At 33.1% G+C, this 57,671-nt stretch carries 47 protein-coding genes (2 of these 47 only partly in view); 20 read left to right on the forward strand and 27 right to left on the reverse strand.

Annotation, left to right across the window (positions count from 1 at the left end):
• Both tnpA and NYQ10_RS18015 read right to left on the reverse strand, forming a co-directional pair.
• A protein-coding gene (tnpA, locus tag NYQ10_RS18010; RefSeq protein WP_289877610.1) for an IS200/IS605 family transposase crosses the window boundary here: on the reverse strand, positions 1–409 show its 5' portion. 53 nt of this gene lie to the left of the window's left edge; the window shows 409 of its 462 coding nt (coding positions 1–409); it begins with the start codon at positions 407–409; the stop codon falls past the left edge of the window.
• A gap of 227 nt (positions 410–636) precedes the next feature.
• The gene (locus NYQ10_RS18015) at positions 637–1,146 is read right to left on the reverse strand and encodes a CinA family protein (RefSeq protein ID WP_289877611.1); all 510 of its coding nucleotides are present in this window, start codon (positions 1,144–1,146) and stop codon (positions 637–639) included.
• A gap of 201 nt (positions 1,147–1,347) precedes the next feature.
• Here NYQ10_RS18015 and NYQ10_RS18020 point away from each other — a divergent pair, with 201 nt between their 5' ends.
• Genes NYQ10_RS18020 through NYQ10_RS18030 form a run of 3 tightly spaced genes read left to right on the forward strand, consistent with a single transcriptional unit; the run spans position 1,348 to position 2,573 of the window.
• Positions 1,348–1,836, forward strand: coding sequence for a hypothetical protein (locus NYQ10_RS18020; RefSeq protein WP_289877612.1), 489 nt, complete (start codon positions 1,348–1,350; stop codon positions 1,834–1,836).
• A 32-nt stretch (positions 1,837–1,868) separates the two neighbouring features.
• A complete protein-coding gene (locus NYQ10_RS18025; protein ID WP_276173164.1) occupies positions 1,869–2,267 on the forward strand; it encodes a hypothetical protein in 399 nt (132 codons plus the stop codon).
• 33 nt (positions 2,268–2,300) lie between these two features.
• A complete protein-coding gene (locus NYQ10_RS18030) occupies positions 2,301–2,573 on the forward strand; it encodes a PrgI family protein (RefSeq protein WP_276173163.1) in 273 nt (90 codons plus the stop codon).
• A 73-nt stretch (positions 2,574–2,646) separates the two neighbouring features.
• On the opposite strand, the gene NYQ10_RS18035 is transcribed toward NYQ10_RS18030, so the two are convergent.
• Entirely contained in the window at positions 2,647–3,015 is a 369-nt protein-coding gene (locus NYQ10_RS18035) for an STAS/SEC14 domain-containing protein (protein ID WP_184161783.1), read from the reverse strand.
• A gap of 215 nt (positions 3,016–3,230) precedes the next feature.
• On the reverse strand, positions 3,231–3,881 hold the full coding sequence (locus NYQ10_RS18040; protein ID WP_289877613.1) for an HAD family hydrolase: 651 nt from the start codon (positions 3,879–3,881) through the stop codon (positions 3,231–3,233).
• A gap of 200 nt (positions 3,882–4,081) precedes the next feature.
• Between NYQ10_RS18040 and NYQ10_RS18045 the strand changes: the two genes are divergently transcribed.
• A complete protein-coding gene (locus NYQ10_RS18045; protein ID WP_289877614.1) occupies positions 4,082–5,251 on the forward strand; it encodes a DUF4861 family protein in 1,170 nt (389 codons plus the stop codon).
• Positions 5,252–5,392: 141 nt separating this feature from the next.
• On the opposite strand, the gene NYQ10_RS18050 is transcribed toward NYQ10_RS18045, so the two are convergent.
• Positions 5,393–6,460, reverse strand: coding sequence for a substrate-binding domain-containing protein (locus NYQ10_RS18050; RefSeq protein WP_436836308.1), 1,068 nt, complete (start codon positions 6,458–6,460; stop codon positions 5,393–5,395).
• 121 nt (positions 6,461–6,581) lie between these two features.
• Here NYQ10_RS18050 and NYQ10_RS18055 point away from each other — a divergent pair, with 121 nt between their 5' ends.
• The 12 genes from NYQ10_RS18055 (at position 6,582) to NYQ10_RS18110 (ending at position 27,384) form a co-directional block, all read left to right on the forward strand.
• A complete protein-coding gene (locus tag NYQ10_RS18055; RefSeq protein ID WP_289877616.1) occupies positions 6,582–7,031 on the forward strand; it encodes a YhcH/YjgK/YiaL family protein in 450 nt (149 codons plus the stop codon).
• 3 nt (positions 7,032–7,034) lie between these two features.
• Positions 7,035–7,697 carry a bifunctional 4-hydroxy-2-oxoglutarate aldolase/2-dehydro-3-deoxy-phosphogluconate aldolase gene (locus NYQ10_RS18060; RefSeq protein ID WP_289877617.1) on the forward strand — a complete coding sequence of 221 codons (663 nt, stop codon included), beginning with the start codon at positions 7,035–7,037 and terminating at the stop codon, positions 7,695–7,697.
• 38 nt (positions 7,698–7,735) lie between these two features.
• Positions 7,736–8,548 (forward strand): SDR family oxidoreductase, encoded by an 813-nt coding sequence (locus NYQ10_RS18065; RefSeq protein WP_289877618.1) that lies wholly within the window; start codon positions 7,736–7,738, stop codon positions 8,546–8,548.
• A gap of 24 nt (positions 8,549–8,572) precedes the next feature.
• Complete coding sequence (gene uxuA, locus NYQ10_RS18070; RefSeq protein ID WP_289877619.1) at positions 8,573–9,757, forward strand: mannonate dehydratase; 1,185 nt, start codon at positions 8,573–8,575, stop codon at positions 9,755–9,757.
• Positions 9,758–10,043: 286 nt separating this feature from the next.
• Positions 10,044–11,672 carry a DUF4955 domain-containing protein gene (locus tag NYQ10_RS18075; RefSeq protein WP_289877620.1) on the forward strand — a complete coding sequence of 543 codons (1,629 nt, stop codon included), beginning with the start codon at positions 10,044–10,046 and terminating at the stop codon, positions 11,670–11,672.
• 130 nt (positions 11,673–11,802) lie between these two features.
• Entirely contained in the window at positions 11,803–15,894 is a 4,092-nt protein-coding gene (locus NYQ10_RS18080) for a two-component regulator propeller domain-containing protein (RefSeq protein WP_289877621.1), read from the forward strand.
• Positions 15,895–16,110: 216 nt separating this feature from the next.
• Positions 16,111–19,113 carry a SusC/RagA family TonB-linked outer membrane protein gene (locus tag NYQ10_RS18085; protein ID WP_289877622.1) on the forward strand — a complete coding sequence of 1,001 codons (3,003 nt, stop codon included), beginning with the start codon at positions 16,111–16,113 and terminating at the stop codon, positions 19,111–19,113.
• Positions 19,114–19,302: 189 nt separating this feature from the next.
• Positions 19,303–20,823, forward strand: coding sequence for a RagB/SusD family nutrient uptake outer membrane protein (locus NYQ10_RS18090; RefSeq protein ID WP_289877623.1), 1,521 nt, complete (start codon positions 19,303–19,305; stop codon positions 20,821–20,823).
• A 286-nt stretch (positions 20,824–21,109) separates the two neighbouring features.
• Positions 21,110–22,300, forward strand: a complete 1,191-nt coding sequence (locus NYQ10_RS18095; RefSeq protein WP_289877624.1) for a glycoside hydrolase family 88 protein — start codon at positions 21,110–21,112, stop codon at positions 22,298–22,300.
• Positions 22,301–22,369: 69 nt separating this feature from the next.
• The gene (locus NYQ10_RS18100) at positions 22,370–24,778 is read left to right on the forward strand and encodes a glycoside hydrolase family 2 protein (RefSeq protein ID WP_289877625.1); all 2,409 of its coding nucleotides are present in this window, start codon (positions 22,370–22,372) and stop codon (positions 24,776–24,778) included.
• A gap of 147 nt (positions 24,779–24,925) precedes the next feature.
• The gene (locus NYQ10_RS18105) at positions 24,926–26,722 is read left to right on the forward strand and encodes a glycoside hydrolase family 2 protein (protein ID WP_289877626.1); all 1,797 of its coding nucleotides are present in this window, start codon (positions 24,926–24,928) and stop codon (positions 26,720–26,722) included.
• Positions 26,723–26,820: 98 nt separating this feature from the next.
• Positions 26,821–27,384, forward strand: a complete 564-nt coding sequence (locus NYQ10_RS18110; RefSeq protein WP_289877627.1) for a DUF2911 domain-containing protein — start codon at positions 26,821–26,823, stop codon at positions 27,382–27,384.
• A 238-nt stretch (positions 27,385–27,622) separates the two neighbouring features.
• Here NYQ10_RS18110 and NYQ10_RS18115 read toward each other — a convergent pair whose 3' ends face one another.
• From NYQ10_RS18115 to NYQ10_RS18125, 3 genes are read right to left on the reverse strand one after another with little or no spacing between them, the layout of a single operon-like run.
• Positions 27,623–29,827, reverse strand: a complete 2,205-nt coding sequence (locus NYQ10_RS18115) for a xanthine dehydrogenase family protein molybdopterin-binding subunit (RefSeq protein ID WP_289877628.1) — start codon at positions 29,825–29,827, stop codon at positions 27,623–27,625.
• Between the two features lie 8 nt (positions 29,828–29,835).
• A complete protein-coding gene (locus NYQ10_RS18120; RefSeq protein WP_289877629.1) occupies positions 29,836–30,816 on the reverse strand; it encodes an FAD binding domain-containing protein in 981 nt (326 codons plus the stop codon).
• Positions 30,813–31,451 (reverse strand): (2Fe-2S)-binding protein, encoded by a 639-nt coding sequence (locus NYQ10_RS18125; RefSeq protein WP_289877630.1) that lies wholly within the window; start codon positions 31,449–31,451, stop codon positions 30,813–30,815. Before NYQ10_RS18125 ends, NYQ10_RS18120 begins: the two co-directional genes overlap by 4 nt.
• A 343-nt stretch (positions 31,452–31,794) precedes the next feature.
• Between NYQ10_RS18125 and NYQ10_RS18130 the strand changes: the two genes are divergently transcribed.
• Positions 31,795–32,931 carry a cysteine desulfurase family protein gene (locus NYQ10_RS18130; RefSeq protein ID WP_289877631.1) on the forward strand — a complete coding sequence of 379 codons (1,137 nt, stop codon included), beginning with the start codon at positions 31,795–31,797 and terminating at the stop codon, positions 32,929–32,931.
• Between the two features lie 145 nt (positions 32,932–33,076).
• On the opposite strand, the gene NYQ10_RS18135 is transcribed toward NYQ10_RS18130, so the two are convergent.
• The 4 genes from NYQ10_RS18135 to NYQ10_RS18150 all read right to left on the reverse strand — a co-directional run bounded on the left by NYQ10_RS18135 (position 33,077) and on the right by NYQ10_RS18150 (position 36,162).
• Positions 33,077–33,679, reverse strand: coding sequence for a nucleotidyltransferase family protein (locus tag NYQ10_RS18135; protein WP_289877632.1), 603 nt, complete (start codon positions 33,677–33,679; stop codon positions 33,077–33,079).
• Positions 33,669–34,790, reverse strand: coding sequence for an XdhC family protein (locus NYQ10_RS18140; protein ID WP_289877633.1), 1,122 nt, complete (start codon positions 34,788–34,790; stop codon positions 33,669–33,671). Before NYQ10_RS18140 ends, NYQ10_RS18135 begins: the two co-directional genes overlap by 11 nt.
• Before the next feature lie 94 nt (positions 34,791–34,884).
• Positions 34,885–35,358: a copper resistance protein NlpE gene (locus NYQ10_RS18145; RefSeq protein ID WP_289877634.1), complete on the reverse strand. Its 474-nt coding sequence runs from the start codon at positions 35,356–35,358 to the stop codon at positions 34,885–34,887.
• A gap of 60 nt (positions 35,359–35,418) precedes the next feature.
• On the reverse strand, positions 35,419–36,162 hold the full coding sequence (locus NYQ10_RS18150) for a response regulator transcription factor (RefSeq protein ID WP_289877635.1): 744 nt from the start codon (positions 36,160–36,162) through the stop codon (positions 35,419–35,421).
• 136 nt (positions 36,163–36,298) lie between these two features.
• Between NYQ10_RS18150 and NYQ10_RS18155 the strand changes: the two genes are divergently transcribed.
• Positions 36,299–37,045 carry a DUF1349 domain-containing protein gene (locus NYQ10_RS18155; RefSeq protein WP_289877636.1) on the forward strand — a complete coding sequence of 249 codons (747 nt, stop codon included), beginning with the start codon at positions 36,299–36,301 and terminating at the stop codon, positions 37,043–37,045.
• A 142-nt stretch (positions 37,046–37,187) separates the two neighbouring features.
• Positions 37,188–37,520, forward strand: coding sequence for a YegP family protein (locus tag NYQ10_RS18160; protein WP_289877637.1), 333 nt, complete (start codon positions 37,188–37,190; stop codon positions 37,518–37,520).
• A 73-nt stretch (positions 37,521–37,593) separates the two neighbouring features.
• Here NYQ10_RS18160 and NYQ10_RS18165 read toward each other — a convergent pair whose 3' ends face one another.
• The 7 genes from NYQ10_RS18165 to rhaT form a co-directional block, all read right to left on the reverse strand.
• On the reverse strand, positions 37,594–38,181 hold the full coding sequence (locus tag NYQ10_RS18165) for a LutC/YkgG family protein (protein WP_289877638.1): 588 nt from the start codon (positions 38,179–38,181) through the stop codon (positions 37,594–37,596).
• Positions 38,174–39,574 (reverse strand): lactate utilization protein B, encoded by a 1,401-nt coding sequence (locus tag NYQ10_RS18170; RefSeq protein ID WP_289877639.1) that lies wholly within the window; start codon positions 39,572–39,574, stop codon positions 38,174–38,176. Before NYQ10_RS18170 ends, NYQ10_RS18165 begins: the two co-directional genes overlap by 8 nt.
• An 82-nt stretch (positions 39,575–39,656) precedes the next feature.
• Complete coding sequence (locus NYQ10_RS18175; RefSeq protein ID WP_202004637.1) at positions 39,657–40,397, reverse strand: (Fe-S)-binding protein; 741 nt, start codon at positions 40,395–40,397, stop codon at positions 39,657–39,659.
• Between the two features lie 95 nt (positions 40,398–40,492).
• Positions 40,493–41,854, reverse strand: coding sequence for an FGGY-family carbohydrate kinase (locus NYQ10_RS18180; protein ID WP_289877640.1), 1,362 nt, complete (start codon positions 41,852–41,854; stop codon positions 40,493–40,495).
• A gap of 72 nt (positions 41,855–41,926) precedes the next feature.
• Positions 41,927–43,201: a TIM barrel protein gene (locus tag NYQ10_RS18185; protein ID WP_289877641.1), complete on the reverse strand. Its 1,275-nt coding sequence runs from the start codon at positions 43,199–43,201 to the stop codon at positions 41,927–41,929.
• 428 nt (positions 43,202–43,629) lie between these two features.
• Positions 43,630–45,771 carry a bifunctional aldolase/short-chain dehydrogenase gene (locus tag NYQ10_RS18190; RefSeq protein ID WP_289877642.1) on the reverse strand — a complete coding sequence of 714 codons (2,142 nt, stop codon included), beginning with the start codon at positions 45,769–45,771 and terminating at the stop codon, positions 43,630–43,632.
• A 27-nt stretch (positions 45,772–45,798) separates the two neighbouring features.
• Complete coding sequence (gene rhaT / locus NYQ10_RS18195) at positions 45,799–46,848, reverse strand: L-rhamnose/proton symporter RhaT (RefSeq protein ID WP_289877643.1); 1,050 nt, start codon at positions 46,846–46,848, stop codon at positions 45,799–45,801.
• Between the two features lie 387 nt (positions 46,849–47,235).
• Here rhaT and NYQ10_RS18200 point away from each other — a divergent pair, with 387 nt between their 5' ends.
• Positions 47,236–48,276, forward strand: coding sequence for a GntR family transcriptional regulator (locus NYQ10_RS18200; RefSeq protein WP_289881048.1), 1,041 nt, complete (start codon positions 47,236–47,238; stop codon positions 48,274–48,276).
• A 101-nt stretch (positions 48,277–48,377) separates the two neighbouring features.
• Here the strand turns inward: NYQ10_RS18200 and NYQ10_RS18205 are convergent, their stop codons facing one another.
• From NYQ10_RS18205 to NYQ10_RS18240, 8 genes are all read right to left on the reverse strand, one after another.
• On the reverse strand, positions 48,378–48,554 hold the full coding sequence (locus tag NYQ10_RS18205) for a histone H1 (RefSeq protein ID WP_012026201.1): 177 nt from the start codon (positions 48,552–48,554) through the stop codon (positions 48,378–48,380).
• Between the two features lie 379 nt (positions 48,555–48,933).
• Positions 48,934–50,211, reverse strand: coding sequence for a DUF4861 domain-containing protein (locus NYQ10_RS18210; RefSeq protein WP_289877644.1), 1,278 nt, complete (start codon positions 50,209–50,211; stop codon positions 48,934–48,936).
• Between the two features lie 191 nt (positions 50,212–50,402).
• Positions 50,403–50,843 (reverse strand): hypothetical protein, encoded by a 441-nt coding sequence (locus NYQ10_RS18215; protein WP_289877645.1) that lies wholly within the window; start codon positions 50,841–50,843, stop codon positions 50,403–50,405.
• A gap of 256 nt (positions 50,844–51,099) precedes the next feature.
• Positions 51,100–53,079 carry an OmpA family protein gene (locus NYQ10_RS18220; RefSeq protein WP_289877646.1) on the reverse strand — a complete coding sequence of 660 codons (1,980 nt, stop codon included), beginning with the start codon at positions 53,077–53,079 and terminating at the stop codon, positions 51,100–51,102.
• A 23-nt stretch (positions 53,080–53,102) separates the two neighbouring features.
• Positions 53,103–54,020, reverse strand: a complete 918-nt coding sequence (locus tag NYQ10_RS18225; RefSeq protein WP_289877647.1) for a PorP/SprF family type IX secretion system membrane protein — start codon at positions 54,018–54,020, stop codon at positions 53,103–53,105.
• 19 nt (positions 54,021–54,039) lie between these two features.
• A complete protein-coding gene (locus NYQ10_RS18230) occupies positions 54,040–55,344 on the reverse strand; it encodes a gliding motility-associated C-terminal domain-containing protein (RefSeq protein ID WP_289877648.1) in 1,305 nt (434 codons plus the stop codon).
• 307 nt (positions 55,345–55,651) lie between these two features.
• Positions 55,652–57,169, reverse strand: a complete 1,518-nt coding sequence (locus NYQ10_RS18235) for a tail fiber domain-containing protein (RefSeq protein ID WP_289877649.1) — start codon at positions 57,167–57,169, stop codon at positions 55,652–55,654.
• Positions 57,170–57,270: 101 nt separating this feature from the next.
• Positions 57,271–57,671, reverse strand: the 3' portion of a protein-coding gene (locus NYQ10_RS18240; protein ID WP_289877650.1) for a beta strand repeat-containing protein. It continues 4,018 nt past the right edge of the window; the window shows 401 of its 4,419 coding nt (coding positions 4,019–4,419); its start codon lies beyond the right edge, outside the window — the gene reads right to left on this strand; it ends in the stop codon at positions 57,271–57,273.

Raw genomic sequence — 57,671 nt, forward strand, 5'->3', positions numbered from 1 at the left:
CTTTCAATAATTTTTGATATTCCTCTAAAAATGTTTCTTTTTTATGATGCTGCTCTTGATTTTCGATATATCTAATAACATTTGGAACATGACTTCTTGAATAAGAAAAAGCTCCATAACCTTCTTGCCAAGCAAAATTAGAGGATAATTTTTGATCTTTAATCCATTTATTTGTTTCTGTTTTTAAATTTTGAATTAGCGCTGAAATAGATTGTGTAGGACGCATACCAATAAAAATATGAATATGATCTGGCATGCTATTTATGCAAAGCATTTTATGATTATTGGATTGAATTATTCCTGTAATAAATTGATGCAATCTCTCTTTCCATTCTTTTGCGATTAATCCTTTTCTGTATTTTACTGCGAAAACAAATTGTATGTGTATTTGTGTGTATGTATTTGCCATTATTGATCAAACGTTCCTATGGAACGATAAAATTGTTGATTTTTTTGCATTCTACCGACGAGATGTTCCGCTGGAACATTTATTAATCATTCAACAAATCTCAAAAAAATCAATTATTTATTATATCCTTAAGAAGTCATCAAAATATCATTTTAAGTCAAAGTTTATGAAACAAAAAAACCACAAAAACTGAATTTTGTGGTTATATAAAATTATATATTTAAAATCTAAATCTCTTTCAAAATCAAATCAGCCACCGCATCAATCGCTTGATTTATTATGCTTTCTGGATTTCCTTTAAATTCATAACGTTTGGCGATTTGTTTTTCTTTAAATACAATATGAATAAAAATTGTTCCAACTGGTTTAGAGCTGCTTTCACTTCCTCCCGGCGTTGTTAGTCCTGTTAAAGCTACACAAAAATCTGAATTTGCATAACGATAAAAATGCTGTGCCATCAACTTTGTAACCTCAGCAGATTCGGCGCTGTATTTTTCGATAGTTCCCCACGGAATCAATAATAAATCTTCTTTCATTGAAGTATGATAACAGACTATTCCTCCTATCAAAATTCTACCTGAATTGATAACAGTCGAAAATTCATAGCACATTTTTCCGGCAGAAGCACTTTCTGCAAAAGATATTGTTAAGTTTTTCTCTATTAAGGCTTGGCAGCAAGCGGTTACTTTATCAGAAGCCATATTGATTACATTTAATTCGACATTTTGTATAATCAAATTTAGAATCTTTTAAAGTGAGAAATTTTATACAATTGCTTTCTGTTGTTATATTATAAGTAACTGTTAATTATACAACTATATTTAAAATTCTTGTAAGGACTTCGTTGGCTTCGATTGTTAATTTTGTAAATACAGGTAAAGTTTTTACTGCGAAATCTTTACTGTCATTACAAATCAATAATCTAAAAATTTAGCATTATGGAAAAAGAACACAACCACGAATATGGTCAGTACGATCCTGATTATATCGATCAAAATACGCTTGTTGACGGAACTCTTTCTAATGAAGATCAATACAAACAAGATTTAAAAAAGCATGAAAATCGAGAATTTGGCGAAAGCGATCCCGATTATTACGAACAAAATACGCCTGTTGATAATGACAATTATGCACGAGATGAAGATCCGTATCAATATCAAGAAGAATTTATTGAAGATCCAAAGCATCCTCAAGTTGATTTTGAGAAAAACATCAACATTAGTTCTGAAAATATTCCAAATGAAGAAAGAATTATCAATGAAGATGATGCCATTACAAATGACGATACCGAAAGTGATTTAAATGACGATTACGATCCTGATTTAGATTCTGAAAATGACGAAGAAAAACATAGCGATCTGGATGATGACGAAGAATTAGATGATTTTGACGCAGAACATTTTCCTGAAAATCATCCGAGAGAATAACCTAAAATTCGTAAATTGTAAAATGTGATTTTATGGATTTAGGCACTCAAATTTTTTGGCTTTTTGTTCTTGCAATTCCGATTGCATGTGTAAGTTGGACTGTAACACATGAAGAGATTTTTAGAGAACCTCATGAATGGTGTGTCAGGCATTCTAAAAATGACCGATTTATACTGTCAAGAAAGTTCTTTTATCTCTTTACTTGCGAATACTGCTTTAGCCATTATGTCACAATCGCATTTCTGATACTTTGTGATTATAAACTTTTGTTAAATGATTGGAGAGGCTATATTTTGGCAGGGTTTTCTCTGGTTTTTATGGCAAATGTTTACATGAGTCTTTTTGCATTATTGCGTCAGGCAATTAAGAAAGAAAAAGTAGAAATCGAAAAAATTGAGAGCGAAACTGATAATGAAATCAGGAAAAATTAAAAATAGAAGTATAACTAAATAAATTAAACTATCATGGAGAATTTAAATTTTATAGATCCATTATTACACGGAATAACACCTCAAAACAAACCACTTAATCTTTCTGTTAAACAAATGGTATGTGCAGGAGTTGGTGCTCTTATAGCATCGGCTGTATTGAAAAAAACAGGACACACTAAAGCTAGTGCTGTTGTAGGAAGTATTGCATTACCAATTTTAGCTTCTGCTGCCTATAAAAAATACGCTGAAGTAACAAAAGAAAAAAATGATGCAAACGCAAGCAGCGGAATCGAATACAATCATTAGAATATAATTAGTCAGATATAAAAAAAGAGCATTGTTATCGATGCTCTTTTTTTATATCTTTTTTGGAAAAAACTTAAGAAATATTTCCTTCTACCCAATTTAAAGCTTTATTAAAATCTACTTTTTTATACCCACGGAATTCGCCCGGAACAATAAAACTAAAACCATTTGTAAAAGAAATAATTTCGTCTGTATCTGTAATAATTGCAGCTCTGTTCCATTTTCCTAAGTGTTTTAAGCCTAAAAGTGCATCTTGAAGCCACGCTCCAGCCGTGAAATTTTTAATATCGGTATCTAAAACTAACAGAAAATTAATTTCGTTTGTTTGTTTTACCAAATGCTCAACTGCTGGTACAACAGCTGTTAGAAAATCTTCTTTTGTTACTTCTGCTAATGCTCTAAAAGCAACTATATTATCGGTAGTATCGATTTGATGTATCATATGATTTACTTTTGAGTTAATGAATTCTATTCCTTTTCTTAAAGGTTTAATTATTTACTCAAATATACTTATTATCAATCATATAGCATTTACATTTAACTATTCGTTTATTATATTATTTCGAGTGATTTTGATGTTTTTTGAATGAATTATTCAAAGCACACGAAGTTTTTTTTTTAATACCAAAAACGTATAAATCTCAGAACTTAAACAGACTAGATTCCAAGCATTGTACTTAATTCTTCATACGAATGAAAAAGAATTGCTCCTTCTTTCTTTAAATCTTCATTATTATAACCATTCGCAAATCCGTAAACTTTAAAACCGCCTTTTAATCCCGCTCTAACTCCAGCAACACTATCTTCAACAACTATACAATCTCCAACGCCAAAACCCATTTGTTTCGCCGCATGCAAAAAGATTTCTGGATCTGGTTTCCAGCTCTTAATTACGTAAGAACTAAAAATCTTCCCTTCAAATCTATCTAACAAACCTGCAGTTTCTAGATTTAGTCTGATTTTTTCCAAAGGTCCGCTAGACGCTGTACAATACGGAATTTTAAGATTATTCAGGAAATCAAAAATTCCAGGCATCGGTGTGGTTTCTTTCAAAAAAGCTTCAAAACTTCTATTTCTATATTGTTCTTCAAAATCTTCTGGCAACTTCTTTCCTATCGCTTTTTCAATCTGCGAAAAGCAGTTTTTTAAACTTACGCCATTAAAATAGTGATAAGCATCTTCGAGTTCCATTTGTAAACCATGTTCTTGTGCCATCACAAGTAATATTTCGTTGCCAATTTTTTCTGTATCGACTAAAACTCCGTCACAATCGAAAATAATACATTTCACCATTTTTCTGATTTTCATTTAATTACAAATAGCTCTTTTCGTAAAAGAGAAGAATTGAAATTTACAAAAAAATAATCGATTCAAAAATCTAAAGTTTATATTTTGATTTTCAACATTCTGCACAGAATTACCCCTATTCTGTATTTTCGTTTCCTTTTTGATTTGTACTTTTATAAAATACTATTTAACTCATTTCATTAAAAAATAAATCTTCCATTTTGAAAAAGCACCTTTTAATTATAACCATTTTGGCGGGCAATTTTGTTGCCATTTCTCAAAATAAAATTATCACTGTTTCTAACAATCTGCCAGTTGACAGAGAATTTGAAACTATAGAATTGACAAAAAAATCGCTTGGTTTAGATGCTAATTCTAAACTAGAAAATTATGCTGTAAAAGAATTTGGCAGTAATTCTTTTTTAGAAACGCAAACGGTAGATCAAGATGGCGACGGAAATGCGGATTTGCTTTTATTTCAGCCAAAAATAAAAGCTTCGTCAAAACAAGATTTTGAAGTTTTTGTAGGAACAAATCCTTCCGTGTCAAAAGTTATAAATTGTTATTCGCGTTTTGTTCCCGAACGCACAGACGATTATGCTTGGGAAAACAATAAAGTGGCATTTAGAACTTATGGTCCTGTTGCTCAAAAAATGGTTGAAGACAAGATTGCTGGAGGAACTTTAACTAGCGGAATCGATGCTTGGCTAAAAAGAGTCGATTATCCAATCATTAACAAATGGTACGAAAAAGCAACAAACGGAACTGGAACTTACCATAAAGATACTGGAGAAGGTTTGGACAATTTTCATGTTGGAGACAGTCGCGGCGTGGGCGGAATTGCCGTAAATGTAGACGGGAAATATTATTTTTCTAAGAATTTTATACGCTGGAAAACCATTACAACTGGACCAATTCGAACAAGTTTTATTTTAACTTACGCCGATTGGGATGCGAAAGGCAATAAAATAACTGAATCAAAATTAATTAGTTTGGATTACGGAAGTCAGCTTTCTCGATTTGAAATTAATATTACAGGAAGTAAAATAATTGCTGCTGGATTAACGCTTCATGATCAAAAAGGTACAATTGGAACTAACATAAAAGAAGGTTGGTTAAGTTATTGGGAACCGATTGATGATTCTGAAATTGGAACAGGTTTAGTCGCTCCAAAAAATACTTTATTAAGCTTTGATAATCATGTTACAGAAGAAAAAGATTTGAGTAATCTTTATGGAAACATTTCGGTAAAAAACAATAAAGCGATTTATTATGTAGGTTTTGGATGGAAAAAAGGAAGTCCGTTTCAAACCAAACAAGAATGGGAAAAATATTTGAGTTCTTTTGCTGAAAAAATTAATAATCCTTTGATTGTGAAGGTTAAGAAGTGATTTTTTTGCCATTAAGGCGCAAAGTCACAAAGTTTTTTTAACATAGTCCAAGGTTTCAACCGTGGGAAACGTATCGTGATTATTCTTTGCGCTCCCGTTGTTGAAACCACGGGCTGTATTTTTATAGTTTTTATAGTATAATTATTTCGCAGGAAAATAATTCTCCTTCAAAATAATTTCTAACGGAATATAATGCGTTTTTTCTGTTTCTTCTTGAAGAACTAGTTTTTTGTATAAATAATTGATTCCCAAATAGCCTTGTTCTTCGGGTCTTTGGTTGATAAGGAAATCAATTACGCCTTTATTTAGATATTCAATATTTTCTTTTAACAAGTCAAAACCAATAATTCTAACGCCTTTAATATTATTTTTTTCTAAAAAATCAGCCACAATATAAGCTCGGGAATTTGGGACAAAAACACTGTTCACTCCCAAAAACATTTCCATACTCAATTGATCAATTCCAGAATCTTTCAAAGTAACTTCTGAGAACTTAAAATTGGTCAATTCGTCATGATCTTTGAAATACGAATAAAATCCTTTAATGCGTTGCAAGTAAACAGAAGTGCTTTCAATCTCGCGTGTAATTTTAAAAATCAAAACGTGTCTTTCATTTTTAACCGCAAAACTGATTAATCTTCCAGCCAAATAACCACTTTGAAAAGCATTTTGCCCGACATAAGCATGTTCATTTTCCTCCGAAATATTCGAATCGATCATTACAACCGGAATATTTTTCTTTTTGTATTCCGTTAAAAACTGAACAGATTCTTCGTAGAAAATAGGTGCAAAAAGTAATCCGTCACATTCAAACTGCATTATTTTTTTTACAGATTCTTTAAAAGAAGAAAGATTATAATCATAGAAAAAATAATCCAGAACAATTCCGAATTTACTGAATTCTAAAGCCGCTTTTTCGATTCCGTCAATTTGGCTTTTCCAATATTCTAATGTTTCAGATTTTGGCAGGAAAATAGCAAAGTGAAATTTCTTGTTTAATGCCAAATTGCTTGCTAAAATATTTCGCTTATAGCCAAATTCTTCAATAATCGCATTGACTTTATCAACCGTTTCTTGAGCCACTTGTCCACGCTTGTGTATAATTCGATCCACAGTTCCTGGCGAAATATTAGCTAATTCAGCAATTTTTTTAATCGTTATGATATTGATTCTTTTTAAGTTAAAAAAATAAAAGCAGTGCGGTAAAATTAATTTATTTTATCAAAAATAAGTTGTTTTACAGTACAATTTACATACATTTGTAAAAACACCGTGTACGCACACGCAAATATACATATAACATTAAAAAACCAAAATAATAGCGAAAAAAATGATAGTAGATTCATTACAAAACGCAGCAAAATATTATAATCTGCACCCTAATTTCAAAAAAGCATTTGAATATGTAAATCAAAATGATATCGCCAATCTTGAAGAAGGCACTTTTGAAATCGGCGAAGGCCTAAAATTGATCGTAATTGTTGGACAAGGAAATACGAAAGAAGAAGCCGTGAAAGGATTTGAATGCCATGATAAAAATATCGACATTCAGATTTCTATAAAAGGTCCAGAAACTTTTGCGTGGAAACCAAGAGAAAAATGTGTTAATCCAAATGGAGATTATAGTGACGAAAGAGACGTTCGCTTTTTTCACGATTCACCCGATACGTTTTTTCAATTGCAAGAAAAACAATTTGCAATCTTATTTCCAGAAGATGTTCATACGGCAATGATTGGAGAAGGTCTTTTGAAGAAAATTGTAATTAAAGTAAAAATATAATTTATGAGTACCATTCAGAACTCAATTGATGTAATTGTAAAACAAGGAATGCTTCCGTTGTATTTCAATGCAGATGAGAACAAAAGTATTGCTGTTTTAAAAACACTATATAATGTCGGAATTAGAGCTGTAGAATATACAAGCCGTGGACCAGAAGCACTTTCGAATTTCAAAAAAATGATTGAATTAAGAAATGCTGAAATGCCAGGAATGCTTTTAGGAATAGGAACTATTAAAAATTTAGCACAAGCAGAAACCTATTATTTAGCTGGAGCTGATTTTTTTATCAGTCCGGGATTTGTTCCTGAAATTGCAACCTTTTTAATTGGAAAAGAGGTTTTATATGCTCCGGGATGTATGACACCAACAGAAATTATTGCGGCTGAAAATGCTGGAGTAAAATTCATTAAACTTTTTCCTGGAAATATTTTAGGACCTGATTTTATGAGTGGAATAAAAGATGTTTTTCCAAATTTAACTTTCATGCCAACTGGCGGTGTAGACACTACTCGACAAAGCATTGAAACATGGTTTAATGCGGGAGTTTCGGCAGTTGGAATGGGAAGTAAATTAATTAGCAAAGAAGTAATGAATTACGAGGCTTACGATACAATTGAAAAAGAAACTAAAAGAGTTTTGGATTTGATTGAAACGATAAGAGGTTAAAAATCAAATTCAACCAAAATAATAAATTATAAAAATAAATGGATTCAATATTCAATCTTAAAGGAAAAATTGCACTGATTACGGGCGGTGCTGGAGTTTTAGGAAGTAATTTTGCAAATGTATTAGCCAAACAAGGCGTGATTGTCGGAATCGTTTCACAATCTCTTGAAAAAGCTGAAAATACTGTAAAAACAATCGAAGCAAATGGTGGGCAAGGTTTTGCAGTTCAGGCGAATGTTTTAAACAAAGAAGAAATAGAAAAAGTTAGAGATTTTATCGTTGAAAAATACGGCCGTTTGGATATTCTGATAAATGGTGCGGGCGGAAATATGCCTGGAGCAACTATTCAGCCAGATCAAGCTATTTATGATATGAAAACCGATGATTTACAAAAAGTTATTGATTTGAATATTATTGGAACGATGCTTCCTTCTCAGGTTTTTGCTGAACTTTTTGCAAAACAGAAATCAGGAAATATCATTAATATTTCGTCTGCATCGGCTCAAAGACCTTTGACAAGAGTTGTTGGTTATTCAGCTTCGAAAGCGGCAATTGACAATTTCACGCAATGGATGGCGGTTGAATTAGCTTCTAAATATGGCGAAGGAATTCGTGTAAACGCTATTTCACCAGGATTTTTTATTGGAGAACAAAACCGTGCATTGTTACTAACTCCAGAAGGAAAATTAACTCCAAGAGGAGAAAAAATTATAGATCATACGCCAATGGGAAGATTTGGTTCGCCAGAAGATATTGACGGAGCGCTTTTATTTTTATGCAGCGACATGTCTAAATTCGTAACCGGAATAACATTAAAAGTAGATGGTGGTTTTGCCGCTACAAGTATTTAAAAACATTAAAATAATTACACAAAAATGGAACAAACATTAAGATGGTTCGGACCAAATGATCCTGTTTCTTTACAAGATATTGCACAAACTGGAGCAACCGGAATTGTAACAGCTTTACACCACATTCCAAACGGACAAGTTTGGAGTATTGATGAAATTATTAAACGAAAAGTTGAAATTGAACATCAAGACGGAGATCCTAAAAAAGGCGCTTCTGGTTTGACTTGGTCGGTTGTAGAAAGTATTCCAGTTCACGAAGACATTAAAAAGCAAACTGGAAATTATCTTCAATACATTGAAAATTATAAAGAAAGCATTCGCAATCTGGCTTTATGCGGAATTAAATGCGTTTGTTATAATTTCATGCCCGTTTTAGATTGGTCTAGAACAGATTTGTCTTTTACAGTTGAAGATGGTTCTAAAGCTTTACGTTTTGATATCAATGCTTTTGCCGCTTTCGAATTGTTTATTTTAAAAAGACCAGGCGCAGAAAACGAATATTCTGAAGAACAGACTCAAAAAGCAAAAAGCTATTTTGAAGCCATGACTGCCGAAGATAAAGTAAAACTTCAGCAAAACATTTTAGCTGGACTTCCGGGAGCTGAAGAAGCTTATTCTGTTGAAGATTTCTTAGTTACTTTGAGCGCTTACAATCATATTGATAGACAAGCTTTAAAGAATAATCTTTTTCATTTTCTAAAAGAAATTATTCCTGTTGCAGAAAGTAAAGGAGTTTTAATGGCGATTCACCCAGACGATCCACCTTACCCAATTTTAGGTTTACCAAGAGTTGTGAGTACTGAAGAAGATTTGATCGAATTAATGAATGCTGCTCCTTCTCCATCAAATGGATTTACAATGTGTACAGGTTCTTATGGTGTTCGTGCTGATAATGATTTACCCGGAATTGTAAGACGTCATGGCGATAAAATGAATTTTATTCACTTAAGAAGTACACAACGCGACGAAGAAGGAAGTTTCTACGAAGCAAACCATCTTGAAGGCGACGTTGATATGTACGAAGTCGTAAAAGCAATTTTGGAAGTTGAAAAAAGAAACAACAGCAAATTACCGATGCGACCAGATCACGGACATCAAATGTTGGACGATTTGAAGAAAAAAACAAATCCAGGTTATTCTGCAATAGGCCGTTTAAGAGGTTTAGCAGAACTACGAGGACTAGAATTGGGGATCAAACGATCTTTATAATTGATTTTGCCACTAAGGCGGTAAGACACTAAGTATGTTTTTAGCTTTATCTTTTTAGTCTCTAAAAGACGCTAAAACGAAAAGTTCTTTCTCATTTTTGTCATCCTGACGAAGGAAGGATCTTCACAAGCGACTCCACAAAGATTGTCGATTTAGTTTGTAGAGCCACTTGCGGAGATTCCTCGTTCCTCGGAATGACAAACTAGAGTAAAAAACTTTGTGACTTAGTGACTTAGTGGCAAATCTAACACACAAAAAACTAACTAACCACAAAAACCACAAAACCATGATTCGCCAAGCCATTATCCTCTCCTGTGGCTTTTTTATGAATACCATATTGGCGCAGGAATTACCTAAAATTATTACTTCAAAAACAAATTATCTTCCTGATTTTAGTTATGCAGGTTATCACTTCGGCGAAAGCCAGATTCCTGAAACTAACGGAAAAATCATTAATGCAACAGATTTTGGCGTAAAAGCCAACGATGAATTAGATGATTCGAAAGCCCTTTTAAAAGCCTTTAAAGCTGCTAATGCCGTTGAAGGAAATGTAATTTTGCAATTACCCGCAGGAAAAATCATTCTTAGTGATATTCTCTATATCGAAAGAAGCAATTTTGTCCTTCGTGGCGCTGGTTCTAATCAAAACGGAACTGAAATCTACTTTCCAAGACCGATGATGTATCTCAAAGATTCTGAAGTTCTAGCAGAATTACGAGAATATTTAACCACTTTTGATAAAAGACAACGCGAAGCAGAAAACAATATTGATCTTCCTTTTTCGCAATATGCTTGGTCTGGAGGTTTTATCTGGACGCAGGTTCCGGGAGAACGTGTAAAATCGTATTTAGACAAATATGAACCAGAATCTAATCCGTTGGCAAAAGTCAGTTCTGGAAAAATGGGAGAACATATAATTAATGTATCAGATGTAAAAGGATTAAAAGTTGGTGATGTTGTCGAATTGCAATTGTTTAATAAAGAGGGTGAAAATGGCGAAATCATAAAAGATTTATATCAAGGTGCAAAAGTAAAACCTGGTTCGCATCATTGGAAATTTCCGAAACTGCCGATTGTAAGACAGCAAGTTGAAATCACTAAAATTTCAGGTTCTAAAATTACTTTAAAAACACCTTTAACTATTTCGATCAAACCTAGTTATCAGGCACAATTAGTAGAATGGAAACATTTAAATGAAGTCGGAATTGAACATCTTCGTTTTACTTTTCCTGATATTCCGAGAGTTGCGCATCATGTTGAACCCGGAAACAATGGTATTTTCTTAACTCGCCTTTTCAATAGTTGGGTTAAAGATGTAAAAATTACCAACGCAGACAGTGGAATTCTAGCCGAAGAAGTTTCTAACGTTACCATTGAAGATATTACAACCGATGGACCACATTTATCACATTATACCGTAACTTTGGGAGGTGTTCATAATGTTTTAGTTAAGAATTTAAAAATCTACAATAAGGCAGTTCATCCTTTGAGTTTTAATACATTTTCTACTAAAAATGTATATCAAGATTGCGAGATTTTTGACGATGCGCTTTTAGACCAGCATTCGGGAGCAAATCATCAAAATTTATTTGATAATATTACCGTTCATATTACCCCTGACAAAAATAATAGCTATCTTTTATTTGGCGGCGGTGGCGCGGATTATTGGAAACCATCGCACGGACCTTTCAGTACTTTTTGGAATTTAAATGTACAAGTAGAAAATCCAGATACTACAAAACCAGTTTTATTGTATGGAATGAAAGATGGAGCTCTGGCAAGAATTATTGGTGTTCATGGAAATACTAAATTTGAAATTAAATATGACGTTGATCCGTATATTGAGCTTTTGAATACACCGATAGAAAAAATTCCATCGCTGTATGATTATCAATTGAAAAAGCGATTAAAATAAGTTTTTTGCTCATCATAAATTATAATCTCGAAAAGTCGCTAAGACGCAAAGAAATTAACTTAAAAAAAACAAAACTTTGCAACTCTGCGACTTTGCGAGAGTATAAATTCACAATATAAACTCCTGTGCTATGAAATTTAAAATAGCTCTTTTATTTTTAGTCTTTATTTTCGGAAACCTATTTTCCCAGAATAAATATCGTCTTAAAAATTTCTCTACCACCGATGGGCTTTCGCAAAGTTCTGTCATTGCTATACATCAGGATAAATTTGGACAAATGTGGTTTGGAACGCGTGACGGTTTAAACAAATATGACGGAAGCCGATTTACCATTTTCAGAAACGACGTCAGTGATAAATATTCCATCAGTAATAATGATATTTTGGCGATTGAAGAAGACAATTCAGGAAAAATCTGGGTCGGAACTTATAACGGATTAAATTGCTACGATCCTATTTCTAACCGTTTTACAAGATATCTTCATACCAAAGCCAATCATACAATAAGTAATAATGCTGTTTGGAGCATTCGGGAAATTGGAGGCGAAATGTGGTTCGGAACTTCAAAAGGATTAACCATTTTAAATAAAAAATCGGGATTATTTTCTTCGGTTTTTCATTCAGATGACGATGCTTCGACTCTTCCAAGCAATAATATTCTTAGTATTTTAAAAACTCGAGAAGGAGAAATATGGATTGGAACTACGAAAGGCTTATGTCTTTTAACTGGTAGAAAAAATGGCAAATTGTACTTTAAAAATTATCCTTTAAATGCTACAGATTTACTAAATGTGCAATCGGTAATTGAAGACAAAAATGGAGATTTATGGGTTGGGACAAAAAACAAAGGTCTTTTGAAATTTAATCAAAAAGAAAAAGCTTTTGTTTCTTTTTTACCCGCTGAAAAATACCGCGAAATCAATACTGACATTCGATCTTTAGTAATTGACAATCAAGGCTCTTTATGGGTTGGCGCTTATGACGGAATTTACATTTTAGGGAAAGATCAAAATCTTCAAAAAATCAATAACAGCAATAACGCCAACGGAATCGATAAAGTAAAGTCGGTTTTTATGGATAAAAAAGGATCAATTTGGATTGGCTGTTATTATAAAGGCGTGAATCTTTGGGATATTTCTAATGTTAATTTCTCAAATTACAACCAAACCTCAAAAAAGATTCCGATGAGTTTTGATGTTGTAAGTTCTATAATTGCAGATAAAAATCAGAATATTTATTTTGGAACGGAAGGAGGCGGAATAACAATTTACAATAAAAATTCTGAAGCTATAAGTTACATCAACAGCAAAACTGGACAGTTTAATAAAAATGATATAAAAGCGATGTGTCTTTCTGATGATCATATTTTATGGATTGGAACTTTTTCTAAAGGATTATCGGCTTATAATACTATTTCTAAAAAAATTGAAGACAACCGAATTGCGTCTGATTTAACCGATTTATTAAAAGAGAGCGGTGTTTATTCGCTTAAAGCGGAAAACAAAATTTTATGGATTGGAACTTTTGGCAAAGGTTTAATTCGCTATAACACAACAGATAAAACCTTCCAAATTATTGGAAATGATACTTCTAAACCAGTTTTCTTGACCAATAATATGGTTCGCAGTATTTTGATTGACAAACAAAATTCAATATGGCTTGGAACACAAAATGGGTTAAATCGTATTTCGCTTCGAAATTTTAATCCGAAGAAATATCAAATACAGCATTACTTTTACGATCATTCGGCTTTGTCTGGTGATGATATTTTAACCTTATTTGAAGATTCTCAAAATAAAATCTGGGTCGGGACAAAAGCAAAAGGTCTTCATGTTTTTGATGGAAAAAAATTCAATAGAATTAATCTCAAAGTTGGAAATACGGTCATAACTTCTATTCATTCTATTTTAGAAGACGATGCTAAAAACTTATGGATCAGCACCAATCAGGGAATTATAAAATACAATCAATCTAAAAAAACGGTTGTAATTTATGATCAGAAAGATGGTTTGGCAAGTAACGAATTCAATGATAATTCTGCTTTAAAAGTAAGTTCTAATCAATTTTATTTTGGAAGTCCATCTGGCGCCACATTTTTTGATGCTTCAAAAATTTCCTTAAATAATTATGCTCCGCAGGTTTTAATTACCGATTTAAAAATTAAAAACGAAATTATCAATGCACATGACAAAGATGGAATTTTAGAACAAAGTATTGGTTTTACCAAAACGATTACTTTAGATTATGATAAAGCAAATTTCTCCATCAATTTTGCAATTCCAAATTACATTCGATCTAAGAATAATCAATACAGTTATCGTTTGGTTGGTTTAGAAAACAACTGGACGACGACTAAAAACAGCGAAGCCAATTTTGCGATTCAAAATCCTGGAACCTATACTTTTGAAGTTCGCGGTGCCAATAATGATGGCGTTTGGAATCAAACTCCTACAACATTAACTGTAATTGTAAATCCCGCTCCGTGGCGCAGTATTTGGGCATTTTTATTGTACGGAATTATAATTGGTTTGGGCTTATACGGTTTGATTTGGATTATGAAATCGAAAGCGAGATTGAAGCAAAAACTGGAATTGGAATATCTGGAAACACAGCGAATTGAAGAAAACAACAAATTAAAATTGGATTTCTTTACCAATATTTCGCATGAATTTAGAACACCTTTGACTTTAATTTTAGGTCCGTTACAGCAAATTTTAGCTGATTATAACGGAACTAACGAAATGTACAAAAAGCTTTTGGTTATTGAAGGAAGTGCCAATCATCTTCTAAGTTTGATTAACCGTTTAATGGATTTCAGAAAATTAGAAAATCATCAAGTTTCGCTGGAATCTGCAAACGGAAACATTGTCAAATTCACAAAAGAAATCTTTTTATCATTTATCGAATATGCCAAAGACGGCGGTTACGATTATACTTTTGAAACTCAAAACGAAGAAATTCTAGTTTATTTTGACCGATACAAACTCGAACGCGTTTTTTATAATTTGATTTCGAATGCTTTTAGATACACTCCAAAAGGCGGTTCGATAAATATTAAAATCAATCACGATCAGCAGAATCTTTTTATTGCGGTTGAAGATTCTGGCGTTGGAATATCAGAAGAACATATCGATAAAATTTTTGATTTGTTTTTTGAAGTTCCGACACATAATCAAGTGCAGAAAAATTACAATAAAGGAACCGGAATCGGGCTTTCGATTGTAAAAAACATTGTCGAACTTCATAAAGGAAAAATCGATGTGACCAACAAACCAACTGGTGGAGTTATTTTTAAGGTGACTTTACCGCTTGGCCGCGAGCATCTTTTGGATAATGAAATTATTACTGACTTTAAAATCAGTGACGATATTGAGCAATATTCTGCACAATTGGAAACTTCTGAAATTGTTGAAAATGATGACATTGAAGATTTAATTGTAAACGAAGAAAAACAAACCATTTTATTGGTTGAAGATCATAAGGTTTTGAGAAAATTCATGAAGAATCTTCTCAAAAAAGATTACAATATTATTGAAGCCGAAAATGGCAAAATTGCTTTAGAAAAGGCATTAAAATTTGTTCCGAACCTAATTATCAGCGACGTTATTATGCCAGAAATGGTTGGAACGGAACTTTGTTCTAAAATAAAAGAGAACATCAAAACCAGCCACATTCCAGTTATTTTGCTGACTTCTCGATCTTCATTAGTTTATAAATTTGAAGGATTAGAAAGCGGTGCCGATGATTACATTAGTAAACCATTCAATTTAATGGAATTCAGACTTCGAGTTAAAAACCTTTTGAATACAACAGAAAGATTAAAAATCAAATTTTCTAGCGAAGACAGTTTTATTCCGTCTGAAATTACGGTTTCTTCTTTGGATGAAGAACTTTTGAAAAAGGCTTTTAAAATTGTAGAAGAAAACATTTCGAACGAACAATTTGATATTCCGTTTTTCTGCTCTGAATTGGGAGTTAGTCGAACGATGTTATTTTTAAAAATTAAAGCTTGGACGAATTGCACGCCAAATGAATTTATTCATGAAATAAGATTAAAACGTGCCGCTCAATTATTAGAACAAAACAAATTAACCGTTTCAGAAATCAGTTATAAAGTTGGTTTTAATAATCCGAAATACTTTAGCAAATGCTTTCAGAAAAAGTATGGCGAAACTCCTTCTCAATATGCCGATAAATTTTATAAATCTTCGGCAACATTTTAAACAATCCTCATTTTTAAAGGCTTAAAAAAGGGTATCTGTATTTTTAGATACCCTTTTTTGTATTTCTGTTTCTTTTTTGGCTTCTACATTTGCGATATGAAAATCAAGAAAACAAACTTCTTATTGCTGCAAATTCTATTTGTCATCATCATCATCGGAATGAGTTTATTGCTTTTCTACTTTATCTAACTTATTAACCTTAAAACCAAAAAATGAATGTTTACAGACCAAAAAAACAAATCGTTTAAATGGTGTTTACTAGTTTCTTTTTTACTAGTTAATATCGTGATGCATGCACAGGAACGAAAAGTTACCGGAAAAATAACTTCCAGCGAAGATTTACTCGGGCTTCCCGGTGCTAATGTTTATATCAAAAATTCTTCTGTCGGAGCTTCCGCCGATATGGACGGAAATTACTCGGTTATTGTAGGAGAAAAAAATGCTGTTTTAGTTTTTAATTTTGTCGGATTTCAAACCGTAGAAATTCCAGTTGGAACCAAAACCGTAATCAATGTAAGTTTAAAACCAGATACAAAAGCGCTTGATGAAGTAATCGTAGTTGGTTACGGAACTCGTAAAAAAAGCGACATTACAGGATCTGTTTCTTCTGTAACGGCAAAAGAATTGACTGCTTATCCACTTTTAAATGCAGAACAAGCTTTACAAGGCCGTGCAGCGGGTGTTTCCGTAATGACAAATAATGGTGGTGAACCAGGTGCTCCGGTAAAAATCAGGGTTCGTGGAGGAACTTCTATTAATGCCAGTGGTGATGCTCTTATAGTTGTTGATGGTTTTGCAGGAGTTGCAATGCCAGCTCCGCAAGATATCGCTTCGATTGAGGTTTTAAAAGATGCTTCGGCAACTGCAATTTACGGATCTCGAGGTTCAAACGGAGTTATCATGGTTACGACTAAAAAGGGAAAACCTGGAAAACCTGTAATCGAATTTAGCAACTCGACTTCTGTACAATCTGTAAATAACAAATTGCATTTATTAAATGCCGATCAGTTTGCGGCGTATAGAAAAAGTTTCACAACGCACACGCAAGGTCCTGCAAACTCAGACTGGCAAGACATTATTTATCGTGATGGAATGATTTCGAATACGCAATTATCATTTTCTGGCGGTTCTGAAGATATTAAGTATTATGTTTCAGGAACTTATTTTAACCAAGATGGAGTTGTTATTAATTCTGGAATCGATAAATACACCATTGTTGCGAATCTTGAAGCCAATCTTACTCCAAAATTAAAAGTTGGATTAAACAATTTTACAAGTAAACAAAACAAAGAAGGAATTATCAGCCAGACTGGAGCTGGAGGAACTGGTGCTGCAGGTGTTATTGCTTCTGCTTATCGTTTTATGCCAGACAAAGGAATTTACAATGCCGATGGAACGTACACCACAACGGCTCCAATTGGAGATGATATTGACAACCCGTACGCAACGGCAATGGAAAATATCTTGGAAACTGTTTCTATCGTAAACCGAAACAATTTCTTTGCGCAATATCAAATCACTAAAGATTTAGATTTTAAAACTACTTTAGGTTTAACCGATAATAATTCGCAAACAGGAAGATTTATTCCGTCAACTTTAATCGCAGGAAAAAATATTAAAGGAGAAGCTTCAGTAAACAACACAAGATTTTCTTCTTTCTTGACAGAGAATTATTTGACTTTCAAACGTGAAATTATCTCAAAAGGAATTTTAACTGTTCTTGGAGGATATTCATACCAAAAAAATAAAAACGAAAGTTCTTATGCAGCTTCAAGAGGATTTTTAACAAATACCAATTCTTACAGAAATTTAGGCGCTGGAACGGTATTCTTAAAACCAGATTCTAACTTGTCTGAAACTGAATTGATTTCTGCTTTCGGAAGGTTGAATTTCGATTATGATGACAAATATTTGCTAACATTTACCGCAAGACGCGATGGTTCTTCAAGTTTTAGTAAAAACTACAAATACGGAACTTTTCCTTCTGGAGCAATTGGATGGAATGTTAGTAAAGAAAACTTCTTAAAAGACAATAAAACGATTTCAAACCTAAAACTAAGAGCAAGTTACGGAGCAACAGGAAATCCCTCAATTGGTGCTTATTCTACTCTTTCTAGATTCTCTGAAATTTATGATGTCAGCGGTGACGTGATTGTAAATGCTGTTCAATTGACTTCTTTGGATAATCCAAACTTGAAATGGGAAACTTCATACCAACAGGATTACGGAATTGATTTAGGTTTATTCGACAACAGAATTAGCATTACAGCAGATTATTATAAAACAATTACCAAAGATTTATTGTTTAACAGACCGCTTCCAGGAGTTTCTGGAATTGCCTCTCAGCTTCAAAATGTGGGTGAATTAGAAAATAAAGGTTGGGAATTGGGAATTAATACTAAAAACTTTATCGGTGCCGATTTTACTTGGTCAACAAGTTTTAATATTTCTTCAAACAAAAACAAAGTATTAAAATTAGCCGATAATAAAGACCTTTTAATCAACTCTGCGCCTGGTCACTTTTTAGCGACAGAATCACAGATTTTGAGAGTGGGTCAACCAGTTGGTTCTTTCTTTGGATTTATTTATGATGGTGTAATTCAGCAAGGTGAAGCCGTTTTACCTGGAAATTTTGAAACTATTGCTGGAGGCGAAAAATTCAGAGATGTAAATGGCGACGGAAAATTAGATTCGCAAGATAAAACGATTATCGGAAATCCAAATCCTGATTTCATTTTCGGATTTAATAATGATTTCACTTATAAAAATCTAGATTTAAATATCTTCTTTCAAGGTTCGCAAGGAGGTCAAATCTTAAACTATACTTTGATGGAATTGGCTTCTGGAAACAATAACGCTACAACAGAAGTTTTAGACGCTTGGACACCAACTAATACAGATACAAATGTTCCGATAAATGCCGCGAGAACGAAGAGAATTACTTCTAGATTTGTTTATGATGGAAGTTATATTCGTTTAAAAAACATCTCTTTAGGATATAGTTTGGATGAAAAAATTGTTTCGAAAATGGGATTAAGCAAAGTTCGTTTTTACATCAGTGCGCAAAACCTTTGGACTATTACCGATTATCCGGGAACAGATCCTGAAACCAATTACTTAAACGATACCAACTCAAGAAGTAACACCAATTTAGGATTAGATTATGGAGGATATCCAAACGTAAGAACATTTACATTCGGATTTAACCTTAAATTTTAATGTAAATAATATTAAACACATAGAAACATAGATTTTTTTTCAGAAGAAGAAAATTTAAAAAACTAGTTTTTACACATAGCTATACACAAAGTGCTATGATCATTAATGCAAGTGAAACGCCTTATTTAGCATTTTTAAAAGCTATGTATCTATGTGTTAAGTTATACCCTAATATCAAAAAATAATATTATGAAAAAATATATCGCTTTTTTATTATTCGGCACACTTGCTTTTTTTAGCTGTTCCGATCTGGAAGAACATCCTGTTGGAGTTATTCGTCCAGAAAACTTTTTCAATAATACAGACGATTTGCAAGCGGCTGTAAATGGTGCATTTGCCAACATTGCACACAACAATTATTGGGGAAGAGAATTTACAATCGCTCTAATGCTTCGCGATGATATGTCTGATATTGGTGATAGAACGACTCAAGCAGCTCGTATAGATGTTAATGATATGAGCATGAACGATACCAACGCACTTGTTGCTAACTTTTGGCCGCAATCTTATGTGATTATTACGGCAGCAAATCAAGCAATCGAAGGCGCTAAAAAAACACCTGGAGATCCTGCAAAAGTTAACGCTATTGTGGCGCAAGCCTATTTTGCCAGAGCATTTACTTATTATCATTTAGTGCGTCTTTTTGGAGATATTCCATACATTGATTTTGTTGTAAATGATGTCAAACAAGTGAGTTCGATTACTAAAACCAAAGAAGCAGACGTTTATCCAAAAATTATTGCTGATTTAGAATTTGCGAAACAATGGCTGGAAGACAAACCAAAAGTAAAAGCAGTTCCTGGAAAAGGTACAGCGGCAGGATATTTATCTTCTGTTTATTTAACTTTAGGACAATATCAAAAAGCATATGACGAAGCAAAATATGTAATTACAAATGAAGCCAAATTTGGTTTAGGTTTAGATGCTGATTTTCAAGATTTATTCAACGCTAACAAAACCGCTACATTAAAAGAGCCTCTTTTTACAGTTGATTTCAATAACTTAACTTCTGGAAATTACGGTCAAGATTATACGGCATTTTTTACAGGTTCATTAAAAGACGACAGTTATAGCTACGGACAAGGGTTTTCAGTTGCGGTTCCTTCACTAAAAGTATTCAATACTTGGGATCAGAGAGATTACAGAAGAGCGGTAAGTTTTGATACTATTATTAGAAAGAAAACAGGTCCAGGCGGATCTTTGCAAGTTTTTCCATCAAGTGATAATGAAAAAGCGCCACGTCCACATATTGCAAAATATTTCCGTTTTCCGGGAAAAGCTGGTGCAAACGGAAGAACTTCTCAACATAATTATATCACAATGCGTTTTGCAGAAGTTTTATTGACTGCAGCCGAAGCTTTAAATGAAATTACTCCGGGAACAACCGAAGCTGATGGTTACGTAAATCGTGTTCGCGCAAGAGCAAGAAACAAAGCAGGAAAACAAGTTTCTTTTCCAGCAAATGTTACTCCAGGTTTATCTAAAGATGCTTTTAGAAAAATGGTTGTTGATGAAAGAAGATTAGAATTGGCTTTTGAATATATTAGATGGTACGATATTAAAAGACTTAAAATTGGTCCTGAAGTTTTTAGCCCAACTGGTTTAGAACCACATGCTAATTTCGATCCGAATAAAGATTATTTATGGCCGTTGCCAGGAACCGAATTGGCAATTAATCCGAATTTAAAACCAAATAATCCGGGTTATTAATTGAACGCAGATGAAACGGATTTGCTATCGCAAAGACACGGAAAAAAACGGATTTGTTTAATTACGTAATGTGTATTAAATCTCACGTAGATTATATAGAATTAATAACCAAAAAGTTTAAAACATTCAATAAAAGAATCCATTTTTAAATCTGTTTTAATTTGTACAAATCTGTACAAATCTGTGTAAAATAAAAAATCTGTGTAAATCAGCGTTTTCGCGATAGCGAATCTGTTTCATCCGCGTCTAAAAATTTAGTAACGATACTAAAAATATTATTTTAAATATGAAGAATGTCAGTTTCATTTCTTTAATTCTTGGGTTTGCATCGCTGGCAACAGCATGCAAATCCGGAATTAATTCTCCAACAAAAAACACTTCTGCTGCGACAGAAAAACTAGAAACGCGTTACAAAATGTTGCTCGATTATCCCATTGATTCTATGTCGATGCCGAGAAGCATGAACATTAAAACATTAGAAATTCGTAAAGTGCCCTCAAAAGATTGGACAAGCGGTTTTTTTGCTGGAAATCTTTGGCAATTATACCGATTGACAGGCGATTCAAAATACAAAGAACAAGCTCAAAAATGGACTCCGTTTAGCAAAAAGGAAAGTGTAAACAGTAATTCGCATGACGTTGGTTTTAAAGTGTTTTGCAGTTTTGGAGAAGCTCTAAAAGTGGAAAACAAGAAAGAATACGAAGCGGTAATTATTAAAGGCGCAGAAACTTTATGCACAAGGTTTAATCCAAAAGTGGGTTCGATTCGTTCTTGGGATTTCAACAAAGAAATTTGGGATTATCCTGTTATCATCGACAATATGATGAATTTGGAATTGCTTTTTGAAGCATCAAAATTATCTGGAAATCCGAAATATCGCAACGTAGCTATTCAGCATGCTAATACGACTTTGAAAAATCAATTTAGAGAAGATAATAGCTGTTATCACGTTATTGATTACAATCCGAAAACGGGCGAAGTTAGAAAGAAAACTACGCTTCAAGGCTACAATGACGATTCGGTTTGGGCGCGCGGACAAGGCTGGGCTGTTTACGGTTTTACAATGTCGTATCGCTATACAAAAGACCCAGCTTATCTAAAACAAGCCGAAGCTACTGCCCTATTTTTTATGGCAAATAAAAATCTGCCCGAAGACGGAATTCCATATTGGGATTTAAAAGATCCAAGTATTCCGAATTCGCCTCGAGATGTTTCGGCGGCTATGGTTATGGCTTCAGCATTATATGAATTATATACTTATACAAAGAAAGAAAATTACTTGGCTTTTGCAGATAAACTGATGACTTCTGTACAAACCGATAAATACATTCTAGATACTGAAATTAAGGCTCCATTTCTTTTCGATCATAGCACAGGAAACTGGCCAAAACATGATGAAATAGACGAACCGATTATTTATGCCGATTATTATTTTCTAGAAGCACTTCTTAGACAAAGGGACAAAGGTTCAAAGTAACAGAGTAACAAAGGTTTCTAGCCTTTGTCACTTTGAGCCTTTGTCACCTTGTCACTAAAAAAATAACCTATGAAAAAAAGACATAACCATACATTTTCAATCTTTGCGCTTTTTGTTTTGTTTCAGATTTGTCTGGGCAGTTTTGCTCAGACAAAGATGAACATTAACGACAATTGGCTTTATTTAGAAAATCATACTACAAACCTCAACGAAGCGCAAAAAGCTTCAAATTGGACTTCATTAAATTTACCCCACACTTGGAACGCCGAAGATGCAACCGATTTATATCCTGGTTATCGCCGTGATGCAAGCTGGTATCAAAAAAAAATAAATATTCCGCAGATCGATAAAAACAGCGTTTATTCTTTATATTTTGAAGGTTCGAATGTAACCACAAAAGTCTATATAAACGGAAAAGAAGCTGGAACTCATATTGGCGGTTATATTGGTTTTTCTATTGATATTACCAATTTTATCAAAGAAGGAAATAATGATATTTTTGTTCGCGTTGATAATAGTTATGACATCGAAATTATTCCGTCTCAAAAAAGTGATTTCTTTATTTATGGCGGAATTACACGCGATGTCTGGCTTGTTTCAAAATACAAAAATCATATCGAGAATCTAAAAATTACAACTCCTGAAGTTTCAGCAAAAAAAGCTTCTGTTCAGATTGTTTCTTCAATTGTAAATCCTGAAAATTCAAAAGATTTATCATTGACAGTCACTTTAAAAAATCCGAAAGGCAAAAAAGTAGCTAGTAAAACAGTTTTGGTTTCAGATAAAACTTCGACTATCACTTTCGAAAACATCAAAAATCCAGAACTTTGGGATACTGAAAAACCTAATTTATACAGTCTTTCTGCTGTTTTATCAGAAAAAAATCAAATTAAAGACAGTGTTTCAGAAAAAGTAGGTTTTAGATGGTTTGAGTTTAAAGATCATGGTCCGTTTTACCTCAACGGAAAACGTTTATTAATTCGCGGAACGCATCGACATGAAGAACAAGCCGGAGTTGGCGCTGCAATGAGCAACGAACAGCATTGGGCAGACATGAAATCGATTAAAGCAATGGGTGCCAATTTTGTTCGTTTAGCACATTATCCGCAAGATCCCGAAATTTATAAAGCTTGTGACGAACTTGGTCTTTTGGTTTGGGATGAACTACCTTGGTGCCGCGGCGGAATTGGAAATGATGCTTGGAAAACCAATACCAAAAACATGCTCGAAGAAATTATCAATCAAAATTACAATCACCCAAGTATTATTATTTGGTCTTTAGGAAACGAAATTAACTGGCTTCCTGATTTTCCCAATGGCGATAATGCAGATAAAACAAATGCTTTTTTAACTGAATTAAATGACATTGCTCATAAACTCGATCCAACGAGAAAAACAGCAATTAGAAAATATTATGAAGGTTCGCACATTGTTGATGTTTTCTCTCCTTCTATCTGGTCTGGCTGGTATTCTGGAAGTTACAAAAGTTATCAAAAAGCAATTGACGTTTATAAAAAAGAATACAAACATTTTATTCATGCTGAATATGGCGGAGACAGTCATGTTGGTCGTCACAGCGAAAATCCAGTAACAGGAGAAAATGTTATTAAAGCCGAAGGTTGGGAAGAAGCCATTGTTCAGACTAAAATTGCAAACATTGCCCAAATCGGCGATTGGAGCGAAAATTATATAGTCGATTTATTTGATTGGCATTTGCATGTATCTGAAAACGATCCGATGTTTGTGGGAAATATTCAATGGGCTTTTAAAGATTTTGCAACGCCTTTACGTCCAGAAGATGATATTCCGTACATGAACCAAAAAGGACTTACGGACAGAAACGGAATTCCGAAAGATGCGTATTATGTTTTTAAAAGTTATTGGGCAAAAGAACCTTTTGCTTACATCGAATCACATACTTGGACAGAACGCCAAGGTCCAGAAAATACGCCGAGAACAATTAGTGTTTTCAGTAATTGCGAAAAAGTGACTTTATCTCATAACGGAAAATCTTTAGGAGAAAAACAGCGAAATATTTCCTTGTATCCTGCAAATGGTTTGACTTGGGATGTCAATTTTACTAAAGGAGAAAATATTCTAATTACAATTGGAAAAACAAAAGAAGGAAAAACGGTCTCTGATACCTTAAAAGTAAATTATCGTTTTAATAAAAATGATACTCCTTCGTCGTTGCAATTATCTTCAGAAAAACTAAAAAACGGTAATTATTTAGTAACAGCAATTGCAATTGACAATAACAATCTGCGCTGTTTAGATTATGAAGAAAGTGTTTATTTTCAATGTTTAAAAGGCGGTAAAACTTTAAAAAATCAAGGAACACCAACTGGAAGCGAATCCATACGAATGGCAAACGGAAAAGCTTCTATTGAAGTAATTCCTGATGGTTCTGGAAATCCGATTGAAATGACGGCTTTGAATCAGAGCTTTAAAGGAGAATACTTGAAGATTGAGCCTTGAGAATTTAACCGCAAGGTTCGCAAAGGTTTACGCAAAGGACGCAAATTATTTATGCTTTGCGTAAAAAAACTTAGCGAACCTTGCGTAAACCTTTGCGCCCTTTGCGGTTAAGCCACACACAATTACAAAAACAAATTAATACAAAAAATGAAAAAAATATTAACCGCATTACTCCTAACCTCTTCTGTTCTGGGATTTGCACAAAATCTAATCTCCAATGTACCCAACCGAAATACCACTTCATTAAACGGCGTTTGGAATTACATAATAGATCCTTATCAAACTGGTTTTTATAGCTTTCACTTGGATCAATACGACAAACAGGAAAAACCAGCAAAAGGAGCTTTTTTCAATAATTATCATGCGCAAAATAAACAAGAATTAGTAGAATATGATTTTGATAAATCTCCAACTATAACTATTCCTAGCGACTGGAATTCACAAATTCAAGAATTGAAATATTATGAAGGAAATGTTTGGTTTAAAAAGTCTTTCGATTATAATTTAAAAGACAAAAAACGTCTTTTTTTATATTTGGGTGCAATCAATTACAAAGCCGATGTTTATTTGAATGGAAAAAAACTTGGAACACACGAAGGCGGTTTTACTCCGTTTAATTATGAGATTACTTCGATTGTAAAATCTACAGAAAATTATTTGGTTATAAAAGTTGATAATACGCGTCACAAAGAAGATGTTCCAACAGTAAATACCGATTGGTGGAATTATGGCGGAATCACAAGAGATGTAACTTTAGTTGAAGAAGAATCGTCTTTTGTGGAAGATTATAATATTCAACTGAAAAAAGGCAATGCAAATGTCATTTCTGGCTTTATTAAAATCAATAATTTGGATGCATCAAAAAATCAGGTTTCAATTTCTATTCCAGAACTAAAGATCAATTATAAAGGAAAAATTGGTTCTGATGGCATTTCAAATTTTGAAATTCCAGCGAAAAAAATCTCTTATTGGTCGCCTGAAAATCCGAAATTATACGATGTTCAAATTAATTTTAATGGACAAAAATTAAATGACAAAATAGGTTTTAGAACTATTGAAACGAAAGAAGATAAAATTCTGCTCAACGGAAAACCAATCTTTTTACGCGGAATTTCTATTCACGAAGAAAATGCCAAAGGCGGACGCGCAAATTCTCAAGAAGATGCTTTGCGTTTATTAAATTGGGCAAAAGAATTAGGCTGCAATTATGTTCGTTTAGCGCATTATCCGCATAACGAAAATATCATCCGCGAAGCTGATAAAATGGGAATAATGGTTTGGGAAGAAATTCCGGTATACTGGACTGTAGAATTTACAAACAAAAATACTTATCAAAATGCCGAAAATCAGTTAACAGCTTCTATTACAAGAGATAAAAATAGAGCGAGTATTATTATCTGGTCAATGGCGAATGAAACTCCAATTTCGGAAGCGAGAAATAATTTCATTAAAAATTTAGCATCACACACAAGATCATTAGATAATACCAGATTAATCAGTGCTGCTTTATTAACCAAAAAAGAAACTATTGATGATCCGATTGGTGAAGTTTTAGATGTTGTGGCTTTCAACCAATATTTAGGCTGGTATGGAGGAAATTTAGAAGATGCAGAGAAAATAACATGGAAATCTAAATATAATAAACCAGTAATTGTTTCTGAATTTGGAGGTGATGCTAAAGCTGGTTTTCACGGAGAAAAAAATGAACGTTGGACAGAAGAATATCAAGAATATTTATACATCCAGAATTTAAAAATGATTGAAAAAATTCCGCATCTAAGCGGGACAAGTCCGTGGATTTTGGTTGATTTCAGATCGCCAAAAAGATTGCTTCCAGGAATTCAAGACGGTTACAATCGCAAAGGATTAATTTCTAATGATGGCGAAAAAAAGAAGGCTTTTTACATTATGCAGGATTGGTACGCCAAAAAGAAAAATGAATAAAGAGTATTATCAATTCATTAACAAAAAACAAACTGTAAATTATATGATTTTTCTTCATTATTGACTTACTTTGTAGTAATTCTAAAAATTGTAATCCTATGAAAAAATTATGTTTATTGGCAGTTACATTGTTTGCTGCTTTTACAGTTCAGGCGCAAGATGTGGTAAAATTTTCTCCTCTTGATGCCAGTCCGGTTGATATTTCTTATTTCCCAAACAAAGCAGTGAAATTCAAAAAAACAGATAATCCTAATCCAGTTATCAAAGTTCTTTACGCAAGACCTTCTGCAAAAGGAAGAACTATTTTTGGTGATGTTGTAAAGTTTGGAGAAGTTTGGAGAGTTGGTGCTAACGAAAACACCGAAATAAAATTCTACAAAGATGTAACAATCGGTGGTAAAAAAGTTCCTGCTGGATATTATAGTTTATTTGCTATTCCAGAAAAAGATAAATGGACAATCATTATCAATAAAGAATTGGATTTATGGGGTGGTTATGCTTACGATCAAAGTAAAGATGTTGTGAGAGTTTCAGTTCCTGTGAAACCAGTTTCTGATGTTATCGAAGCTTTATCTATTGCTTTTACAACTCAAGGCAATGTAGCAAATCTTGTTATTGGTTGGGATAAAACAACTGTTGAATTGCCAATTACGGTTAAATAATTAATCGTTTTTTTGATATATAAAAGAGTCATTGAAAAATGTCTCTTTTTTTATGCAGATAATTTTCTTCGCATTTGATAACACAATCTTAGGCAAACATAGCCCGTGGTTTCAACCACGTGTACGCAAAGTATGTAACATTACGTTTATAAAAATACGTTTCCCGTGGTTGAAACCAAGGGCTATGTTTAAAATCGGAACGTCAAACAAAAAGAGACATTTTTCAATGTCTCTTTTTTTAAACCTTAACAGTTTCTATAATTTTATCCAACGTAATTGGTAAATCTCGTACACGTTTTCCTGTTGCATTAAAAACAGCATTTGCAATTGCAGGCGCCATTCCAACTAAAGCAGTTTCTCCAAGACCTTTTGTTCCCATCGGATTACTGATTGGATCTTTTTTATTTACAAAGAAAACTTCTTGTTTTTCAATATCAGCATTTACAGGAACATGATAATCGGCGAAATTATTATTAATCGGACGACCGAAACGGTGATCGATTTCTAAAGCTTCCATTAATCCCATTCCGATTCCTCCTACCGCGCCGCCATACATTTGTCCTGCTGACGTTTTTTGGTTAATAACTGTTCCAATATCAGCGCAAGAAACCACGTGCGCTAATCTTATTTTACCCAAATTCGGATTCACAAGTACTTTTACGAAATGCACCGAAAAAGAATAAATTGAATATTTCTTAGCTTCTTCTGCCGCTTTGGATAGATTTTCAACTTCCAATCCTTCTAACTTACTACTAATCAAAACAGAAGCTAACGTAACCGATTTAGATTTATCTTTTTTAGAAGAAATCAAACCATTTTCAAAAGTCAAATCTGTAATTGGAATTCCTTTAAAAGTCGGATTTTGAGTTGCCAATTCCAAAGCTTTGCTTAGTAATAAATTACAAGAATCATGCACCGCAGAACCAACAGAAGAAGTCGTTGCCGATCCTCCTTGCGTTGGGCCTTTTGGAAGTCCGCTTTTTCCCATTTCTATGATAATATTTTCAGCAGAAAGCCCTGTAATTTCGGCACCAATTGCTGTCATCATCGTTGCAGTTCCTGGTCCCATGTCGTTTACACTGCATTGTAACACTAACTTTCCGTCAGGTAAAAATTTTGCTTTTACAGAAGTCGGACTTCTATAACATCCAAACGTTCCTGTTCCCATTCCGTAACCTACAAGCCAGTTTCCTTCTTTGACCGCACCAGGTTCATTTTTACGATTTTGCCATCCAATGCGTTCCATTCCGCCTTCGTAGCATTCTAAAAGATATTTACTGCTCCAAGGTTTATTTTGTTCCTGATCTTTTTCGGCATAATTCAATTTGCGAAACTCAATCGGATCTAGATTTAATTTATAAGCCAGTTCATCCATTGCACATTCTAGAGCAAAAGAACCTGTTGCTTCTCCTGGACCACGCATCCAAATTGGCGTACAAGTATCTAAAGGCACAATTCTATAACGCGTAGAAACATTGGCACAATCGTAAATAAATCGCGACATATTTACGGTTCCTTCCATAAAATCTTCATAACTGGAAGTCATCGCAACCGCTTCGTGGGTTAAACCTGTTAGTTTACCTGCTTTTGTTGCTCCAAGTCCCATTTTTTGAATCGTGTAAGGTCTAAAACCCACATTGGTAAACATCTGTTCGCGATGTAAAACCAATTTCACTGGACGATTTAATTTTTTTGCACCGATCAAAGCTGCAATTTCATACGGCCAAGTGTGTAATCCCATTCCAAATGCACCTCCAAGATATTCAGAATGAACCTCAACATCTTCGACTGGAACTCCAAAAACTCCAGCAACACTTTTGCGTGTACCTTCAACGCCTTGACTTTTGGTATATAAAATTGGTTTATTTCCATTCCATTTGGCAATAATATTCGCCAATTCCATCGGGTTATGCACTTCCGTCGGAATCGTATATTCAGCTTCTAAAACAACTTCGGCATTTTTATATCCGTCATGTTCACCGCGATGATAATCGTTCCCTTTATCTGTTTCAACTTTTTTCTCTTTATCAGCAGCTTTTTGAAGATCGGTTGAATGTTCTTCTTTAAAATAATCCGCTTTAATTAAACTCGCTGCATATTGCATGCGTTCAAAAGTATCGGCAACCACCAAAGCAATTGGCTGATCGTAATACAAAACCGAATCATCTTTAAAAATCTGAAGTGGCTGTCCAAAATTATGTTTGTCTTTTGCTTTTTGATATCCGACAGGTTTGTCAACATTTAAATGCGTAATCACAGCCAAAACTCCGGGTGCCCATTCTGCTTTTTTAGTATCAATGGTTTTGATTCTTCCTTTAGCAATTGTACTTCCTACCAAACATGCATAAACAACACCATCCGTTTTATATTCTGCCGAATAAGTTGCTGATCCAGTTACTTTAGCAAATCCGTCAACTCTATTAATATTACTTGTCTTGCTCATAATTCTAATTATTTTGATGCTGCTATTGTAAGTGCTTCTGTTATGGCATTGGCTCCAAGTGTAATTTTAAAGTCATTATCACCGTATCCTCTTGCGCTTTTCATTGATAAATTGGCCGCTTGTCTAAATGTTTCTTCAGAAACAGTTTTTCCTTTCAAAAATTCTTCCGCATCTGTTAATCTCCATGGCTTATGAGCTACGCCTCCCATTGCGAGTCTAACATCTTGTATCACATTATTTTTTAAATCTAATGCGGCGGCAACAGAAACTAATGCAAAAGCATAACTGGTTCTATCTCGAACTTTTAAATAATGAACATTTTTAGTAAAATTATTGTCTGGAATTTCAATTGAAGTAATTAGTTCTTTTGTTTCCAAAGTATTATCTTTTTCCGGAGTGTTTCCTGGCAAACGATGAAAATCTGTAAATTTAATTTGTCTTTTACTTTTTGGTCCTTCAACCAAAACTATTGCATCTAGCGCTGCCAAAGCCACACACATATCACTCGGATGAACCGCTATACAACTTTCTGAAGCTCCAAAAATTGCTGACATTCTATTCGAACCTCCAATTGCGCCACAACCACTTTTTGGTGCTCTTTTATTGCAAGGCATATCGGTATTATAAAAATACGAACAACGTGTTTTTTGCAACATATTTCCTCCAACAGTTGCCATATGTCTGATTTGCTGTGATGCTCCAGCCGCTAAAGCTAAAGCCAACAAAGGATGTTTTTCTTTAATCGATAAATCTTCTGCAACCTGACTATTTTTTGCTAAAGCGCCTATAGAAACTTTTCCTTTAAGGAATTCTATTTTTTTAAGATCTAAACCATTAATATCAATCAACTTATCTGGAGCAACAATATTCTTTTTCATTAAATCTACCAGATTTGTTCCACCAGCAATAAACATAGCTTCTTTTTCTTTGCTAATATTTGTTACTGCCGAACCTGATGATAAAGCTCTAATTATCTGAAAATTTTTCATAACTCCTTTCCTCCTTCCTTCACTTCGGTTATAGCATCAACAATATTATGATAAGCTCCACAACGGCAGATATTTCCGCTCATGTATTCGCTGATTTCTTCTCTGCTGTTTGCATGACCTTCTTTAATGCAAGCAATTCCCGACATGATTTGCCCTGGTGTGCAATAACCGCATTGAAATCCATCATGTTTAATAAAAGCTTCCTGCATCGGATGTAGTTTTTTACCTCTTGAAAGCCCTTCGATTGTGGTTACCTGTGCATTTTGCTGCATAGATGCCAAAGAAAGACATGACAAAATTCGAGTTCCATTTACGTGAACTGTGCACGCGCCACATTGTCCGTGGTCACAGCCTTTTTTAGTTCCTGTTAGACGCAGTTGTTCTCTCAATAAATCCAATAAAGTAGTTCTTGGTTCTATATTGAGATTGTGTTTTGCTCCATTTACTTCAATAGAAAGCGGTACGGTTTCTAGATATTCCGCTATTTTTTCATCCCATTTCTTGTCTGAAGCCATTACCAATGAAGGTGGCGTAAAAGCAAGAGCGGTAAAAAGTCCCGATTTCTTTATAAAGTCACGACGCGAATTGGAGTCGTCCGGAGTAACTTTATTCTGATTTGTTTTTTTAGAAGCCATTCAGTCTATTTGTTAAATTAGCAAATTCACTTTTTGTCATTCTAACAAATTTAATCATCTTAAATCACAAAAAGTTATGAAATTCAAACATTACTCTTATTTAGAATAATTACAACTTCTTACTTTTTTTTAACGCAAAGCGCGCAAAGAATTTTAATTCAGTTATCTAAACTAAACGCTAAGTTCGCAAAGCTTCATCAATTCTAACTTTGCGAACTTAGCGTTTTTATAAAATCTTCTAAAACAAAAATTCTTTGCGCGCTTTGCGTTAAAAAAAACACATCCCATACTGTTTAATTCTTTATTTTGAAAATTGTATTTTTACGAGAATTAAGTTTTTACTATGCCAAATCAGCAACATATTTATCTCGATAATAATGCCACGACTCGTGTTGATGATAGAGTTTTGAATGCAATGCTTCCGTATTTTACTGATCTGTATGCGAATTCAACAAGCAGACATATAGCAGGTTTAACAGTTAATGAAGCCGTTGAAAATGCGGCGTGGCAAGTTGCGGACTTAATTAATGCGAATGCAGAGGAAATCACCTTTACATCAGGCGCAACTGAGGCAATCAATCTGGCGATTAAAGGTTTGGTTAATCAAGACCGAAAACATATCATTACCATTCAAACAGAACATAAAGCGGTTCTCGAAACTTGCCATTTTATGGAGCAGAATGGTTTTGATGTTAGTTATTTATCTGTTAGCAAAGACGGACTTTTAGATATTAATCTTTTAAATGAAATTATAACATATAAAACACTGGCTTTCATCGGAATGCTTTCTAACAATGAAACTGGTGTCATACAAAATAGCAGTGAAATTTCTAACATTTTAAAAAGTAAAAATGTACTTTTTATATGTGATGCTACACAGGCTGTTGGAAAAATTCCAATTGATGCTAAAGCTTTAGGAATTGATCTTTTGACTTTGTCGGCACATAAATTTTATGGACCAAAAGGTGTTGGCGCATTGTATATTTCAGCGAAAGCTAAACTTAAACTACAACCACAAATTATTGGTGGAGGTCAGCAAAGAAAACTTCGAAGCGGAACTCTAAATACACCTGGAATTATCGGTTTAGGTAAAGCATCAGAAATAGCTGTAAATGAATTAGAAAAAGACTCCAATAGAATTAATCTATTAAGAAATAAATTGGAATCTGGTTTATTACAATTTGAAGGTTCTTTTGTAAACGGAAATACAGAAAACCGAATTTATAATACTTCTAATATTTGTTTTCCAAACGTAAATTCAGAACAGCTGATACTTGCTTTGGGAAATATTTCTGTTTCAAACGGAGCTTCTTGTTCGGCGGTAACTTCTGAACCTTCACATGTTTTAAAAGCAATGGGATTGTCGGATGAAGAGGCTTTGAGTTCGATTCGATTTAGTTTGGGAAGATTTACAACTGAGGAAGAAATTGAGATTGCTATTGAACAGGTTTTAAAGATTGCAAGAGATTTAAATGTATAGTTTATCATTTCGACTGAAAGGAGAAATCGCACTCGTGAATCGACAAAGATTGACGACATACTTTACAGAGTTTCTAGTGAGATTTCTCCTTTCAGTCGAAATGATAAACTATACCTAAAACCCTCTGAACCTTTGTACCTAAAAATCAAGAAATCAACTCCCGATAATCTTCTTCCGTATCAATATCAATATTGCCTTTTTCAAAAAGAATTGAAACAACATCATCAGAATATTTTTTAATCAGTTTTTTGGCTCCTTCCTGTCCAGTTAATCCTAAAAGTTCTTGAAAATATTTTTGATGAAATAAAACTGGCGTGCCTAAAGTTTCGGAGTAAGCAGAAGCTATAATTCCTTTTTGGGTTTTATGATGTTCGTTTATAAGATTTTCAAATATTGAACTGGTTACAAAAGGCTGATCGCAGACTGCAAAAATGCATTGTTCACAATCAGGATTTAAGTTTGATAATTCATTTAATCCCTTTGCAATAGAAGAAGACATTCCATTTTCCCAATCTTGATTTAAGCAAACTGTTATGTCGCCCGAATTAAGTTCTTTTTTTATAACTTCATAATTCGCACCCATTACAACTATTACCAATGCATTTTCGACTTTTAAAGCTTCATAAATTGTGTTCTTTAAAAGTGTTGATTTTTTATATTCCAGCAATTGTTTCGGGCGGCCTAATCTCGAAGAATTTCCTGCGGCTAAAATGATAATTCCAGTTGAATTAGACAGTTTATTTTCCATGATAAACTTCATTGTGAATTTTACCCGATTTGTATTTCAAATAAGTTCCCGCACGTTGAGATGCAACAGCTTTTATCTCTGAAATAATAGATAATGCTATTTCTTCCGAAGTTTCGGCACCAATATCTAATCCAACAGGAGTATGAATTCGGCTTAACTGTTCTTCGTTTACCGAAATTCCTTCGTTCTGGAGATCATCTAACATTCGGCTAAATTTTGATTTTGGACCGAGAATACCAATATAATGGCAATTAGTTCGCAATAAAGATTTTAAAACAGCCAGATCATATTTGTAATTATGCGTCATTAAAAGAAAATAAGTCTGATCGTCTATTTGTATATTATCCAGAAATTGCTCGGGTTTTACAACCAAAACCTGATTGGCTTTAGGAAAACGTTTTGAAGTTGCATGTGTAGCGCGACCTTCGCCAAGGTTAATTTTCCATCCTAAAATAGCCGCCATTTTTACTAAAGGCTGAATATCATTTCCAGCTCCCGCAATTACTAAAGATATTGAAGGTTTTATATATTCTATTAAAGCTTCGTCTTCGTTTTCTTGAAGTTTCTTTACTGTCGAAATCTTATTTTTGAGAACTTCTTTTACATCCGAAATCAGATTTAAAACTTCATTATTATGATTTAAAAAGGGACTTTCTTTTCTAAAAAACAAAGTCGTTCCCATCTGAAAAGCATTTCTTTTTAAAGAAAAAACCGTTACGATTACGGCTTCTTTTCTTTCTAATTCCAATTGTTCTAAAAGCTGAATCGGATTGTTCTGAGTTTCTTCATTTATATATTCAAAAAGGATGTGAACAATTCCGTTGCATCCAAGCTGCAAACCAACTTCTGCATCATCTTCATTGCTAGTATTGTAAGTTACAAGTTTATTTTGCTTTTGATTAATTGAAAGAAGCGCTTTTCGCAATGCATCTCCTTCTAGGCAACCACCGCTTATTGCGCCAGTTAGTATTCCGTCTTCAGTTACCAGCATGCGTGCGCCGGGCTGCCTGTATGATGAGCCTTCGACTTTAACTACGGTTGCCAGAGCTGTTTTTTTTCTTGCTTCTTTTGCTGCTGAATAAGCTTTAAGAATTTCGCTGATTTCTTTCATGGGTAATTTTCATCAATATAAATTCTATTGAAGTATTTTTTATCAGCTTAAAAATAAAAACTTAATCTGAAACAGCGCTTACAATACGGATTAATTATTCATTTAATTCTAAAGAATAATCTAATTTCGATTTTATCACTTTTTTATTTCTATCGAGCATATAAATCTTTTCTGGATTTTTACTGAAATAACCATAATACGTTTGCTCATTTTGCGGTTTGTCCCAATTTAAAACATAAATTGTACCATCTGGATCATTTTCTAAGCCTCTTTCTGTATTAAGATTTCCTTTTTCTTTAAATGTTCGTTCTGGAGATTTTCCTTTGTAAATAGTAGAAAGTTCGTATTTATTACTCAAACGATTAATTCTCAAAATTGTTTCGATTCCAGCGCAATCAGCGCATGGCAGCGATCCTTCAAAAACCAAAATATTATCTGTTTCTTGTTTTTCAATTTGATTTTCGATTGAATCTCTTTTTATAGTTTCATCTGTCTCGGTTTGCTTTTTAGAATTACATGATACAAACAATTGAGCTAAAACTGCAGTAAAAATTAATATCTTTTTCATTTTCTTTTTCTTACAAATATAAAGAATATTCTTACTCTTTCAAGTTAATTATTTTAAGTTCTAAAAAGAAATCAGCCCCATAACATAAGCCGTTTGAACTGCTTCTGCGGTATTGGTTACTTTCAACTTTTCGATAATATTTTGTCTATGACGTCGAACAGTATAAACTGAAATATGCATTTCTGCGGCAATTTGTTCGCTTTTATTTCCTTTTGCAACACTATTTAAAACTTCTATTTCTCTTTTAGAAAGAATCGCTTCCGCTTTATTTTTATACTTTTCAGCTTCAATAACTTCTCCGGTTTGAATATTGAAAATCTTTCCGTCAATTCCTTTTCTAAATTGTAAATCTGTCGACGGCATATACAAACATAAGGCAAGAGAAATGCTACCATTACTGAAGGTCTTAAGGTAAATAGTACGATGATTTATATACGTAGATTTTTCAACATAATCTTTCATTCGCAATCTACTTAATGTACTATAATTGGAATATTCTTCTTTTGGAATTCCTTTTAAAAACTCATAAAAATTAAGTTCCAGAATATGACGTTCAACCAAATCATCTGAATTAATTTTAGTAAAAATACATTCTTCAAAAGCAGAATCAATGACAGAATTTTCATTTGGAAGTCCGAAAACCGAACCGAAATTTCCAGCAAAAATATAACTGCGATCAGCCTGATAATCGGATAAAACTGCCACACATTGCTCAATCTTGACATAATTTGCGACAAATTGTTTGTACATTTCTATGTCGTTAGATTCTCCAATCTCAAACTTTTGTTCTAAAAACGTATTCATTAATTGGTTTTCGACTGAAGGATTTTGTGGCATATAAAAAAGTGGAATTGGTTAATTTTACGTATTGCTGTTTTTATTTAGCAATTCTATTTTTGGAAACTTAAAAATATCACTTTCTATCCCAAAAAAATAATTTATGAAAACATTTTTTTACAACGCTCTTATTATCCTAAGCCTTTTTTTAGCTAGCTGTAATAATAAAAATGAAGCACTAAAAACAACTATGACAGAAGAAACAAAAACAGATTCGGCTATTGTTAATGGTTCTCCTTGCGATATTAAATTGTCAAACATCTATTTTACAAAAGCCGTAAATGGCGCTGATACTTTAATTAAAAAGGAAGCTAATGAAAAAATCATTTTTAAGGCTGGCGAAAAATCAGATTATTTTTCTGATCCTGATGGAAAATTGTCCAACACAACTGCTCCAATGCTTTTATCAAAAGTAGATAATACAAAACCTTTTACGCTTACCGCGAAAGTTACACCTCAATTTACAGCAAAAGGTTTGTACAACGCGGGAGTTTTATACATTTATGTGAATGATAATTTCTACCAAAAATTCTGTTTTGAACAAGACGAAAGAGGCAACCATAGAATTGTAACCGTTCGTACAATGGGAACTTCTGATGATAATAATCACGATGTTGTAAAACAGCCTTCAGTTTACATGAAAATATCTTCGGACACTAAAACAGTTGCAAGCTATTATTCTCTTGACAAAAAGAACTGGCAAATGGTACGTTTGTACAAAAACAATTATCCGAAAGAAATCTGGATGGGAATTAGCACTCAATGTCCAATGGATAAAGGAACACAAAGCATTTTTGAAGAAATCAATTTAGAAGAAAAAAGTGTTTCTGATTTCCGTTTAGGAATTTAAAGTCTGTATTAAGTTCTTGGCTTAAAATGATTTATTATTGTTACGGTAATTATTTTTTCAAATTCACGTATGATTTATATTACTAAGTTTTGTATTTTTATCGATAGCGAAATAATTAATACTCACCTTAAATTTAAACTGCATGGGAAAATTTGTAATTACTACTAGAACCAATGGAGAGTTTCAGTTCAATTTGAAAGCTGGTAACGGCCAGACAATTTTAACAAGCGAAGGCTATACAACAAAGGCGGCTTGCAATAACGGAATCGAATCAGTTAAAAAAAATGCACCCGACGATGATCGTTATGATAGATTAGAATCTAAAAGTGGTAAGCCTTATTTTAATTTAAAAGCTGGAAACGGACAAATTATTGGCTCAAGCGAAATGTACGAAAGCACTTCTGCAAGAGAAAACGGAATTGAATCTGTTAAGAAAAATGCTCCAGATGCAACAATTGATGATCAAACGGCTTAATTAAAAAAGTTGTTCTAAATAGAAAAAGCGAGGTAAATGCCTCGCTTTTTTATTTGATAAATATTGGATTTTCTTAATCTAACAAAAATACAATTAATCCTCTCGCTCCGTGCGCACCGAGAACTAATGACTGCTCAATATCAGCCGTTTTTGATGGACCAGCGATGAAAGTTCCAAAACCATATTCCATGTTTCCAATTCTTTGATACGCTTGCTGCATTGTTGGAATAAGATCTTTTTTATGAACAATAATGGCTAAATATTGTGCAATGAAAGGCGCAACACGTTGTCCTAAAATATCATCTGTAACCCAAAGTCCGCTGTTTTCTGCAACTCCAAAATGTGCTTTTACAACCGTTAATTCAACATCTTGAAGCGAATGCGGATCTACTGCTTTCCAATCTAAAGAAGCAATTTCAGAAAGTTCTGGAAGTGTTGTAATTAATCTTTTTTCTAAATTATAATTGGATTTAATGTAATTGATAATTTCATCATAATTGGCAACTTCTACAGGATCTCCTCCAATTCCTTTTAAAACCGTTTTATAAGTTTCTAAAACATCAAATTGTTCTGAACCTAAAAGATTTAAATCTGGCAGTTCTGAAACCAATTCGGGCTGATTTGCTTTTATTCTTTTTAAAATTTCGCCTTTACTACTCATTTCCTTTTTCTTTAGATTCTCGCGAATTTTTCTTGTACCATTCTCTAAAAGACTGTTCTGGAACATCTGGCATTTCACGCTGATCGTACCATTTATTCATTTTATTACTAACCATTCCTGGAATATTCTTCATTACAAATCGTCCAGATTTACCGGCAATATTAAAAACTGTTGGATTTGCCAATACCGTCGCCATCGTTTTCATTGCTACAGTTTTAGCTGTCGGAGTATGTCCTTCTTTTACCAAAACCTGACGCCATTTGTACAATTGATCGTGAATATCAATTTTTACTGGACAAACATTAGTACATGAACCGCAAAGCGTACTCGCAAAAGGCAAATCTGCATTTTTGCTCATATCTAAATTCGGCGCCAAAATAGAACCAATTGGTCCAGCAACCGCATTATGATAACTGTGACCGCCGCTTCGTCTGTAAACTGGGCAGGTATTCATGCACGCGCCACAGCGAATACATTTTAATGAGTTTCTAAAATCTTCTCTTCCTAATTGAGTACTTCTTCCGTTGTCTACAATTACGATATGCATTTCTTTACCGTCTCTCGGCTTTTTAAAATGACTTGAAAAAGTAGTAATCGGTTGCCCTGTTGCGCTTCTTGCTAATAATCGCAAGAAAACACCTAAATGTTCTCTTTTCGGAATCAATTTCTCGAATCCCATACAAGCGATGTGAACGTCTGCTAAGTGCGCGCCCATATCAGCATTTCCTTCATTCGTACAAACTACAAATTCTCCTGTTTCTGCAACAGCAAAATTCACTCCTGTCAACGCCACTTTTCGAGTCAAGAAAGTATTTCTTAAACTATGACGAGCTGATTCTGTTAAATACTGTGGATTGAAATTTCCTTTTTCTGTACCCAAATGTTCGTGGAAAGTTTCACTTACATCTTCTTTCTTTAAGTGAATCGCCGGAAGTACAATATGACTCGGCGGTTCTTTACGAAGCTGAACGATATATTCTCCTAAATCAGAATCGATTACTTCTATTCCTTTTTCGGCTAAATAATCGTTCAAATGACATTCTTCTGTAAGCATCGATTTGGATTTTACCATTTGCTTTACATCATGTTTTGCCATGATCGAATGTACAATTTCGTTGTGTTCTTTGGCATCGGCTGCCCAATGTACAATTATGCCGTTTCTTTGAGCATTAGCTTCAAATTCAACTAAATAATCGTGAATATTAGAAAGCACATTAAATTTAATTTGAGAAGCCGTTTCGCGAAGCAATTCCCAATCTGCTATTTGATGCGCTGATTTATCTCTTTTAGCACGAACAAACCAAAGTGTTTCATCATGCCAATTGACACGCTCTACATCTTTATTGAACTTTGTTGCGGCTTCGCTGTGCTGTATTATTTTTTCTGATGACATTTTTTGTTTTTTTTAAGCTGTAAGCTTTAAGCTACAAGCAGTAAGCAACTTAACTTTCTTAATATCTTAATGGTAGAAAAAATTAATTTTCGAGTGAATTTAATATTTCAGCAATGTGAATGGTTTTGATTCTGCTTTTTTGTCTTTTCAGAATTCCGTCCAAATGCATTAAGCAAGACATATCTCCACCTGTAATATAATCCACATCATGACTTTCGTGATCTTTAATACGATCTTGTCCCATTTTTACAGAAACCGCTTCTTCGGTTACGCAGAAAGTTCCGCCAAAACCACAACATTCGTCTTTTCTCGTAAGAGCAACTAAATCAAGACCTTCTATATTGTGTAATAATTGTTCTGGTTTAGAAAAAAATGGAGCGTTCAATTCAGACATCTGCGAAAGCTTTAATCCGCGTTGACCGTGACAGCTCACGTGCATTCCCACTTTAAACGGAAATCTTCCGTCGATATGATCGATTTTTAAAACGTCTGTAATAAATTCTGTAAGTTCATAAACTGTATTTCGTATTGCTGTTGCCTTCTCTTCTTGTTTTTCGTCGTGCAAATGGTCTTTTACATGCAAAACACAACTTCCAGAAGGACAAACTATATAATCAAATCCAGAAAAATTGGCAATGAAATTAGCATCGCAACCTTTAGTTAAATGTGCATAACCGCTATTTGCCATAGGTTGTCCGCAACAGGTTTGTCCCATCGGAAATTCGACATCACAACCTAATTTTTGAAGTAATTCGTAGGTTGCAATTCCTACTTTTGGATAAAATTGGTCGACATAACAAGGTATAAAAAGTCCAATTTTCATGTTGTAGTATTTAGTGTGTTGTTCATTCGGCGTATAAAGTAAAAATGTAAAAAATACGTTTCTCAGCAAATTTACAACATACAGACCGTTTTTACCTAATGTTTATAGAATTTCAAGTCAATTAAATCGTTCTGAATTGGTTTCGGATTCCAATTTTGATGAATTGCCAACGCCGCGCCCAATGCACTCGCCTGCGCCATCGAAGCCGCATAAACCTCTACATCTGGAAACGCTTCTGCCAATAAATTCATGTAAATGGAATTTTTACTGAATCCGCCATCTACAAAAATCTTTTTTACCGGACTATTATGAATGACCAAATTGGTAGAAAAAACCTGTTGTTCAACCAAATCCAACATTAATTGATGATAAGCAGTTTCGTAATCTTTATAATGAGAAAGGTCTCTTTTTTGAAAAGGACATTCTTTCAAAATATCAAAATTGTACTTTTTAGGATAAATGATTTGAAAATTAAGCGCTCTTAAATTGGCTACTATTTTCTTGTCAAAATAAACTTCTTTGTACGCGTCGACCGGAACATTAAAATACTCAGCCAAACGTTTAGTCTGCATTTCATGTTCGTTTCCTGCAAATAAACGTGCTGCTTTTACCGGTTTTTCGGTGTATTGCATATAACAAAGACAATCGTTTTGCGATTCGTCAAATGTTAAAGGTTTATTATTGAACGGATTTAGAGAAATACTCCAAGTTCCTGTAGACAACAAGACAAATGGTTCAGTAAAATTGATAGTGTACGGAATAATTGCCGATGAACTATCGTGAAGACCAACTCCAACGGCAAGATTTTCACGAGTCATAATTACATCTTTTCCAAAATGAATTGGCGGTATTTTTTCTGAAATACCTTCTTCTTTCAGCCATTTATGGTATTTCATTTTTTTGAAATTCCACATATTGGTATGGCAGCCAATACTCGTAATATCCGCGTAAGCTTCATTCGTTAAAAGAAAACTTAGAAACTGAGGTAAGTGCAGACAGTATTTTACCTTTTCAAATATTTCAGGTTTTTCTTCTTTTAAGCGATAAATCTGCATTCCAGAATTTAAACTGCCCAAAACTGGAGAAGCTGTTTTTACAGCAAACTTTTTTTCTCCTTTGTATTTTTCGTAGAATTGAGTTTTTAATTCCTCTGGATAATCTTTTAAATAATTATACAGAGGAGTTAAAATTTTTCCGTTTTCGTCAATATAAACAAAACTGGCTCCGTAAGTGCTAAAATTGATTGCTTTTAAAACATAATCATTAAGCTCTTTTATTTCAGATAATCGGTCTAAAATCCAGTTTTTAAGTACTTCGATATCTTCACACGGAAATCCATCTTCGTCTTTGGTTTCCTCTAGATTAACAGATTTCTCCCAGACAATTTTATAATTTTCGTTAAATAAAAAAACCTTTTTGTTTGTTTTACCAATATCAAAAATCGCAACTACATTCATTTTTTTTAATTGTAAATTGTTAATTATCAATTGTCAATTAATGCTTTATAATTAACAATTAATAATTCATAATTATAATCCAGTTGCCATTGTTTTTAAACCTCTTTCTTCGATAAGATTTTGTCTTACTTGAAGCGAACGATATAATGCTACAGGGTTTAAAGCTGCTCCAGAACGTAAACGAGCTTCTGCAACTAACGCGCGAACATCTGTACGGAATGCATTTTGAAGAATTTCCTGTGCTTTTACCACATCATTTTCTTCTTGAGCTTGTTCTAATGCTTTTCTGTCAACAGAAAGTGCCTGAGCGTACGCAATCATAATCGCTTCAACAGATTGCAATAAATCTTCTAAAGGATCTTTAATGTTGTGAGAAGCATCAATCATCCAACCTAAATCTTTGGCATGATTCATTCCTCTTGCATCCATTCCTTCTACTAATTCATTAAAAATCAAGAATAATTGATATGGTTTTAATGCTCCAGCAGTTAAATCGTCGTCTCCGTATTTTGAATCGTTAAAATGGAAACCTCCTAATTTATTGTCCATTAATAAAATAGAAACAATTTGTTCGATGTTTGCGTTCGGCAAATGATGCCCTAAATCAACAAGTGTTTTTGCTTTGTCTCCTAATTTTTGAACATAAGAATACGATTGTCCCCAATCTGCAACTGTAGTAGAATAAAAATTAGGTTCAGCACATTTGTATTCTAAAAATAATTTCCAGTTTGAAGGCAATGCATCATAGATTTCTTCTAAACTTTCTAATGTATTTTGGTATGCTTTTCTGAAGTTTAATTGTCCAGGAAAATTAGAACCATCTGCCAACCAAACTGTTAAAGATTCAGATCCTAATTCGATTCCGTGTTTAATAACTTCTATGTTATGAGCGATTGCTTGTTTACGAACGGCTTTATTTACGTTTTGCAAAGAACCGTATTTGTAAGTATGCTCCGCGCTTGCCTGATCTTGAAAAGTATTTGAGTTCATAGCATCGAACTTCAATCCGTGCTGCCCCGCCAATGTTTTGATTGCTCCATAATTGCTTGGAATATCCCAAGGAATATGAAGTGAAATCGCGCCAGAAGCATTGTTTAATTTGTGAAGCAAACCAACATCTTCGATTTTTTCTTCAATAGAACGAGGTTCTCCTCCTCCAGCGAAACGTCCGAATCTTGTTCCTCCAGTTCCTAAAGCCCAAGATGGAATTGCAATTTGAAAATCGATTAATTTTTGAATTATCGCTTCTGTATTATTTATTTCTGAAGCTGTAAAAACAAGCTTACTTTCGTGTTTTTTAATTAAATCTTCGTTATGAGATTCGATGTGGTTTGATCCGATTAACATAGTTATTGATATTTTAATAGAGTTTACAAGGTATAAATTTTATACGTTTAGTATATTTTTTTAACACATAATGCCACAGTTTTAGTGCCGAAATTTTTGACGCTGATTTTACGGATTCGCTATCGCGAAGACGCGAAAAAAAACGGATTTTAAAAAAAGATAATTAAAAAAAATCTGTGTCAATCGGCGTTTTCGCGATAGCGAATCCATCTCATCCGCGTTCTATGATTTTCATATGTTTAATATTTTTCAACTTAAAAATTTTATACAAACCAAACTCTGGTTGTACTTCACTTTTTTGTTAAGTTTTCTTTGTTAAAGCGAATTGTTATATGCTAAAAAAATCTAACGTTCGAAAGAATTCGAACGCTAGACCACAAAAAACCACTTTTGCTTAAACAAACTTATATAAAAAACCTAAACAATCTTTATCTATAAAAGCCCATTGCTACGCCACCGTCTACGTTTAATGCGTTTCCTGTAGATTTACCAAGTAAACCTCCAACAAAAGCATAACAAGCATTAGCAATATCATCAGGCAATATGATTTCATTTAACAACGTACGTTTTGCATAGTAAGCCGGAAGTTCTTCAACCGTAACTCCGTATGCTTTTGCACGACCTTCTGCCCAACCTCCAGACCAAATGTTTGAGTCTGAAATTACTGCATCAGGATTTACTGTGTTTACACGAATTTTATCTGCTCCAAGTTCTGCAGCCATTAAACGTGTTAAGTGCGCTTGAGCCGCTTTAGCCGAACCATAACCAGGGTTATTTGGACCAGCAACAACAGCATTTTTAGAAACGATATTTACTATATCTCCTCCAAAACCTTGTTTGCGCATTACTTCGATTCCGGCTTTAGAAACAATAAATTGTCCTTTTACCAAGATATCGTACAATCTATCCCACTCTTCTAAAGTGTGTTCTGCGATAGATTTTGAAATACTGATTCCAGCATTATTTACCACAATGTCAACACCTCCAAAAGCTAAAGAAGCTTCGTCTAATGCTTTTTCTGTACTTACCTCGTCAGTAACATTCAATAAAGTGCTAGAAACGGCATCTTTACCAAATGCTTTTGTAAATTCAGCAGTTGCACCTTCTAAACGCTCTTCGTTAATATCATTAATAACAACACAAGCACCTTCTTGAGCAAATTTCTTAGCGATAGCTTTACCAATTCCGCCCGCAGAACCAGTAATTAAAGCAACTCTTCCAGATAATGCTTTTGGTTTTGGCATACGCTGTAATTTAGCTTCTTCCAACAACCAATATTCAATGTCAAAAGCTTCTTGGTGAGGCAAAGAAGTGTACTCTGAAACTGCTTCAGCACCTTTCATTACATTTACAGCATTGATATAATATTCAGATGCTAAACGTGCCATTGTTTTATCTTTAGCAAAAGTGAACATTCCAACTCCAGGATATAAAATCACAACTGGATTTGGGTCACGCATTGCTGGTGAATTTGATTTTTTACATGCATTGTAATAGTCTTTATACATTGCACGGTAAGCTTCGAAAGCAGGAGTTAATTTTGCTTTTATCGAATCAATATCTGATAAATCTTCGTTTGGATCTAATTCTAAAACTAAAGGACTGATTTTAGTTCTTAAAAAGTGATCTGGACAAGAAGTTCCTAATGGAGCTAATTTCGCTAAATCATTAGAATTAATGAATTCCAAAACTCTTGCATCGTCTGTATAATGACCAATCATTTGACGTTCTGATGAACAGAAACCTCTCAAAATCGGCGCTACTTTTGTTGCTTTCAATTTACGATCTGCTTCTGGAAGACTATCAATTTTCTTTCCTCCAAAAACTGGACGTTTTTTTCCGTAATTATCTTCTAAGTAAGTCGCACATTTCTCGATTACTTCCAGCGTATTAATATAACTTTCAAACGCAGTATCTCCCCAAGTGAATAAACCGTGAGAACCTAACATGATTCCGCGTAGTTGTTTACCGTTTTGAGCCGCTTCTTCTAAACAAGCTCTTAATTGAAGACCAAGATCAAATCCTGGACGTTGCCAACCTACCCAACCGATTTCTCCGTTGAATAATTCTTCTGTGATTTTCTTTCCATCTTTCGCTGCAGCGATAGCAATTGCCGCATCTGGATGCAAGTGATCGATATGTTTGAAAGGAAGAAATCCGTGTAAAGGCGTATCAATAGAAGGCGCTTTTGAAGCCAAATCGAAAATACAGTGGTTGAATAATTCTACCATTTCGTCTTCAAACTCAATTCCTCTGTAAACGTTTTCAAGATTACGAAGTCTGTCCAAATACAAAGCTGCACAGCCAGATTTTGTCAATGTTCCAATATCTCCACCAGAACCTTTAATCCACATTACTTCTGAAGATTCTCCAGTTAACGGATCTTTATCTGTGATTTTTACAGAAGTATTTCCTCCTCCATAATTAGTCAATCTTAAATCTGCTCCTAATAAATTAGAACGATAAATAAAAAGCGCTACTTCATCACCCGCCAATTCTGCGGCTTTAGCATCATCCCAAAGGTAGCTTACATGCTTAAAATTTGTATTAATTGTTTTTGTATCCGACATATACTTTTATATTATTTCTTGTATTATTTATAATGAGTTACCAATTCCTACCAAAACGATCGCCAGCATAATAAGCCCGATTCCCCAGAAAAAAGTTCTTAATGTTTTTTTAGAAACTCCCTTCCATTCTTTCAAATAAAATCCCCAAAAGTTTGCTGTTAAAATAATGGTTGCCATGTGCAAAATCCACGAACTAGCTCCATTTCCTAATTTGCTCTCTCCCATTCCGTAAAAGAAAAACTGTAGAAACCACATGGTTCCGGCAAGTGCAGAAAACAAAACATTTTTTGTTATCGGAGTAGATTTATCTGTATAATTTTTGATTGTTTTATTTTTAAAATTCAAATAAAGACACCAAATAAAGTTGGTAGTTAATCCTCCCCAAAGCAACACAACATAAGTTACATTGTTTTGAAATAACGGATTAGCTCCATTTATTACAGCTTGTTCTGCCATTGGTTTCCCTGCTTCAATTCCGTAATTAAAAAAGGAACTTAAAATTCCAGAGATTACAGCTACAATTAGACCTTTTACTAAATTGAAATCTTTGTCTTTATCTTCATGACCTGTCGCAAAATCTTTCTCTTTCAGCATACCAGCTTTTCCAGAAATGGCAATTCCTAAAAGATAGACCACAACTCCCAACAAAACAATCTGACCGCCCGTATTAGTAAGCATGTGAGAAAATGAAATTTTACCTTCTGTTGGAACAAAATCATAATATATTGAAGGAACTAAAGCTCCAAATGCAGAGCAGAATCCCAATGTAATTGAATTTCCTAGAGACATTCCCAGATAACGAACGCCTAAACCATAAGTTAAACCACCAACTCCCCAAATTAATCCCATCGAGTAAGTAAAGGTTTTTATTGATGGAGAAGCCGCTGCAATTATTTCACCAAAATGCGGAATCGTTAAGTAAGCTGCAACCGGAGGAACAATAAGCCAAGAGAAAAATCCTCCTACTAGCCAATAGCTTTCCCAAGCCCAATCTTTTACTTTTTTAAAAGGCATATAAAAACTACCTGAAGAAAATCCTCCGATAGAATGAAAAATGATTCCTAATAATGATTCCATTTTATAGTTTTTGGTTTAAGGTTAGTTTGATAGTAATTTGGTTTTGTAAAATAATAGAATGTAAAAAAGAAAACTGTCCTGTACTATCCTTTACGGATTTCGTATTTTTTGTTAAATCTAAAGATTATTAGAAATAAGGACTTACAATTATTGGGTAAATAAATTTAAAATGGCTATTTTAGCAATCGATTTCGTAATTATTAATTATGCATTCTGGTTAAAATTTAGAAATTATAAAAAAAAGATTACAAGCCTTATTAAATTCTCTTTTTTTCGAGTAAAATAGCAAAGCCACTAAAATTATTTTGCTTAAAGAGATTTTTTTAATAAAAGCTACAATTAAAAATGAGTTTCGCTGAAATACGAAACAAATTTCCTCAAATGAACATGATCAAACTTATTAAAATAGACGAAGATTCGAGAGTTCCTAAGTACAAACAAATTGTCGACTCTATTCTTCAGAACATCGCCAACGGGAATTTGAAAATCAATCAAAAAATTCCTTCTATAAATAGTTTTAGTGAAGAATTTTATATGTCTCGCGATACGGTCGAAAAGGCATATAATATTTTAAAGGAAAGAAAAATCATTTCTTCTATTAGAGGAAAAGGTTATTATATAACCAGAACAAAGTTAGAATCTAAAGTCAATATTTTGTTTTTAACGAATAAACTGAGCTCGTATAAAATGAAAACATACAGCTCTTTTATTGATACTTTAGGCGCAAATGCACATGTTGATCTTCAAATCTATCACTGCGACGAAACTTTGTTTTTGAATATTTTAGACAAATTTGAAGGTGCATATGATTATTACGTAATTACAACGCATTTTAAAACAGACGAATTAAAACATTTAAGCTTTACCGACGAAGTTGTAAATGCGATTAAAAATATTCCACAAGAAAAATTAGTTGTTTTAGACAATATTAAATTAGGAACTGGTGATGAAGTAATTAAAATTTATCAGGATTTTGAAAATGATATTTATAATGCTTTAAAAGAAGGTCTTTCTAAAATATCAAAATACAAACGTTTAATTTTAGTTTATCCAGATAAAGCGGTTTACCCATATCCGAGAAGAATTTTACACGGATTCAGAAAATTCTGCGTAGAACACGAAATTAACTTTGAAATTTTAAGTGAAGTTTATGATGATATGATTCTTAAAAAAGGTGATTTATTTATTACAATCGAAGAATCTGATCTGGTTAATTTAGTGAAACAGATTCGTGATGAAGAATATGTTTTAGGAAAAGAGATTGGCGTTATATCTTATAATGATACGCCGCTAAAAGAATTATTAGGTATTACAGTAATGTCTACCGATTTTAATATTATGGGAGAAACAGCTGCCAGAATGATCTTAAATAAAGAAAAAGGTCAGGTAAAAGTTCCTTTTAATTTTATTGATAGAAATTCTATTTAAAGATACAAAGTTACAGAGAAACAAAGTGACAAAGGTTTTTCTCTTTGCTGATAATTTTTTCTATAAAAAAACCTCGTCTAATGACGAGGTTTTTTGTGGTATTATTTTTTTGATTCTTCGATAGAAACTTTTCTGAACTCTTTTAAAAGTTTTTCAATTTCTAAAGTAGCTTTACGTGCTCTTGGACCTGCAGCTTTAATTCCTTTTTCAGTTAAAGATTCAGCTTCTGCTTTAAATGTTTCAATTTCGGCGTTGATTTTTACTAATAAATCTTTCATGCTTATATATTGTTAAATTAAGACACAAAAATAGAAGTTTGTGTGATAGTTACAACAAATTTGCTGTTAAATTTAATGCAGTTTTTCATTCATTTTCTTTACAATAAATTGATGATGCATTTTCGGAAATCCTTAATAACTACAAAAAACTAAAAATCAAATACTTATAAACAAACATACAAAAACAGCCACTCCTAACAATTCACTTATAAATTATTTTAATTATTAAAAAAAGACATTTTTTAATCCAATTTAGCTGTGTTTTTTTCTTAAAAACAATTCTAAAAAGGAGAAAAATCAGCAATTGAAAGCCTGTAAACACACTACATTTGATTTTAAAAACCAAATTATTTACTATTTCAGAACTCTTAAAATTGAACTACCTAATTTGAACATTAATTTTAGCTGATAGTTGTTTTGCTAAATTTGTTACATAATTGGCAAAGAAAAATGAGTCATTAAATCCCTTATCAGCACTCAATTCCCAAGCAGCAATTGCATAATAACTAATCTCTCTATTATTTTCTACTTTTAGTTTAGCTAAATAAGAATCTGTTAATTGTCCTGTTTTTGGAGCCTCGATATAACCTTGATAAATAGCTTTCGGAACCAAAATAGCAGTTCCTAAAATCCACTGTCTTTCATAAGTTAAATAATCATGCTGTATTAAACATATCCAATCTCCTGCTTCAATCACTTTCAGCGGATTTTTATTGTTTAAGTTAGAAAGAGCCACTAAAAAAGTTTCCTTTCCATTAATTCCATTTATAGAAACAGTGTTTTTATAACCATACATTCCAGGCCAAATAGAAGTCGTTTCCTGAACCTGATATAAATTATCAGAAGCTTTCCAGTTTTGATAATGATAACTCAAAACGGAATTTACTGGTCCTTCAACTTCAATTTTAAAAGTAGTTTTTTCAACATTATTTATAGTGTCGTTCCCTAAAATTCCAAGTCTGCTAATTTTATTATCAATCAACAATGCATAACCGCCTAGACCAACAGAACTTCCGACAGGAAAAATATCTCTTCCCCAGTCGTGCATTACATGATAATTATCTTCTACAGCACCTTTTTCATTTATGCCAACATTTTCTGGAGTTATTCCAGGTATTTTTTTGCCGAAAACATCTTTTGAATTCCTTCCATCTAAATAATGTCTAAAACCAACTTTGTCATTTTCCCAAGTTGGTCCGTCTGTCTGGTACTTTTGATATCCTAATTTTTTCAAGACTTGGTTTGCCATTAAAATCTCTTGCTTATCTGGATGAACAGGTAGATTTTCTGCTTCTCTTTTTCCAAATCTTGCACTAGTCTTTACAACAAACTTCGGGTCAGTTTCTGACCATTTTAAAGTGATATTTTTTTCTTCATTTGGAAAAAAATCAGCTGTGAAAAATAATTCATCCCACTTTCCATCACCATTAAGATCGTTTGTCTGGGCTGGAATTGTATCGGTTTTAAAAAGTAAAATTGGAAAATCACCCTTATTATGAGAAAGCTTTTCTCTTTTTATAGAAATTGCTTTTTGTGATAAAACTAGTGAAGTACTGTTTTTTAAAACAATTGTATTCTGAGATATACTTTGAGAAACTTTGCAACTGCTTATTAATGCAAAAACAATTGGCAGATAAAATAATGCTCTTTTTTTCATTCTTTCTAATCTTTACTTTTTTTTAGCAATTTAAGAGTTTTAATTGTTAAATCAACACTTAAAACACACATAAACAAAGTAGATAAATATTAAAAAATAAAAGCAGGATAACGAACAACTATTATCCTGCATTTTAAAACACATTATTACTCAAAATATGTGAACGAAAAAAATAAAAAAAATAAATTACGTTACATTAGAAAATAAATCGCTTTGTAATATTCATTGAATTTTGTCGGTGAAATATTAGATTGTAAAACTGATTTTTTCTCATTTTTATAATCTAATTTCTTTTTTAAAAATAGTTTTACCTCTTTAAAAATTTCGCGACTAGTTTTTGACTCATCAAATAAGATCAAATTATTAATTGTTTCTAAAAAAGATAAAGTTCTATAAAATTGTTTGTCAAATAAACAAACCAGAGTATTCATTCTTTTATCATCCTGCAAAAATCTAAGCAATTCTTCTTTATTATATACTACATAAATAGTACGATCATAATTATTTGCTAGTTCTTCGCTTTGTTCATTAAAAGACTTTTCTAAAAATTCAAATTCATCTTTTAATTTCCTTTTAAACATTCTTAAAAAGACTCCTCTATTGTCACGCACTAAAACTCGTTCTCTTTGCATTTTTTTTAAATCGGTTGCAACTTTCTCAGCTATCTCGAATATTAACTATTAAAATATATTACAAAATTAAGATCTCGTATGTCGCGCTTTAGCCTCTATAAGTTTTAATAAGACCAGTATAAGACAGTTTCTACTTTATTCATAATTCAATATTTAGACTAATCAACACTTTATTAATTTTTTATAAAAGACTTTTTTAATCAAAAAAAAGCTGCTGTCTGTATTTCTACATCAGCAGCTTTTTCAACTCTAAAAATTATTTACTAAAACTAATTATAAATTCCGAACGTCTATTTAGTTCATGTTCTTTCTCAGAACATATAACACCATTAGAACAATGATTTAATAATTGAGTTTCGCCAAATCCTTCTCCTGTAAGTCTTTCCTGTTCAATTCCAGATTTAACTATATAATCAACTGTAGCTTTAGCTCTGTTTTGAGAAAGCTTCATATTAAATTCATCCCTACCTCTACTATCTGTATACGAATTAACTTTTATAGAAATATTTGGACGATCTTTCATTAAAGCAACTACTTTGTCTAATTCTTTTTTCGAAGATTGTCTGATGTTATAGCCATTTAAGTCAAAATAAATTGGATTTAGTTTTAATTTATCTGTTAAATTATCACCCTCCATAATTTTAATTTTTTCACCATCAACAACAACTTCCATTTCTCTAGTTATTTCAAAACTAATTTCTTTTTTCTCTAGAGGTTTCAATGCATCTACATTTACTGTTTTTTCAGCATAAGTAGCTTTTTTATAAACAGCTTTGTCATTTTGATAAGGTTCTAAATACATTTTGTAATTACCATCATTATCAGTCGTTGTTGTTCCTATGCTTTCATTATTTGGATTAAACAATTGAACATTGAAATTTGGCACTGGCTTTCCATTTTCAGTAATAGTTCCGTAAATTATTGATCTTGTATCAAAATCAAATGTTACAGGTTTGTTTTCTGTAAAACTGTAAATATCATCATTTCCATTTCTGTTAGATGAAAAGTAGCCTTTTTTAGTTTCAGGATCAAAAGTATATGCAAAATCATCTGAAGATGTATTTACACCTTCACCAACATTTACAACATGGTATTTTCCATCCTTGTCTTTCATCGCAGCAAAAACATCAAGTCCCCCTAAACCAGGATGACCGTCTGATGCAAAGTATAAAACACCTCTACTATCTACATAAGGATAAGTCTCGCGACCAGGAGTATTAATTTCATCACTTAATTTCGTAACATCATTACTTACCAAACTTCCTTTTTTCAAACTTACCACATACAAATCAGAGTTTCCAAAAGTATTATTACGGTCAGATGCAAAGTAAAGCTGTGATTCGTCTGCACTTAATGCCGGATGTGCTGAAGAGAAACCATCACTATTTATAGGATAAGGCAATTCTTTAACATTTTTCCATTCTCCTTTTACATTTTCAGCAACATAAATTTTTAGATAACTAGTTCCGTTTTTATCGGCTTCTAATTTTCCATCTTTAAAATTATTTCTGGTAAAATACATGTATTTACCATCTTTAGTTACTGCAGCACTACTTTGGTGGTATTTTGTATTTACATCACCTTTTACAGGTGAAGAATCTTGCAATCCACCATCAGTAGAAATTTTTGCTTCATAGATTTTCATGAATGATTTTTCATTCCAGCTATGTTTTCTTTTAATAAATATTCCAGTATCTTTAGCCGAAGCGTAAATCACTTTATCTTTACCATAAAATGCAGTACCATAATCTGAAGAAGGAGTATTAATACTAACTTCTTTAAAGTTATAGCGTCCTGACTGTGTTTGTATATCAGCCATTAACTTTCGCTCTTTCCAATTATCGCTTAAATCTTTCTTACCAGTTACTGAATAATATTTCTTGATAACAACACTAGCTTGGTCGTATTTCTTAACATTATTTAGAGCTTGAGCATATCTGAAATAGAATTCCGAATCTACAGACTGCCCAGAATTAAAAACTTTTGAATATGCTTCTGCCGCTTCTGGATACTGCCCATTAAAATAATAGCTGTTACCTAACTTAGTTAAAACTTCTAATGAAGTATTTCCTTTATCAACAAGTTTCTGGTATAATTTACCTGCTTCAATAAAAGCAAACTTATTATACACCTCATTTGCTTTTTCAACTTTTTTATCCTGAGCATTTACACCTCCTATTTGTAATAAACAAACAGCAAGTAAAACAAACGCTTTTTTTATCTTTTTAGATATCATTTTTTTATCCTAGTTTATGGTTATTAAAAGAATCTTGGAGTAACCAGCCTATATTTGGTTGAAGAAAATAAATCAAAACGAAGGAAAATCTCATGAGATCCTGAATTGTAATTTCCAATTTTCTGAGTATCATAATCATAAGCATAACCAATATTCATACCTTGAGTAACTTGAAATCCAGCCATTGCACTTACTGCGGCATCCCATCTGTAAGCTGCTCCTAAAGTTAGTTTCTCACTGAATAAAAAGTTTGCAGATAAATCAACAGCCAAAGGAGCACCGCTAACCATTTTTACCATTGCAGCTGGCTTGAATTTAAGATTATCATTTAGATCAAACACATAACCTCCCATTGCATAAAAATGCATTCTTTGAGAAGCAACTGATGTTTTTACATCATCATAAAATTTTGTTTCCAAAATCATTGGAACTGACAAACCTGCATACCATTTTTCAGAGTGAAAATAGGCTCCTGCACCAAAATTTGGAGACGTTTTAGATAGGTTTCCAGAAAGATATGGATCTTCAGGATTTAAAACATTTAACTTATTATAGTCAATCTGCATAAAGTTTCCTGATCCACTAATACCCAAAGACAAGAATGTATCTGCTGAAAGCTGAATTGGATAAGCATAACTTACAGTCAAAGTAGTTTCTTGTGACGGTCCAATTCTATCACTTACTACAGATAATCCTAAACCTTGTCCGTTTTCAGTAATTGGTGCTTCGATAGAAAAATTTGCTGTTTTTGGAGCTCCGTCCAGACCAACCCATTGTGTTCTGTATAAACCAAATATACTTGGTAATCCTCTTGTTCCAGTATATCCAGGATTTATCGTCATAGTATTATACACATATTGTGTATACTGTGACTGCTGCTGTGCGGAGGTTTCCAAAATTCCTACGAACAACAAGATTAATAAATATGAAATCTTTTTCATTAGTTCTAATTCCTTTTAATTATTGATTATTGATGTACAAATAACCTGTTTTCTGTTTCTTCTCTTTACCAGTATTGTAATTCAGAATATAGAAATACGTTCCTGTTGGAAGTTTATCGCCTCTCTTAATTGTAGCACGTCCATCAGAATACCCTCTAAACATGTTGTTGCTTTCATTATAAGACTTAGTTTCATAAACTTTTACTCCCCATCTATTGTAAATCTCTACTTCATTATCTGGAAATTGGTCAATTCCTCTAATAACAAAGCTGTCATTTAAACCGTCATCATTTGGCGAAATTGCGTTATAAACAATAAGATCATCGTAAATCACGTTTTTCTCAACCAAAGCCATTGTAAAAAGACCATAACCTGTTACTGTTGTTGTTAATAGTTTTTCATATGGCTTACCTGCCAAAGGAGCACTCACTGCGCCTTTTTCATTTATCCATTTATTTGAAGTTGGATCCCAACGTGTAATCACAACCTCATATTTTTTATCATCTACATTAAAAAACTCTGAAGGCGTTGTACGGCTGTCCATTGATAAACTTAAAATAATTTTATCTGCACCTTGATCCTGCGTTACCTCCCAGTATTCCTGATTGTTTATCTTAATGATTTTTTCGTCTTTGCTGTCATGAGAGTGCAGATTATTGGAGTTTTTATTGAAGTATTGCGTAGTATAAATACCACCATTATCTCCCCCTTCTGCATGGTAAGAAGGTCTAAAATATTTTCCTGCACCAACTGGGAATTCAAATGCCGCAATACCGTCTTTTTCTATCTGACCATCAACAAAGCTCAGATCACTTGTAAGTGTATGTGTTGCATTTTCTCTAAAAATTACTTTTCCTCCGTAATCACCAGCAAGAACAACTCCTTTATCAAATTCCGAGTTACCTCCTACGGCTATCTTACCTGATAAATGAAAAGGAACTAAAGAAGATAAATTCTTAAAAATTGCATTTTTTAAATTTGAAACCTGACTTCCTTCTATAAATTGATCTTCTGTACCATTGAAATAGGTCGATCCATTTTGATTATCAGTGTATGAAACTACACCTTCATTTTTCCAGTTTTGAAAAATGTATAAATTACCATCATTAATGAAATTTCCTGATGGTGCATTTTCATAATCCATATAAACGCTCATGATTGTATTTGGATCAATTTTTACCTGACCAGTATTTACCATTTGTGCACTTATATTTTGACAAGCAAAAAAACTTGCCGCCAAACCAATTAAACAAACTCCAGACTTACCTGCTTTCCAAACAGAAACTGAGTTTTTTTCTATATTATCCAAGTAATTATTATTCATTTCTTGTTTTAATTTAATTCGGTATTTTTTAAATTTTAATTTCTACGCAAAATTAGTTCAGGCGCAAAACGTGCTTGCCCCGAAAAAGTTTTTGTTATATTAGAATAGGGTTTTTCTTTTGTGAGATATTATATTTATTTCACTAAAAAAATGAGATAATCTTATCAGATTTTATATTGAGTTAAAAAAATCTTCTTTTGTTATGATTTTTAAAAAGCCTCGATCATAGATTTACAATCAAGGCTTTTCATTTTTTTATAAACTGCTGAAGAAAACATTCGTTACCTCATGACTAATTCTGCAGTTTTTATTTTTTTACTGCTTGTAAAAGCAATTGAACTTGTGCTTTCAATTCTGCAATATCAGCTTTTTGGCTTTCAATCATTTGCTGTTGTTCTTGTACCGCTTTTACTAATGGTACTACAAATTCTGAGTAACGTAAACTGTAAAAATCATTTTCAGTTTGTGGTTTCACAATACCATTAAAAGAATATCCGATAGAATTAGCTGCAGTTTCTACTTCCTGAGCAATAAATCCTGATTGTAAATCTGTAGTTCCTGTTTTCATTTTATAGGTTACTGGACGTAATTTATTGATAAAGTTTAAACCATAACTACTTGTTACAATATCCTTTTTTAACCTTACATCTGATCCTATTGACCAGTTCACTACACCTCCAATTTCTGTTATACTAGAGTTACCTATTTGAACAGTATTAGAACCTCTGCCAATTGCATTACTACCTATCACTATCTCATTAATTCCATTATCTGCTAATGGTCTTGTATTAGCTCCTAGCAATACCGAATTATTCATTGCAGTTACATTAAAATTAAAATTTGGTGGGTTAGGACCATAATTAACTCCGCTTTTATATCCCATTATTGTATTAAAATCACCAGTTTTCACATAAGTTAATGCTTGATATCCATTTGCAGTATTATAACTTCCTGTAATATTATTTAATGCAGCATTTCCAATCCCGATATTCTCTTTAGAAGTCTTTGTTATACTAAGTGCATTTGGACCGATAGCAATATTATCATTACCCGTTGTAAGAGAATAAAGTGTTTGCATTCCCAATCCTGTATTGTAGACAGCGCTTTTATTATTGTATAATGAACCAGAACCAACACCTACATTATAGTAACCATCTACATTAGAATATAAAGAATTATTCCCTACAGCAACATTCCAATTCCCGTTAACATTCTTATACATTGATGAAACACCTATCGCAGTATTTGCACCACCATCAACAGTAGCATTTAAGGCTAAATCCCCAAATGCAGCGTTGCTATTACCTGAAGTAAGATATTGTAAAGCAGCCCTACCCATCGCTGTGTTACCCCCGCCAGTAACTTTCGTTCGATTCATTGAAGCATATCCAAATCCAGTATTATTTACTCCTAATAAACCACTTGCAAAATTATTAATTTTAAAAACCACATCTTTATTATCAGAAGTTCCAATAAAATCTGTTACAGGATTTGTACCACTATTTCCCTTTATACTCCAGCTGTAATTTGGTATTGAGCGCAAAACATTACTTGCATCTATTGTCAATAATTGATCTGTATTTAAACCCGTTTGCAATCCCGCAATTTTTAAGGTGTTAACAGACGTTGTTGTCAAAGTTGTTGAATGAATTAATTCACCTCCAAATTGTACATTTCCGTTATCAGATATTAAACCATTATCAGCAGTATTAATTGAATTTGGATTAACTTTTACTTTTTTTCCGTTAGGAGTAACTAAAGTTTCTGTTTGAGCTATCATAAATCCTCCCTGAAGCAACAATAGCATGCATATTATCTTTTTCATTCTTAAATTATTTTTAAAAATTTTATTTTTCTTGGATCACAAATAAATTATGAAGGCTGTTTACTTCCAAAATAGCCTACAGCCTTTCATACTTTAAAATATTATTTCAAATAATCGAACATTACATTATCGTTGTCTGCTTGGTCTAAACCTAAAATCATATTATTATTATTTGCAGGTGTATAGGTAACGGTAGTTCCATTTAAAGAGAACGCATTTTTGTTAATACGTACCCCATTTATGTACATCTTTACTTCAGATAATGAAGATGGTGTATCTGTTAAATTAAAACTTGTTTGTCCATTTGTTGGAGCAAATTCTTTTATTACTTGTTTAGGAACAATTGCATTTACAATATATGCATCATTAGCTATACCTGTACCTGTTATAGTTACATTTGTACCTGCACTTATATTTAATGCTGCTCCAACTAAATCAACTAAATCGACAACTGTTGGTGCACCACTTTCTCCATTATACGTTAAAGTCTTATTATCTTTAT

The organism is Flavobacterium johnsoniae, assembly GCF_030388325.1.
GTDB lineage: Bacteria > Bacteroidota > Bacteroidia > Flavobacteriales > Flavobacteriaceae > Flavobacterium > Flavobacterium johnsoniae_C.

Bases quoted from the DNA above. Each gene is read 5' to 3' on its own strand.
- NYQ10_RS18020 (WP_289877612.1), top strand. From the start codon at position 1,348: ATGGAAAAAGAACACAACCACGAATATGGTCAGTACGATCCTGATTAT.
- NYQ10_RS18025 (WP_276173164.1), top strand. From the start codon at position 1,869: ATGGATTTAGGCACTCAAATTTTTTGGCTTTTTGTTCTTGCAATTCCG.
- NYQ10_RS18030 (WP_276173163.1), top strand. From the start codon at position 2,301: ATGGAGAATTTAAATTTTATAGATCCATTATTACACGGAATAACACCT.
- NYQ10_RS18035 (WP_184161783.1), bottom strand. From the start codon at position 3,015: ATGATACATCAAATCGATACTACCGATAATATAGTTGCTTTTAGAGCA.
- NYQ10_RS18040 (WP_289877613.1), bottom strand. From the start codon at position 3,881: ATGAAAATCAGAAAAATGGTGAAATGTATTATTTTCGATTGTGACGGA.
- NYQ10_RS18055 (WP_289877616.1), top strand. From the start codon at position 6,582: ATGATAGTAGATTCATTACAAAACGCAGCAAAATATTATAATCTGCAC.
- NYQ10_RS18060 (WP_289877617.1), top strand. From the start codon at position 7,035: ATGAGTACCATTCAGAACTCAATTGATGTAATTGTAAAACAAGGAATG.
- NYQ10_RS18065 (WP_289877618.1), top strand. From the start codon at position 7,736: ATGGATTCAATATTCAATCTTAAAGGAAAAATTGCACTGATTACGGGC.
- uxuA (WP_289877619.1), top strand. From the start codon at position 8,573: ATGGAACAAACATTAAGATGGTTCGGACCAAATGATCCTGTTTCTTTA.
- NYQ10_RS18075 (WP_289877620.1), top strand. From the start codon at position 10,044: ATGATTCGCCAAGCCATTATCCTCTCCTGTGGCTTTTTTATGAATACC.
- NYQ10_RS18080 (WP_289877621.1), top strand. From the start codon at position 11,803: ATGAAATTTAAAATAGCTCTTTTATTTTTAGTCTTTATTTTCGGAAAC.
- NYQ10_RS18085 (WP_289877622.1), top strand. From the start codon at position 16,111: ATGTTTACAGACCAAAAAAACAAATCGTTTAAATGGTGTTTACTAGTT.
- NYQ10_RS18090 (WP_289877623.1), top strand. From the start codon at position 19,303: ATGAAAAAATATATCGCTTTTTTATTATTCGGCACACTTGCTTTTTTT.
- NYQ10_RS18095 (WP_289877624.1), top strand. From the start codon at position 21,110: ATGAAGAATGTCAGTTTCATTTCTTTAATTCTTGGGTTTGCATCGCTG.
- NYQ10_RS18100 (WP_289877625.1), top strand. From the start codon at position 22,370: ATGAAAAAAAGACATAACCATACATTTTCAATCTTTGCGCTTTTTGTT.
- NYQ10_RS18105 (WP_289877626.1), top strand. From the start codon at position 24,926: ATGAAAAAAATATTAACCGCATTACTCCTAACCTCTTCTGTTCTGGGA.
- NYQ10_RS18110 (WP_289877627.1), top strand. From the start codon at position 26,821: ATGAAAAAATTATGTTTATTGGCAGTTACATTGTTTGCTGCTTTTACA.
- NYQ10_RS18115 (WP_289877628.1), bottom strand. From the start codon at position 29,827: ATGAGCAAGACAAGTAATATTAATAGAGTTGACGGATTTGCTAAAGTA.
- NYQ10_RS18120 (WP_289877629.1), bottom strand. From the start codon at position 30,816: ATGAAAAATTTTCAGATAATTAGAGCTTTATCATCAGGTTCGGCAGTA.
- NYQ10_RS18125 (WP_289877630.1), bottom strand. From the start codon at position 31,451: ATGGCTTCTAAAAAAACAAATCAGAATAAAGTTACTCCGGACGACTCC.
- NYQ10_RS18130 (WP_289877631.1), top strand. From the start codon at position 31,795: ATGCCAAATCAGCAACATATTTATCTCGATAATAATGCCACGACTCGT.
- NYQ10_RS18135 (WP_289877632.1), bottom strand. From the start codon at position 33,679: ATGGAAAATAAACTGTCTAATTCAACTGGAATTATCATTTTAGCCGCA.
- NYQ10_RS18140 (WP_289877633.1), bottom strand. From the start codon at position 34,790: ATGAAAGAAATCAGCGAAATTCTTAAAGCTTATTCAGCAGCAAAAGAA.
- NYQ10_RS18145 (WP_289877634.1), bottom strand. From the start codon at position 35,358: ATGAAAAAGATATTAATTTTTACTGCAGTTTTAGCTCAATTGTTTGTA.
- NYQ10_RS18150 (WP_289877635.1), bottom strand. From the start codon at position 36,162: ATGAATACGTTTTTAGAACAAAAGTTTGAGATTGGAGAATCTAACGAC.
- NYQ10_RS18155 (WP_289877636.1), top strand. From the start codon at position 36,299: ATGAAAACATTTTTTTACAACGCTCTTATTATCCTAAGCCTTTTTTTA.
- NYQ10_RS18160 (WP_289877637.1), top strand. From the start codon at position 37,188: ATGGGAAAATTTGTAATTACTACTAGAACCAATGGAGAGTTTCAGTTC.
- NYQ10_RS18165 (WP_289877638.1), bottom strand. From the start codon at position 38,181: ATGAGTAGTAAAGGCGAAATTTTAAAAAGAATAAAAGCAAATCAGCCC.
- NYQ10_RS18170 (WP_289877639.1), bottom strand. From the start codon at position 39,574: ATGTCATCAGAAAAAATAATACAGCACAGCGAAGCCGCAACAAAGTTC.
- NYQ10_RS18175 (WP_202004637.1), bottom strand. From the start codon at position 40,397: ATGAAAATTGGACTTTTTATACCTTGTTATGTCGACCAATTTTATCCA.
- NYQ10_RS18180 (WP_289877640.1), bottom strand. From the start codon at position 41,854: ATGAATGTAGTTGCGATTTTTGATATTGGTAAAACAAACAAAAAGGTT.
- NYQ10_RS18185 (WP_289877641.1), bottom strand. From the start codon at position 43,201: ATGTTAATCGGATCAAACCACATCGAATCTCATAACGAAGATTTAATT.
- NYQ10_RS18190 (WP_289877642.1), bottom strand. From the start codon at position 45,771: ATGTCGGATACAAAAACAATTAATACAAATTTTAAGCATGTAAGCTAC.
- rhaT (WP_289877643.1), bottom strand. From the start codon at position 46,848: ATGGAATCATTATTAGGAATCATTTTTCATTCTATCGGAGGATTTTCT.
- NYQ10_RS18200 (WP_289881048.1), top strand. From the start codon at position 47,236: ATGATCAAACTTATTAAAATAGACGAAGATTCGAGAGTTCCTAAGTAC.
- NYQ10_RS18205 (WP_012026201.1), bottom strand. From the start codon at position 48,554: ATGAAAGATTTATTAGTAAAAATCAACGCCGAAATTGAAACATTTAAA.
- NYQ10_RS18210 (WP_289877644.1), bottom strand. From the start codon at position 50,211: ATGAAAAAAAGAGCATTATTTTATCTGCCAATTGTTTTTGCATTAATA.
- NYQ10_RS18215 (WP_289877645.1), bottom strand. From the start codon at position 50,843: ATGCAAAGAGAACGAGTTTTAGTGCGTGACAATAGAGGAGTCTTTTTA.
- NYQ10_RS18220 (WP_289877646.1), bottom strand. From the start codon at position 53,079: ATGATATCTAAAAAGATAAAAAAAGCGTTTGTTTTACTTGCTGTTTGT.
- NYQ10_RS18225 (WP_289877647.1), bottom strand. From the start codon at position 54,020: ATGAAAAAGATTTCATATTTATTAATCTTGTTGTTCGTAGGAATTTTG.
- NYQ10_RS18230 (WP_289877648.1), bottom strand. From the start codon at position 55,344: ATGAATAATAATTACTTGGATAATATAGAAAAAAACTCAGTTTCTGTT.
- NYQ10_RS18235 (WP_289877649.1), bottom strand. From the start codon at position 57,169: ATGAAAAAGATAATATGCATGCTATTGTTGCTTCAGGGAGGATTTATG.